General features: G+C 33.7%; 40 protein-coding genes, 3 tRNA genes and 4 pseudogenes (1 of these 47 cut by a window edge). 30 read left to right on the forward strand and 17 right to left on the reverse strand.

What is annotated here, in order from left to right; genetic code table 11:
• The 3 genes and pseudogenes from lpdA to GMC_RS0110985 form a co-directional block, all read left to right on the forward strand.
• Positions 1-608, forward strand: a pseudogene (gene lpdA / locus GMC_RS19775) (dihydrolipoyl dehydrogenase); it begins 800 nt to the left of the window's first position.
• 535 nt (positions 609-1,143) lie between these two features.
• Positions 1,144-2,275: pseudogene (locus GMC_RS19780) on the forward strand (vWA domain-containing protein).
• Positions 2,276-2,299: 24 nt separating this feature from the next.
• Entirely contained in the window at positions 2,300-3,763 is a 1,464-nt protein-coding gene (locus tag GMC_RS0110985) for a magnesium chelatase (RefSeq protein ID WP_010522178.1), read from the forward strand.
• A 227-nt stretch (positions 3,764-3,990) separates the two neighbouring features.
• On the opposite strand, the gene GMC_RS20765 is transcribed toward GMC_RS0110985, so the two are convergent.
• Positions 3,991-4,368 carry a hypothetical protein gene (locus GMC_RS20765; protein WP_010522179.1) on the reverse strand — a complete coding sequence of 126 codons (378 nt, stop codon included), beginning with the start codon at positions 4,366-4,368 and terminating at the stop codon, positions 3,991-3,993.
• Positions 4,352-4,585, reverse strand: coding sequence for a hypothetical protein (locus GMC_RS0110995; protein ID WP_029489730.1), 234 nt, complete (start codon positions 4,583-4,585; stop codon positions 4,352-4,354). Before GMC_RS0110995 ends, GMC_RS20765 begins: the two co-directional genes overlap by 17 nt.
• A gap of 261 nt (positions 4,586-4,846) precedes the next feature.
• On the opposite strand from GMC_RS0110995, the gene GMC_RS22290 reads away from it, so the two are divergent.
• Genes GMC_RS22290 through GMC_RS0111010 form a run of 4 tightly spaced genes read left to right on the forward strand, consistent with a single transcriptional unit; the run spans position 4,847 to position 7,130 of the window.
• Positions 4,847-5,122, forward strand: coding sequence for a pyridoxamine 5'-phosphate oxidase family protein (locus GMC_RS22290; RefSeq protein WP_238527976.1), 276 nt, complete (start codon positions 4,847-4,849; stop codon positions 5,120-5,122).
• Between the two features lie 10 nt (positions 5,123-5,132).
• Complete coding sequence (locus GMC_RS22295; RefSeq protein WP_238527977.1) at positions 5,133-5,303, forward strand: hypothetical protein; 171 nt, start codon at positions 5,133-5,135, stop codon at positions 5,301-5,303.
• 48 nt (positions 5,304-5,351) lie between these two features.
• On the forward strand, positions 5,352-6,047 hold the full coding sequence (gene lipB, locus GMC_RS0111005) for a lipoyl(octanoyl) transferase LipB (protein ID WP_010522182.1): 696 nt from the start codon (positions 5,352-5,354) through the stop codon (positions 6,045-6,047).
• Between the two features lie 45 nt (positions 6,048-6,092).
• Positions 6,093-7,130 (forward strand): phosphotriesterase family protein, encoded by a 1,038-nt coding sequence (locus GMC_RS0111010; RefSeq protein ID WP_010522183.1) that lies wholly within the window; start codon positions 6,093-6,095, stop codon positions 7,128-7,130.
• Between the two features lie 118 nt (positions 7,131-7,248).
• Here GMC_RS0111010 and GMC_RS0111015 read toward each other — a convergent pair.
• Positions 7,249-7,322: transfer RNA gene (locus GMC_RS0111015), tRNA-Asn, on the reverse strand.
• Between the two features lie 196 nt (positions 7,323-7,518).
• A complete protein-coding gene (gene rseP / locus GMC_RS0111020; RefSeq protein ID WP_029489731.1) occupies positions 7,519-8,829 on the reverse strand; it encodes an RIP metalloprotease RseP in 1,311 nt (436 codons plus the stop codon).
• Positions 8,830-8,980: 151 nt separating this feature from the next.
• Here rseP and GMC_RS0111025 point away from each other — a divergent pair, with 151 nt between their 5' ends.
• The 9 genes from GMC_RS0111025 (at position 8,981) to GMC_RS0111065 (ending at position 16,335) form a co-directional block, all read left to right on the forward strand.
• The gene (locus tag GMC_RS0111025) at positions 8,981-9,646 is read left to right on the forward strand and encodes an SCO family protein (RefSeq protein WP_029489732.1); all 666 of its coding nucleotides are present in this window, start codon (positions 8,981-8,983) and stop codon (positions 9,644-9,646) included.
• 112 nt (positions 9,647-9,758) lie between these two features.
• Positions 9,759-9,986 (forward strand): FeoA family protein, encoded by a 228-nt coding sequence (locus GMC_RS0111030; RefSeq protein ID WP_010522186.1) that lies wholly within the window; start codon positions 9,759-9,761, stop codon positions 9,984-9,986.
• A 22-nt stretch (positions 9,987-10,008) separates the two neighbouring features.
• Entirely contained in the window at positions 10,009-12,105 is a 2,097-nt protein-coding gene (feoB, locus tag GMC_RS0111035; RefSeq protein WP_010522187.1) for a ferrous iron transport protein B, read from the forward strand.
• A gap of 39 nt (positions 12,106-12,144) precedes the next feature.
• Positions 12,145-12,288 carry a FeoB-associated Cys-rich membrane protein gene (locus GMC_RS23455; protein WP_498365820.1) on the forward strand — a complete coding sequence of 48 codons (144 nt, stop codon included), beginning with the start codon at positions 12,145-12,147 and terminating at the stop codon, positions 12,286-12,288.
• Positions 12,289-12,471: 183 nt separating this feature from the next.
• Positions 12,472-13,011 carry a 30S ribosomal protein S16 gene (locus GMC_RS0111045; protein ID WP_010522188.1) on the forward strand — a complete coding sequence of 180 codons (540 nt, stop codon included), beginning with the start codon at positions 12,472-12,474 and terminating at the stop codon, positions 13,009-13,011.
• A gap of 18 nt (positions 13,012-13,029) precedes the next feature.
• Entirely contained in the window at positions 13,030-13,554 is a 525-nt protein-coding gene (gene rimM / locus GMC_RS0111050) for a ribosome maturation factor RimM (protein ID WP_010522189.1), read from the forward strand.
• A gap of 139 nt (positions 13,555-13,693) precedes the next feature.
• Positions 13,694-14,413, forward strand: coding sequence for a tRNA1(Val) (adenine(37)-N6)-methyltransferase (locus GMC_RS0111055; protein ID WP_010522190.1), 720 nt, complete (start codon positions 13,694-13,696; stop codon positions 14,411-14,413).
• 9 nt (positions 14,414-14,422) lie between these two features.
• A complete protein-coding gene (locus GMC_RS0111060) occupies positions 14,423-15,100 on the forward strand; it encodes a glycerophosphodiester phosphodiesterase (protein WP_010522191.1) in 678 nt (225 codons plus the stop codon).
• A 14-nt stretch (positions 15,101-15,114) separates the two neighbouring features.
• Positions 15,115-16,335, forward strand: a complete 1,221-nt coding sequence (locus GMC_RS0111065; protein ID WP_010522192.1) for a BaiN/RdsA family NAD(P)/FAD-dependent oxidoreductase — start codon at positions 15,115-15,117, stop codon at positions 16,333-16,335.
• Between the two features lie 24 nt (positions 16,336-16,359).
• Here GMC_RS0111065 and GMC_RS0111070 read toward each other — a convergent pair whose 3' ends face one another.
• Both GMC_RS0111070 and GMC_RS0111075 read right to left on the reverse strand, forming a co-directional pair.
• A complete protein-coding gene (locus GMC_RS0111070; protein ID WP_010522193.1) occupies positions 16,360-16,920 on the reverse strand; it encodes a TetR/AcrR family transcriptional regulator in 561 nt (186 codons plus the stop codon).
• Positions 16,921-16,927: 7 nt separating this feature from the next.
• Positions 16,928-17,401: a TspO/MBR family protein gene (locus GMC_RS0111075; RefSeq protein ID WP_010522194.1), complete on the reverse strand. Its 474-nt coding sequence runs from the start codon at positions 17,399-17,401 to the stop codon at positions 16,928-16,930.
• Between the two features lie 92 nt (positions 17,402-17,493).
• Here GMC_RS0111075 and GMC_RS0111080 point away from each other — a divergent pair, with 92 nt between their 5' ends.
• The 4 genes from GMC_RS0111080 (at position 17,494) to GMC_RS0111100 (ending at position 21,646) form a co-directional block, all read left to right on the forward strand.
• Positions 17,494-18,573: a diphosphomevalonate decarboxylase gene (locus GMC_RS0111080; protein ID WP_010522195.1), complete on the forward strand. Its 1,080-nt coding sequence runs from the start codon at positions 17,494-17,496 to the stop codon at positions 18,571-18,573.
• A gap of 27 nt (positions 18,574-18,600) precedes the next feature.
• A complete protein-coding gene (locus GMC_RS0111085; protein ID WP_010522196.1) occupies positions 18,601-19,536 on the forward strand; it encodes a mevalonate kinase family protein in 936 nt (311 codons plus the stop codon).
• Between the two features lie 48 nt (positions 19,537-19,584).
• Entirely contained in the window at positions 19,585-20,493 is a 909-nt protein-coding gene (locus GMC_RS0111090) for a geranylgeranylglycerol-phosphate geranylgeranyltransferase (RefSeq protein WP_010522197.1), read from the forward strand.
• Between the two features lie 310 nt (positions 20,494-20,803).
• Entirely contained in the window at positions 20,804-21,646 is an 843-nt protein-coding gene (locus GMC_RS0111100) for a pseudouridine synthase (RefSeq protein WP_010522198.1), read from the forward strand.
• 48 nt (positions 21,647-21,694) lie between these two features.
• On the opposite strand, the pseudogene GMC_RS0111110 reads toward GMC_RS0111100, so the two are convergent.
• The 8 genes and pseudogenes from GMC_RS0111110 to GMC_RS0111140 form a co-directional block, all read right to left on the reverse strand.
• A pseudogene (locus tag GMC_RS0111110) lies at positions 21,695-22,141 on the reverse strand (DUF4174 domain-containing protein).
• Positions 22,142-22,398: 257 nt separating this feature from the next.
• Positions 22,399-22,956 (reverse strand): hypothetical protein, encoded by a 558-nt coding sequence (locus GMC_RS22300; protein ID WP_238527978.1) that lies wholly within the window; start codon positions 22,954-22,956, stop codon positions 22,399-22,401.
• A 5-nt stretch (positions 22,957-22,961) separates the two neighbouring features.
• A complete protein-coding gene (locus tag GMC_RS23460; protein ID WP_498365821.1) occupies positions 22,962-23,792 on the reverse strand; it encodes an MptA/MptB family glycosyltransferase in 831 nt (276 codons plus the stop codon).
• Complete coding sequence (locus GMC_RS0111120) at positions 23,792-25,270, reverse strand: cellulose synthase family protein (protein WP_010522200.1); 1,479 nt, start codon at positions 25,268-25,270, stop codon at positions 23,792-23,794. Before GMC_RS0111120 ends, GMC_RS23460 begins: the two co-directional genes overlap by 1 nt.
• Positions 25,271-25,273: 3 nt before the next feature.
• A complete protein-coding gene (locus GMC_RS0111125; protein ID WP_010522201.1) occupies positions 25,274-25,966 on the reverse strand; it encodes a glycosyltransferase family 2 protein in 693 nt (230 codons plus the stop codon).
• On the reverse strand, positions 25,963-26,439 hold the full coding sequence (locus GMC_RS0111130; protein ID WP_010522202.1) for a toxin-antitoxin system YwqK family antitoxin: 477 nt from the start codon (positions 26,437-26,439) through the stop codon (positions 25,963-25,965). Before GMC_RS0111130 ends, GMC_RS0111125 begins: the two co-directional genes overlap by 4 nt.
• 169 nt (positions 26,440-26,608) lie before the next feature.
• Complete coding sequence (locus GMC_RS0111135) at positions 26,609-28,393, reverse strand: GNAT family N-acyltransferase (protein ID WP_010522203.1); 1,785 nt, start codon at positions 28,391-28,393, stop codon at positions 26,609-26,611.
• Positions 28,394-28,462: 69 nt separating this feature from the next.
• Positions 28,463-29,716, reverse strand: a complete 1,254-nt coding sequence (locus tag GMC_RS0111140; RefSeq protein ID WP_010522204.1) for an aspartate kinase — start codon at positions 29,714-29,716, stop codon at positions 28,463-28,465.
• A gap of 173 nt (positions 29,717-29,889) precedes the next feature.
• On the opposite strand from GMC_RS0111140, the gene GMC_RS0111145 reads away from it, so the two are divergent.
• The 4 genes from GMC_RS0111145 to GMC_RS0111160 are packed head-to-tail and all read left to right on the forward strand — an operon-like array spanning position 29,890 to position 33,111.
• Positions 29,890-30,246, forward strand: coding sequence for a hypothetical protein (locus GMC_RS0111145; RefSeq protein WP_010522205.1), 357 nt, complete (start codon positions 29,890-29,892; stop codon positions 30,244-30,246).
• Between the two features lie 16 nt (positions 30,247-30,262).
• The gene (locus GMC_RS0111150; RefSeq protein WP_010522206.1) at positions 30,263-31,078 is read left to right on the forward strand and encodes a hypothetical protein; all 816 of its coding nucleotides are present in this window, start codon (positions 30,263-30,265) and stop codon (positions 31,076-31,078) included.
• Entirely contained in the window at positions 31,062-31,556 is a 495-nt protein-coding gene (locus GMC_RS0111155; protein ID WP_010522207.1) for a Rab family GTPase, read from the forward strand. The genes GMC_RS0111150 and GMC_RS0111155 overlap by 17 nt, the downstream gene beginning before the upstream one ends.
• A 10-nt stretch (positions 31,557-31,566) precedes the next feature.
• On the forward strand, positions 31,567-33,111 hold the full coding sequence (locus GMC_RS0111160; protein WP_010522208.1) for an ATP-binding response regulator: 1,545 nt from the start codon (positions 31,567-31,569) through the stop codon (positions 33,109-33,111).
• A gap of 62 nt (positions 33,112-33,173) precedes the next feature.
• On the opposite strand, the gene GMC_RS0111165 is transcribed toward GMC_RS0111160, so the two are convergent.
• Complete coding sequence (locus GMC_RS0111165) at positions 33,174-35,612, reverse strand: cellulase family glycosylhydrolase (protein ID WP_010522209.1); 2,439 nt, start codon at positions 35,610-35,612, stop codon at positions 33,174-33,176.
• A 499-nt stretch (positions 35,613-36,111) separates the two neighbouring features.
• On the opposite strand from GMC_RS0111165, the gene GMC_RS0111170 reads away from it, so the two are divergent.
• The gene (locus GMC_RS0111170) at positions 36,112-36,918 is read left to right on the forward strand and encodes a M57 family metalloprotease (RefSeq protein WP_010522210.1); all 807 of its coding nucleotides are present in this window, start codon (positions 36,112-36,114) and stop codon (positions 36,916-36,918) included.
• A 260-nt stretch (positions 36,919-37,178) separates the two neighbouring features.
• On the opposite strand, the gene lgt is transcribed toward GMC_RS0111170, so the two are convergent.
• Positions 37,179-38,099 carry a prolipoprotein diacylglyceryl transferase gene (gene lgt, locus GMC_RS0111175; RefSeq protein WP_010522211.1) on the reverse strand — a complete coding sequence of 307 codons (921 nt, stop codon included), beginning with the start codon at positions 38,097-38,099 and terminating at the stop codon, positions 37,179-37,181.
• Positions 38,100-38,497: 398 nt separating this feature from the next.
• Here lgt and mutS point away from each other — a divergent pair.
• The 3 genes and pseudogenes from mutS to GMC_RS0111190 all read left to right on the forward strand — a co-directional run bounded on the left by mutS (position 38,498) and on the right by GMC_RS0111190 (position 41,440).
• A pseudogene (mutS, locus tag GMC_RS19800) lies at positions 38,498-41,159 on the forward strand (DNA mismatch repair protein MutS).
• A gap of 97 nt (positions 41,160-41,256) precedes the next feature.
• A tRNA-Gly gene (locus tag GMC_RS0111185) sits at positions 41,257-41,328 on the forward strand.
• 28 nt (positions 41,329-41,356) lie between these two features.
• Positions 41,357-41,440: transfer RNA gene (locus tag GMC_RS0111190), tRNA-Leu, on the forward strand.
• 172 nt (positions 41,441-41,612) lie between these two features.
• Here the strand turns inward: GMC_RS0111190 and GMC_RS21285 are convergent.
• On the reverse strand, positions 41,613-41,921 hold the full coding sequence (locus tag GMC_RS21285) for a transposase (RefSeq protein ID WP_316928974.1): 309 nt from the start codon (positions 41,919-41,921) through the stop codon (positions 41,613-41,615).
• A 35-nt stretch (positions 41,922-41,956) separates the two neighbouring features.
• Between GMC_RS21285 and GMC_RS0111195 the strand changes: the two genes are divergently transcribed.
• Entirely contained in the window at positions 41,957-42,286 is a 330-nt protein-coding gene (locus GMC_RS0111195; protein ID WP_010522212.1) for an MBL fold metallo-hydrolase RNA specificity domain-containing protein, read from the forward strand.
• 67 nt (positions 42,287-42,353) lie between these two features.
• Positions 42,354-42,714 (forward strand): hypothetical protein (locus tag GMC_RS0111200; RefSeq protein WP_010522213.1); only part of this gene is annotated, 361 nt, incomplete at its 3' end.

Here is a 42,714-nt window from a genome sequence, read left to right on the forward strand (position 1 = left end):
ATTGTTTAGTTTCAGTTGGAAGAAGCCCGTATACTAAAGGATTAAATTTAGATGCAGTTGGTATTAAAACTACCGAAAAAGGCCAAATAGAAACGAATGGGCATTTACAAACAAATGTTTCCAACATATATGCTATTGGCGATGTGGTTAAAGGAGCTATGTTAGCGCACAAAGCTGAAGAAGAGGGTGTTTTAGTGGCAGAAGTTTTAGCAGGACAAAAACCACATATTGATTACAATTTAATACCAGGTGTGGTATATACATGGCCTGAAGTTGCTGCTGTTGGAAAAACAGAAGAACAATTAAAAGAAGCGGGTGTAGCCTACAAATCAGGGCAATTTCCATTTAGAGCTTTGGGTAGAGCAAGAGCTAGTAGTGATTTAGGTGGTTTTGTAAAGATTTTAGCGGATAAAACAACCGACGAAATTTTAGGAGTACATATGGTAGGTGCACGTTGTGCAGATTTAATTGCCGAAGCCGTTACAGCTATGGAATTTAGAGCAAGTGCCGAAGATGTAGCGCGTATGAGTCATGCACACCCAACATTTACTGAAGCTATCAAAGAAGCAGCTTTAGCAGCAACTGAGGATAGGGCCCTGCATGTGTAAGTAATTCTTTTTTGTTTTTAAAAATTTAAAAAAAACTTGATAAATTAATTTTATCAAGTTTTTTTTAGATTAATAACATTCTAAAAAGATTTCAATATTGAATTAGCGATTTAACTGTTTTTATTCATTCACAAATCAAATTAAATATGCGAAATAAAAGCTACGCTGATGTTTCTTTTTTAATCTTAATCAAAGTTTCATATCTTTTAAGGTGATTTATAATAAGAATCAGTTAAAATCAACTAAAAAGACCATTTTAGTTCAAATTTGTTGTTTGGCAATGCAACAGACGTTACTAGTGGTTGTCTTTAATTTTATACTCTTAATGAGGAATAGGCATGCTCAAACACAGTCCATTTTAAAGAAATATTAAATTTTAAAATAGTCGCTACAAAGTAATAATACGTTATGGTGTTGGTTTGTTTTATAACTAGTCCTTATAGTGCGTAAAATGTTTAAGTGTTTAACAAAACTTTTCATCAACTTATAAGTTGAAATTAACGTTTGTTGATGTAATATTAATTATATTGATATTATGAATAAACGTTCACAAACATACACAGGCTTTGTGTTCAAAAAATACGAAGCTCCTGAGCAAAGTATTTTTGATACACTTTTGGATATTTTTAAAGAACTTATAACGCATACTTCGGGCGATGTTGATGAGGCGTTGGATTGGTTAGCTGAACTGGATTCGGAATACGGAATAGCGACTCCTGAATACACTTTAAAGGATTTTGAAGAAGACTTAAAAAAGAAAGGGTATATTAGAGAGGAAATAAAACCAGACGGTCAGGGAGGTAAAGCTATTACTGCAAAAACAGAACGAGCGATCAGGCAGCGTGCACTCAACCAAATTTTCGGAAAGCTACGAAAGTCTGGTGTAGGAAATCACAAAACCCAATAAAATTGGAGTGGGTGATGAAACTACGGGTGAATTTAGGAATTATGTTTTTGGGGATACTATAGAGCGAGTTTCCATTACTGAAAGTCTGCGCAACGCTCAAATAAATCATGGTATTGAAAATGGTTTTAAGCTTACCGAAGATGATTTGGTGGTGCATGAAACTAATCATAAAGCGCAAATGAGTACTATACTAATGATTGATATTAGTCATAGTATGATTTTATATGGCGAAGATCGCATTACACCAGCTAAAAAAGTGGCTATGGCTTTGGCTGAACTAATTACCACCAGGTATCCTAAAGATACCTTGGAAATTATTGTGTTTGGGAATGATTCATGGCGAATTTCGATACAAGATTTGCCTTATTTACAAGTAGGACCTTACCATACAAATACAGTTGCAGGTTTGGAATTGGCACTTGATTTACTTCGGCGAAAGCGAAATACCAACAAACAAATTTTTATGATCACCGATGGTAAACCGAGTTGTTTACGTTTGCCTGATGGTCGTTATTACAAGAATAGTAATGGGTTGGATGATTATATTGTGAATAAATGCTACGGAATGGCACAACAAGCACGTAAGCTCCATATTCCTATTACCACATTTATGATTGCTCAGGATCCTTATCTTATGAAATTTGTTGAAGCTTTTACCAAAGCAAATCAAGGGAAAGCTTTTTATACAGGTTTAAAAGGGTTAGGTGAAATGATTTTTGAAGATTACGAACAAAACAGAAAAAAAAGAATTAAAGGATAGTATTAATTCTTACAAATAGCACTTATGGAATATACTCAATTAAAAACATTAGGAGATTTAAAGTCCGCAGGATATACTTACAAGACGATTAAAGATGAATTAAGGGATAATTTGTCTCATAAAATAAAGAATAATGAGACTGTTTTTGAAGGAGTTTATGGGTACGAGCATACTGTAATTCCTGAATTGCAACGGGCTATTTTGTCCAAGCATAACATCAATTTATTAGGACTTCGAGGGCAGGCTAAAACCAGATTGGCGCGTCAAATGACTAATTTACTGGATGAATATGTGCCTGTTGTGGCTGGTTCGGAAATTAACGATGATCCTTTGCAACCAATTTCACGATTTGCTAAGGAATTAATAGCGGATAAAGGTGATGATACACCAATTACATGGATGCATAGGGAGGAGCGTTTTTCGGAAAAATTGGCTACACCTGATGTTACAGTGGCGGACATCATTGGTGATGTAGATCCAATAAAAGCGGCAAACTTAAAACTTTCTTATGCTGATGATCGTGTAATTCATTATGGAATGATACCAAGAGCCAATCGATGTATTTTTGTTATTAACGAATTACCAGATTTGCAAGCTCGAATTCAGGTAGCTTTATTTAATATCCTTCAGGAAGGTGATGTGCAAATCCGAGGATTTAAACTGCGTTTCAATTTGGATATGCAATTTGTATTTACCGCTAATCCTGAAGATTACACTAATAGAGGGAGTATTATTACTCCGTTGAAAGATAGGATAGGATCACAAATTTTAACACATTATCCTGATACTATTGAAATAGCAAAAAAAATAACTAAGCAGGAAGTGCAGTCAGACGCACGTCAAAAGGAAACGATATACGTACCCGAACTTGCATTTGAACTTTTAGAACAAATTGGTTTTGAAGCCAGAGAAAGTGAGTACGTGGATGCAAAAAGTGGCGTAAGTGCGCGTATGAGTATTACAGCATATGAAAATTTACTGAGCGCGGCGGAATTAAGAATGCTTACTTCTGGCGAAAGCCAAACTAGTGTACGTTTAAGTGATTTTATGGGAATTATACCTGCTATCAATGGAAAAATAGAGTTAGTTTACGAAGGGGAGCAGGAAGGATCGGCATCAGTAGCGCAATTGTTAATTCACCGAGCGGTACAAACCTTATTTTCAAATTATTTCCCTAAAATAGAAAAATTAGAGCATAAAGATAAAGCAAGTCCGTACGACAAACTAGTGGACTGGTTTTATGATGGAACAGGTTTTGAATTACCAAGTGATTTATTAACTCCGGAATATGAGCAACTATTGGATATGGTTCCGCCGTTACAACAATTAATTTCTGAATTTCAGCCGGAGATTTCTAAAAAAGACAGTTATTTTTTGAAAGAATTTTTACTTTGGGGGTTGGTTGAGTTTAAAAAATTAAGTAAGCTCCAAATGGAAAAAGGATTTGAGTTTAAGGATACTTTTGGAAGTTATATTCGAGGTATTTAATTTGTAAATCATTAAACGCTAAAAAAGTCAGTCCAATTCATTGTACTGACTTTTTTAGTTTTAGAAAATGCAATACAGGTTCTGATTTTAAATGAGTAATTTAATATCGGAAACGGTATTAAAGTTGCTACTGCACCTTAAATGTGATGGGTAGGGTGTAGGCCATTTTAACCTTAGTATTTCCGTGTCGAGCAGGTTTCATTTTAGGTAATAATCGCGCTACTCTTTTAGCGCGCTTTTATATTACTGACTAAACCATTTTCGTTGATTTCAAAATATAAAAAAATCGTTTGTTTTCCGCTCAACCCCAGTTCGTCACCCAATCCGTTGTTAAACCTACGCAATACCATACGCTGTACTTTTTCCTGAAAACAAATAGCACGTTCATTATTGGTGCTATACTTATCGCAACCAGGAAAAATAGGTAAAAATTCAACCGTGTTTGGTTTGTAAATAGTTGTTGCTACTGATTTGGCTTTCCCTTTAGTGGTTTTTACAGTTGCGGCTTTAGTTGCACCATCATTAGCCTTTGCAGTGGCTTTTGTATTTGGCTCAATTTTAGGCACCTTTTTTTTGGTGGGGACTTCTTCAGGTTTTTTTTTCAACTACTTCTGGTATTTTAGTCGAAATCGTTTTCGTTTCTACAACCGTTTTAGGTATTTTTACTTGTGTTTCGGCAATAGGATTATCAGGAATAGGGGTTACGGGACCCATAGTATGCAATAAATCGTTAGTATCCATAGCTGGGGCAGTTAGGCTAATGGCTTTTTGTGGAACTTGCTTGTAATTAAAAATGGCATACATAATATAGCTAAAGCTCAATAATGCAATTAGTCAAATTTGAAAATCAATTGTTTTGTCTTTTTTTACGTTTGCGTCGTGTTTTTTAGTCATTATTAACATAATTTATGGTTAACTGTTATCAAGGAGCGTACCAAAAGTATTTGTGAATTTGGTAAAAATATGAAGTGTTAGTTGTTTTTTTGATTAATGGATTGCAGTTGTTAATGGTGGTATTTTAATTTTTAAGCTTAATTTTTGTTTATTTATGAATTTAATAATAATGTTATCGAATAGTGTATCATGGTTGTAATTGAAACGGTAAAAAAAGCGTTAGAAAAAAGCGTATTATGTTGGTTAGCTACAGCTTCAAAGGAAAGGCTACCTAATGTGTCTCCAAAAGAAGTGTTTAAGTACTATGATAAAGATTGTATTCTAATTGCTAATATTGCTTCAGCTAAAAGCAGAATTAATATAGAGGAAAACCCTAATGTATGTTTTAAGCTTTATCGATATTTTTATTCAAAAAAGCTATCAATTAAAGGGAGTTTCACGTGTAATTACCAAAAAGGATATTAAATTTGAAGCTATGGAAAAAGAGTTGTTGAAAATAACCTTAGGGAAGCTTCCTTTTTCTAGCATTTTTAGGGTTACTGTTACATCTGTTAAACCTGTCATAGCACCTAGTTACTTATTGTTTCCTAATACCACAGAACAAGATCAAATAGCTAATGCTAAAAAGGCTTACGGAATTAAATAATTTGGCTGATTTTTAGTAAATCCTTATTAATACCTACCTTTGTAAATGATGAATAAAAAGGTCAATTTTATAAATTTAGGGGTTAAAGATTACAAAGCGTCTTGGGATCAGCAGGAAGCTATTTTTAAGGATGTTGTTGCTATCAAACTTAAAAAATCAAGAGAAAATTTATCGATAGATACGCCCAATTATTTATTGTTTGTTGAGCATCCGCATGTGTTTACTTTAGGTAAAAGTGGGGAAATATCAAATTTACTGACTCCTAAAGCAACCTTGGAAAAGCAAGGTGTTTCATTTTATAAAATTAATAGAGGGGGCGATATAACCTATCATGGACCTGGTCAAGTTGTAGGATATCCTATATTAGATTTGGATAATTTTTTTACTGATATTCATAAATACCTGCGTTTTTTAGAGGAAACAGTGATACTAACGCTGACCGAATATGGCATTACTGCTACACGAAGCGATGGAGAAACCGGCGTATGGTTGGATGTTGGAACACCCTTTGCGCGTAAAATTTGTGCCATGGGCGTACGCGCCAGTCGTTGGGTTACTATGCATGGGTTTGCATTCAATGTTAATACCGATTTGGGCTATTTTGATCACATTATTCCTTGTGGTATTAAAGGAAAAGGGGTAACCTCATTACAAGCTGAATTAGGAAGAGAAGTTCCTATTGTAGAAGTTCAGAGAAAATTACTTACTCATTTTAAGAATTTGTTTGAGGTGGAGTTTATTTAATGGTTTATTGTTGTTTTTTATACTAAGATTGAAGATTACAATGTTATGCAGAATTTATTTTTTTATTTGATTCTATGGTTTTTGGTAGTTGGATGTAAATCAACTTTAGGGTCTAAAAAATTAATTACAGTAAATGGTGCAATACCAATAAAAAAAATTGGGGTTACTTTGGTGCATGAACATATAATGGTTGATTGGATTGGCGCCGATAGTACTGGTCAACACCGTTGGAATAAAGCAGCGGTAATAAAACGCGCTATGCCTTTTTTAATTGATGCCCAAAAGAAAGGCGTAAATACCTTTTTTGATTGCACACCTGCTTATATTGGCCGTGATCCTATTCTATTAAAAAAAATATCTGAAAGCACAGGAATGCATATTGTTACTAATACGGGCTACTATGGAGCAGTTAATAACAAATTTATGCCAAAGCACGCTTTTAAGGATAGCGCTAAAGGTATTGCACAAATTTGGATTGACGAATTTGAGCATGGAATTGATGGGACAAAAATAATTCCTGGGTTTATAAAAATTTCAGTAGGTGTTGAAGATACTTTGTCGCAATTGCATGCAAAAATTGTTAAGGCTGCTGCAATAGCACATAAAAAAACGGGTATGACAATTGTATCGCATACTGGTCCAGATGGTCCTGCATTTGCCCAAATGGAAATTTTAAATGAGCAAGGCGTTTCTTCTGAAGCCTTTGTTTGGACACATGCTCAAAATGGTACATTAAATGGTCAAATAAAAGCGGCAAAACAAGGTGCCTGGATTTCGCTTGATCATGTGCAGTCTGGCCCATCCGATCCGCTATCGCAAAATAAAAACACTATTAATTGGTATGTAAATCGTTTAACAGCATTAAAAAAGGAAAAACTCTTACACAAAATACTACTGTCTCACGATTCGGGTTGGTATAATGTGGGTCAGGAAAATGGAGGAAATTATCGCGGATATACCGCTATTTTTGATCATTTAATTCCTGTGCTTAAGGAAAATGGTTTCACTCGAAAAGATATAGATGTGTTGTTAATTAAAAATCCTCAGAATGCTTATGCATTAAACAAAAGGACAATTAAATAATTATAAAAGCTTTGTATAAAATGTTAAGCAGACGGGGGTAAACAAAATGTTTGACTATATTTGACCTGCATAAAAAAAGAAAGCCACTCAATTTCTTGAATGGCTTGTCTTTATTAAGCTCCCCCTCTTGGGCTCGAACCAAGGACCCTCTGATTAACAGTCAGATGCTCTAACCAACTGAGCTAAGGAGGAATGTTCAAATAGAACTATTTCAAAGTGCGAAAATTATCAGCTTTCGCGTTGCATTTCATTATTTTGATAACTCAGTAAAAAATGTTTTACCTCGTTGCGGGTGCAAATATATAACGGATTAAGGTTTCTGCAAAATATTTTTTTACTTTTTTCAATTTATTTTTAGTGAATTTACAACTTGTTATTTTACAGAAAATTACCCTTTCAGTAAATTCCAAATGTCGTTACCAAAAATAAAAACCATTAATGTTAAAATGATAAAAAAGCCAATCATTTGCCCCATTTCTAAAACGCGTTGGCTTGGTTTTCTGCCCGATATAATTTCATAAAGTAAAAACATAATATGACCACCATCCAGCGCGGGTATAGGCAAAAGATTCACAAAAGCCAACCAAACGGAAAGCGTGGCTAAAATTGTCCAAAAATAAGTGTTATTCCATGTATTAGGCATTTGTTCTACTAGACCTATAGGGCCTTTTACCTGCTTGTATGCACCTGTTTTTTTATTTAGGATTACTTTAAACTGCCTAACTTGATCGGTTAATGATTGTATGGTTTTGTTGAATCCGGCAGGGATAGCGCTAGCAATAGAATGTTTGTCCGTAATAATCAGATCCATTCTTTCAGGACTTACTCCCAAAATACTATCTTTAGGGATAAATACTTTTGTGGTCAGCGCTTGATTGTTTCTGGTGTAATTAATTTTCAAAGTATCGCCACTACTCGCTTTTATTTGATTAGCAAATTCTGACCAATAAACAGCAGGTTTGTCATTAGCCTTTGTAATGATATCTCCAACTTGCAATCCAATAGCTTCAGCAATGGTATTTTTTCCAATAAAACCCAATATTGTTTTATATCTGGCAGTTATAAAAGGAGACTGCAAATTTGAAAAAAGCAATTCTTTATTTTCATCACTTATTGATATTTGTTCCTTTTTTCCATCTCGCAATACAGTTACCTGTTCTCCAAGAATAATTTCAAGCACTGCGGCGTTCATCTTTTTTACTGATTTTCCGTCAACACTTAAAATTTTATCGCCGTTTTTAAAGCCTAAAGCAGCTCCAATTTCGTTTACTTCAATACCGTACTTTAGTTTTTCGGTAGGGACATAGCTATCGCCATTGGAGACCAAAAGACAAGTAAAAACTAGCCATGCGAGTAAAAAATTAACAATCACGCCACCAGCCATTACAATTAGTCGTTGCCATGCGGGTTTTGAACGAAACTCCCACGGTTTAGGCGGAAGAGCCATTTGTTCACGATCCATACTTTCGTCAATCATCCCAGCAATTTTTACGTAACCTCCTAAAGGCAGCCAGCCGATTCCCCAAACAGTTTCGCCTATTTTCTTTTGAAAAAGTGCAAATTTAGCGTCAAAGAATAAAAAGAATTTTTCAACTTTAATTTTAAATAATTTGGCAGGAGTGTAGTGTCCAAACTCATGTAATATAACTAAAATGGAAAGCATTAAAATTACTTGTCCAATTCTGAAAAGAAGTTCCATTAAAAAATAAATTTGAACAAAAATAAGCAAACTTACATTTTTAAGAGGGGCAAATACAAACTAATAGTAGTACAAAGTATTTATAAGATGATAAAGCAAAATTATAGTGAATAGGTAGTATTTTTGCAACCTAAACTATTTACAAATGAATATGCTTCGTTTTTTTGCGCCCTATAAAAAGTTTGGGATTTTTTTTCTGTTACTTTCAGCCGTAATTGTAGCGCTTATTTATCAGGCGCTCAAACCAAAACGCAGGCTTCGCATTTACGAACCTGATCAGGTAAATGCCATTCTGGTGGATTCGACTGTACAGGAAATACGTAAATACCATAAAATTGCCGATTTTAGATTAATTAATCAATTAGGGGATACCATAACTCAGGAGGATTACAAGGGGAAAATTTATGTAGCGGATTTCTTTTTTACTACCTGTCAGACTATCTGTCCTAAAATGACTCAAAATATGGGAAAACTTCAGCAAAAGCTTAAAAATTATCCCAATGTAAAATTGTTATCGCATACGGTCATGCCAGAAGTGGATTCGGTAGCTCAATTAAAAAAGTATGCCTTAAAAAAAGGGGTCGATCACAACAAATGGAATTTAGTCACGGGGAATAAAAAGGAATTGTATGATTTGGCACGTAAATCTTATTTGGTAGCAAAAGAGGGGGGCTTTTCTAAATACGATTTGATTCACACTGAAAATTTCGTGCTAGTTGATCAAAAAAAACGCATTCGAGGGTATTATGATGGTACGGATACAGAGGCAATGGAGCAACTTTTGGCGGATATTGAACTTTTGCTTGAAAAAGAATGAGTGAGCGTCATAGTTTTTTGCTATGATACTATTATGTATTCCCTATAGTTTCTAATTTTGTACGTCGTAATTATATTGTATTTTTGTTGTTTCAATTCAATCTAAATAAACTTTGAAGACAACTTTGGCAGAATTAAAAAGGGGGCAGTCAGCTATTATTACTATGGTTGAAACAGATGCCATCCCTTTAAAGTTGCTTGAAATGGGGTGTTTACCAGGCAACGAAGTTACCTTGCTGCAAGTAGCACCATTTTCATGCCCCATGTACCTTAATATTAATGGTTCGCATTTAGCCATTCGGAAAGAAGTAGCAAGACAAATTGAAATTGAATTAATTTAAGCACTCCACTACAGGCAATACTATGGCAAAACATATTAATGTTTCATTAATTGGTAATCCAAATACGGGAAAAACATCAGTATTTAATTTACTTACCGGATTAAATCAGCAAGTTGGTAATTATCCAGGAATTACTGTGGAGCGCAAGGCAGGGGTGTGTAAACTTCCAAGAGGGGTAAAAGCTCATATTTTAGATTTACCAGGTACCTATAGTTTAAATGCTTCATCACTAGATGAAAACGTAGTTATTGAAGTACTGTTAAATAAAAAGGACAAAGATTATCCTGACGTTGCCGTGGTAGTCAGTGATGTGGAAAATTTAAAAAGAAACCTGTTGCTGTTTACACAAATCAAAGATTTGGATATTCCCACGATATTAGTTATTAATATGGCCGATCGTATGAAGCGAAAGGGGATCAGTTTAAATATTCCTGAATTGGAAAAAACGTTAAAAACCAATGTGGTTTTAATGAGTGCTCGAAAAAAACAAGGACTTGAAGAATTAAAACAATTAATAGCTTCGTATAAAAAATTATCAATCGAGCCATGTTTAAATGCTTCAAGTATTGATAAACCGTATTTTGAAGGTTTGCAAAAAGCATTTCCTAATCAATCCTTATATAAATTGTGGTTGGTCATTACGCAAGATGTAAACTTTGCAAATATTAATAGGAATACGATTGCTGATGCTTCGGAATTTCATACAAAAAAGAAAAGCGATTTAAAGCGATTGCAGCAAAAAGAAACCATTAAAAGGTATCAGTTCATTAACGAAACTTTAAAGCAAACACAAACGATTGATGTGGGTTCTGCAACGGGTGTTCGTGCAAAATTGGATCAGTTATTAGTGCATAAAGTTTGGGGGTATCTGATCTTTTTTATTATACTCTTGTTTATATTTCAGGCTATATATGACTGGTCTGCTTATCCGCAAGATTTAATTGATAATGGTTTTGCTTGGTTAAGTGAAGCTGTAAAAGGGCAGCTACCGGCTGGGGCATTAACTAATTTAATTACCGAAGGTATTATTCCTGGATTAGGCGGCATCGTTATATTTATTCCGCAAATTGCATTTTTATTCCTGTTTATTTCCATTTTGGAAGAATCCGGATATATGAGTAGGGTGGTCTTTTTAATGGATCGCTTAATGCGGAAGTTTGGCTTAAGTGGAAAAAGTATTGTGCCGTTAATTTCAGGAACCGCTTGTGCCATACCAGCGGTAATGGCTACCCGAAATATAGAAAACTGGAAGGAACGATTAATTACAATTTTAGTAGTGCCATTTACCACTTGTTCTGCCAGGTTGCCCGTTTATTTAATTATCATTTCTTTAGTAATTCCTAAGGAGCGTGTTGCCTGGATATTTGGGTATCAAAGTTTAAGTTTGATGCTGCTGTATTTGTTGGGTTTTGTGACCGCTTTAGGGTCATCGTGGTTGTTGAGCAAATTTTTGAAAATGCCAAATAAAAGCTTTTTTGTGGTAGAAATGCCTAATTACAAATTGCCGATGTTTAAAAATGTGGCAATTAATGTGGTGGAAAAAACGAAAGCCTTCATTACGGGTGCAGGAAAGATTATTTTGGCAATATCCATTGTGCTTTGGGTGTTAGCTAGTTATGGTCCAAATGAAAAATTTTCAAATGCCAAGGAAATTATAAGTCAAAACCAACCTCAAAAATCTACAATTGAATTAGAACGCGCTATTGCTAGTCAAAAATTGGAGCATTCTTACATAGGTTATATGGGTAAAGCTATTGAACCTTTAGTGGCGCCTTTGGGTTATGATTGGAAAATTGGTATTGCATTAATAAGCTCTTTTGCTGCGCGCGAGGTTTTTGTGGGAACCCTAGCTACCATTTATAGTGTGGGGAGTGACGAGGATGAAACAATAAAAAATAGAATGGCAGCTGAAATTAATCCAGATACTGGAGTGCCATTATTTAATTTAGCAACTGGAGTTTCATTATTGTTATTTTATGCATTTGCCATGCAGTGTATGAGTACTATTGCTATTGTAAAAAAGGAAACTAACGGTTGGCGCTGGCCCATAATACAACTGTTTTTTATGAGTGGTTTGGCGTATATTTCAGCTTTTGTGGCGTATCAATTTTTAAAGTAGCGTAAGTTTTTTTGTTGACTATAGACTTATTAATGAGTTATGAATCAAATTATACAAAATATTGGAGTTTTAATGCTTTTTATAGGAGCCTTGTGTTTTTTGGTGACTAAATTTTTTTGGAAACCAGCCTTAAAAAAGAGTAAAAACAAATCCTGCGGTTCAGGAGGTTGCGGTTGTTCTTAAAATTTGAAAACTTTTTCAATGTTTTTATTGTTGGAATATTTTTTTTAAAAAAGTCAGAAGTCAGAAGTCAGAAGCCAGAAGTCAAAAAAATAATTTCAGGCTCAATACCTTATAGTTCTGTAAAAAGCCTTACATTTGCGCCCTAATTATAACTGAGGTCGCGAACCTCCAAAATTAATTTTTATGCCTGTTAAATTAAGATTACAGAGACACGGTAAAAAAGGGAAACCTTTTTACTGGATCGTTGCAGCTGATGCACGTTCAAAAAGAGATGGTAAATACCTTGAAAAATTAGGTACTTACAATCCAAATACAAATCCTGCAACTATTGATGTTGATGTTGATGGAGCTGTAAAATGGTTACAGAATGGTGCACAACCAACTGATACTGCAAAAAACATTCTTTCATATAAAGGTGTGCTTTTGAAAAATCACCTTGCTGGTGGAATTAAAAAAGGTGCTTTGACGCAAGAGCAAGCGGATGCAAAATTTGAAGCTTGGATTGCTGAAAAAGAAGGATCAATAACTGCTAAAAAAGACGGTTTAGCTAAAGATGCAGCAGATGCAAAAGCAAAAGCTTTAGAAGCAGAAAAAGAAGTTAACGCTAAGCGTGAAGCTGAGGCAACGGCAGCAGTTGCTGAAGCAGAAGCAGCGGAGGCAGCAGCAAAAGCTGAGGCGGAAGCAGCAGAAGCTACCGAAGAAACAGCTAACGAAGAAGAGTAATTCTTTTAATTTACAAGGATGCAAAAAGAAGCATGTTTCTATTTAGGCAAAATTGTAAGTAAGTTTAGCTTCAAGGGAGAAGTACTAGTTAAATTAGATACGGACACTCCTGAGATTTATCAAGAAATGGAATCAGTTTTTGTTGAATACAACAAAAATTTGGTTCCATTTTTTATTGAAAAGGCTCGGTTGCATAAATCAGATTTACTACGTGTCAAATTTGAAGATGTAGATACGGAAGAGGATGCTGATGACTTAATGAAAGCAGCCTTATACTTGCCTTTGGATTTATTGCCTGAGTTAGCTGATGATCAGTTTTACTTTCATGAAATCATTGGCTACCAGGTGGAAGATCTTGCCAAAGGAAAAATAGGCAAAATTACTGCCATAAATGATACAACTGCACAAGCGTTATTTGAAATTGATTACAATGGGAAACAAATTCTCATTCCCATGAATGATAGTTTTATCCATAAATTAGATAAGGACAGTCAATTACTCATTGTAGACACTCCCGAAGGTCTGATAGACTTATATTTATAATTTTTGTGTATAAGCCGCAAAAGGTATATTTATATTAGTTATTGCTCTACCTTTTAATTTTTTGTTTTTGTAAGTAAATAATGGACAAAAAATTTTGTTTGTACATTATTTAGTAAAACCCAATGATTTAAAATAACTTATGTCTGCACCTTTTAAATTTAAAGAGTTTACCGTAGCACAGGATAAATGTGCTATGAAAATTGGTACGGACGGGGTGCTTTTGGGAGCATGGGCAATGCCTAAGGCTTCTCCATTTAATGTGTTGGACGTTGGTGCAGGCACAGGAGTTATTGCTTTAATGATGGCACAACGGTTTACTGATGCAGATGTTGATGCTGTGGAAATTGACGCAGATGCCTACGAACAGGCAATGACAAATTTTGAAAATTCTCCTTGGGGTGATCGTATGTTTTGTTACCATGCTTCGTTTCAGGAGTTTTTCCAGGAAATGGAGGAACCTTATGACTTCATTATAAGCAATCCGCCTTATTTTGAAGCCTCGCAAAAGTCGCCTGATGATAAACGAAATACAGCTCGTTTTGAAGATGCTTTGCCATTTGAGCATTTGCTCTACGGAGCGTCCAAACTACTTGCTGACACTGGAGTTTTTGCCTTAATTATTCCATATAATCAAGAAGCGTTAGTAATTGAAATCGCAAAAAAAATGCGTTTAGTGCCCGTTAAAATTACTCATGTCAAAGGGAATGCAGCAGCGCCAATTAAACGCAGTTTAATTGTTTTTTCTTTTAAAATGGAGGAGGAAAAAGCGGAAAGAAATGAGTTAATAATTGAAAAGGAAAGACACGTTTATACCGATGATTATGTTAAATTAGTACAGGATTTTTATTTAAAGATGTAAACGAGTGCTATGCAAAAAATCGGTCATAGGGGAGCTAAAGCTTTAGTGGATGAAAACACCATAGCTTCCATTGAAAAAGCTATTGAATTAGGTGTTGATGCCGTTGAAATTGATATACACAAATGCGCCACAGGGGAGTTAGTAGTAATGCACGATGAAACGGTAAAACGAACCACTAACGGAAAAGGCAAGATTGTTAATTTAAGCTTTAGTGAGTTATCTATGTTGCGTACGGAGCACATGCACAAAATACCTACGTTAGCGGAAGTGTTAATGGTTTGTCAGGGCAAGTGTAAATTACATATTGAATTAAAGGGAAAGGGTACGGCCAAGGCTGCCTGTTTTTTAATTGAAGCTACAGTAGCTCAAAATAAATGGACTTATGATCAGTTATGCGTATCAAGTTTTGATGCGAAACGTTTAAATAAAATAAAAGCCCGTAATGGTAACATTAAAGTGGGTTTAATTACGGAATCTAAAACAAGCAAAGCTTTGGCTGTTGCAGTAAACAACAACTACGATAATATTTACATTTTTCACGAAAAGTTAAGAAGCCGATTCGTGCGTATGGCGAAGCAAAAAAACTTAAACGTATACGCTTGGACGGTAAATAAGCCTGCCGACATAAAAAAAATGCAAGCTTTGGAAATAAGTGGTATTATTTCGGATAATCCTGATTTATTATAAAAATTTCTAGAGTAATGAAAAGCTACGATGTTGTTGTTATAGGTGGTGGTGCTGCAGGTTTTTTTACAGCAATTAACGTGGCATTTTTAAATCCTAATCTTTCAGTAGTAATCCTGGAGCGTGCTAAAAATGTGCTTCAAAAAGTACGTATTTCAGGCGGAGGACGTTGTAATGTAACCCATGCCGAATTTATTCCCAATGAGTTGGCTAAAAATTACCCTCGGGGGGAGAAGGAATTACGCGGACCGTTTCATAGCTTTATGACAGGCGATACCATGGAATGGTTTGAACAGCGAGGTGTGCCGTTAAAAATTGAAGATGACGGGCGTATTTTTCCAGCATCCAACTCCTCAGCATCTATTATTGACTGTTTTCTAGCGGAAGCTCATAAATTAGGCATCGAAATTCAAAAACAGCAGCTAGTGACTAATTTTAAGCCGATAACTGCGGGTTGGGAAATTGCCACTAAAACAGTAAAAATTTATGCGAAAAAATTAGTTGTAGCTACAGGCAGTCAAACTAAAATATGGAAACATTTGAGTGGTTTGGGTGTTAAAACTATACCTCCTGTACCTTCCTTGTTTACCTTTAATTCAAATGATCATCGAATTGCCTCCATACCCGGGGTGGCTGTTCAGGTATCAGCTTCGGTAAATACTACTAAATTAAAAACAGAAGGTCCTTTACTAATCACCCATTGGGGATTCAGTGGCCCCGCCATTTTAAAACTTTCTGCATGGGGAGCGCGAACTTTGCATGAGTTGGATTATCAATTCGATTTGCTAGTCAATTGGACCAAATTTGAAAGTTTTGAGTCCTGTCATCCTTTTTTAAAAGAGGTGAAAGAAGATAATCCTAAGCAACTAGTGGTAAAAAAACCATTGTATGAATTACCAAAGCGATTGTGGGTGCAATTAGTATTAGCAAGCGGAATTTTTGAAAATCAGCGATGGGCTGATGTAAACAAAAAGCAACTGACAGCGTTAACAAATCAATTGGTGCGTGCTACTTTTCTTATTAATGGGAAAAGTGCTTTTAAAGATGAATTTGTTACTGCTGGTGGTGTGGATTTAAAGGAAATAAACTTTAAAAATTACCAATGTAACAAATTACAAAATTGTTATTTGGTAGGTGAGGTGCTTAATGTTGACGCCATTACAGGTGGCTTTAATTTTCAAAATGCATGGACAGGGGGATATATTGCAGCCCATTCCATAGTTAAGGAATTGTCTTAGTTAGTGCTTGTTTAGGTGTTTAAATTAATGCCTGCAAAAACCTTTCCATGAAATTTCAATGGCTTGTTTTATATGGCGTTCCTCAAGGTCAACTAGGTCGTTTTCATGAATTTTAACAATACTGACAACGCTACCAAAAAACAGTTCTTGCATTACAAGGGTGTTAAATTGCCGGAAAGTTTTCTCTTGAATTCTCTTTCTAAAAAACTGTTCAATATCGGCATAATATACCCTTGTTTTCTCCTTTAATCTTAAAGGAATTTCAGGTGAACGCCCAATTTGTTCCGAAAAAATAAAAGCCAACGGATTGTCAATAAAATAGTGGTACAAATTTAACCACATTATTTGGTACTTTTTTCTGCCATCTTCTGTGTTTTCGGTATTACGCATAATTACGGTACCAAAATCTTCAGTAAGAATGGTGTATAACTCTTCAATTATTTCTTCCTTTTTCTTAAAATGATGATAAAGGGTGCCTTTAGCAACATCGGCAGCTTTAATAATATCAGTTAAGGAAGTATTTTCAATTCCTTTTGTTGTAATTAATTCTAAAGTAACTTGGAGGATAAGTGATTTTTTGTTCAAATCTAAATTAATTTAATTGCCATATACTAAAATTCAACACTGAGGCGAAAGCTACCCATATTATATATGGAATAAGCAAGTAGGCGGCATTCGTATTTACTATTTTAAACCATTTGTAGGTAAAAAGTAGTAAAACCAATAATCCTATAATTACTAAAAGCGCCCCGAAAATTTCGTTGAGTCCAAAAAACACTAAAGACCATGAAATATTTAGTATTAATTGAAATCCAAAATGATATAACGCAGTTTTAACCCATTTATGATAAAACCCGTGATTCCAAATTTTACCAGCAGCTATTCCCATAAGAATATACAGTACTGTCCATACCGGACCGAATACATAATTTGGGGGGTTAAATGATGGTTTGATTAGTGTTGGATACCACGTGTTTACTGATGTTTGAGTGGCTGCGGCTCCAATAGCTCCCGCTACGAGACAAACGACAACCGAGATGATAATTTTTATTGTTTTTTTATTCATTTTTTTAACACTGCTTGTCTAAAATACTATTTTTTTTGAAAAGCATTTTAAATATCGGTTAATCAAAAGCTATATTTGTTCAAAATTTTATTTTGAGTACAACATACAAGTCCATCGGTTCTTCATACAACAAAAAACAAGGTAAAGTAGCTTTTGCTGCACCAAGTAATATTGCTTTGGTTAAATACTGGGGGAAACGTCCTGTGCAACTTCCCGAAAATGCCTCGTTGAGTTTTACATTGAATGTATGCAGAACGGAAACAGCCATTGCTTATAAAAAAAGAGCGGTCTCAGGAAATGACTTTTCAATTACATTCTTATTCGAAGGTGCTCCAAAACCTAGTTTTGTACCTAAAATTCATACGTTTTTTGAGCGCATAGCACCTTATTGTTTGTTTTTAAAAGATTTTGAATTTATTATCGATAGTAAAAATACCTTTCCGCATAGTAGCGGTATAGCTTCGTCAGCTAGTGGAATGAGTGCTTTAGCTATGTGTTTGGTTGAAATAGAGTGTGAACTGGGTGGTTTGCTTAGCGCAGTAGAAAGAAAAGAAAAAGCTTCATTTTTAGCACGTTTGGGGTCGGGAAGCGCATGCCGAAGTATTGAAGGACCTGTAACTATTTGGGGGAAACATCAAATAATAAACAAGTCCAGCAATGAGTTTGCTGTACCATTTGAAGGAGAATTACATCCAATTTTTAGAAATTACCAAGATACAGTTTTGCTGATTGATAAAGGTGAAAAGCAAGTAAGCAGTACAGTTGGGCATAATTTGATGTACGGTCATCCATTTGCAAAAGCAAGGTTTGAACAGGCTAATGCTAATTTAGAAAAACTGAACGCGGTATTGCAAAACGGTGATATGGATCAGTTTATTGAAATAGTAGAAAGCGAAGCGCTTACTTTGCATGCTATGATGATGACTTCATTACCTTATTTTATTTTAATGAAGTCGAATACCTTAGAAGTTATAAATGCGATTTGGAATTACCGTAAAGCTTCCGAAATACCCGTATGTTTTACTTTGGATGCAGGAGCAAATGTACACGTGCTGTATCCTGAAAGACATAAAAAGGAGGTGATGGAATTCATAAACGAGGAATTGGCAGAAAAATGTCAGAATAAACAGTATATATGTGATAATCTAGGATTTGGAGCTAAAAAATTGTAATTTTGTAATTAACAAAAATTTTAAAGTTTGAAAGGGCCTTTATTTTATTCTAAAATTCTTCTTTTTGGGGAGTATGGGATTATTAAAAATTCCAAAGGGCTCTCTATTCCTTATAATTTTTATAATGGCGCTTTAAAATCAGCTACTGATTTAACGGAAAAGGCGGCAGCATCCAATAAAAGCTTATTGAAATTAGCTACTTATTTGGATGAAAATGCAAAACCTGATTTGGTGGTTTTTAATACTCCTAGGCTTTTTAAAGATATTGCTAACGGAATGTATTTTGATAGCAGTATTCCACAAGGGTATGGCGTAGGGAGTAGCGGAGCACTGGTAGCGGCTATTTATGACAAGTACGCTGAAGATAAAATTACTGTTCTTGAAAATTTAACTAGAGATAAGCTATTAAAACTTAAGCAAATTTTTTCATACATGGAATCGTTTTTCCATGGGAATAGTTCTGGTTTAGATCCTTTAAATAGCTATTTAAGTCTGCCTATATTAATCCACTCTAAGGATAATGTGGAAACGGCAGGTATTCCATCGCAAAAACAACATGAAAATAAAGGTGCTGTTTTTTTACTCGATAGTGGTGTAGTTGGAGAAACTGCCCCAATGGTCAACATTTTTATGGAAAAAATGAAGCAAGATGGTTTTCGAACTATGCTAAAAAATAAATTTGTAAAACACACGGATGCTTGTGTTGAGGATTTTTTAAGTGGCAATGTGACTTCATTATTTTCAAACATAAAGCAACTGTCTCGTACAGTTTTAGATCACTTTAAACCCATGATACCATCGCAATTCCATGCATTATGGAAACAAGGTATCGAAACCAATGATTATTACCTAAAATTATGCGGCTCAGGTGGCGGAGGTTATATTTTAGGGTTTGCTATGGATTATGAAAAAGCACAAAAAGCATTGAAAGATTATCAGTTGGAAGTGGTGTATCATTTCTAAATTATGATTATTTTTATTTTATGCAACCCCGCATAAATACATTTTAACATGCCCAACTTTTCCAGAAAAATCAAATGGTTTTTTTATAAGTCATTTAGTTTGCTTTCAGTAATACGGGGTTATAATGTGCTGGTAGTACTTTTAGCCCAGTATGTAACAAGCATTTTTATTTTATCGGGTAAAAATTCATTTAGGGCTGTGTTGTTGGACGAAAGCCTTTTTTGTATTGTTTTTGCCTCTGCTATTACTATTGCATCGGGCTACATTATCAATAATTTTTACGATAGTGAAAAGGATTTGATAAACAGGCCCCAAAAATATCAGTTAGATCGTTTAGTCAGCCAACAAACCAAATTAACCATCTATTTTATAGCCAACTTTATTGCCGTAATTATTGCTAGTTACGTTTCATTTAGAGCAGTATTGTTTTTTTCAGGCTACATTTTTGCAATTTGGTTGTACTCGCACAAGCTTAAACGATTGTTGTTTATTAAAAATATTGTAGCCACGTTTTTGGCAATTTTGCCATTTTTTGCCATTTTTTTATACTATAAAAATTACGATTCCGTAATCTTTGTACATGCTACCTTTTTAGGTTTGATTATACTTATGCGTGAATTGGTCAAAGATTTAGAAAATTTGAGGGGAGATGCTGCCGTAGGGAATAGAACAATACCAATTGTTTTTGGTGAGTCGGCATCAAAAAAAATATTAGTAGGGTTAGCTATAGCTTCAATTGGTACTGCAATGTCATTGGTATATATTTTTCCATTAGGAAAGATGTATTATTTTTTTTGGATGACAGCTGTAATGCTGTTGTTGTTTGGAGTTCTTTTAAAAAAAGCCAGTACCAAAAAGCAATACGTAGTGTTGCATAATTTGCTCAAGTTTGTTATTGTTACTGGGGTATTTTGTATTACGCTTATTGAATTGTCTTGGTTAAAAAGACTGCTTTAAATGAAAGTCAAACAATTTTGGTTTTATTTGATTGTTTTTCTTTTGTGACTCAACATTTTCAAATTGGTTTAAATTAGCCATTGATACTGTTTTCAATAGTGAATTTCTCTTTTTAAGTGTTTTTTTACATGATACTTCGTACTGTAGGTAAAATTATGGTCATACATACTTCCTTGTAAAACAAAAAATTCCTAATTTATAGTTGAGTTATTTAAAATGAGATCTAGCATAACTATTAAGTCATGCAGATCTTTGTAAAAAATAAAGTAAGCGCGGGTATAATAGTCTATCTTTGCGCAAATTTTAAGTTATGAGTCAGGCTCAGAATAATCGAAACAAAAAGTCTACAGGTTTACGCAAAGGGAAAAGTGTTCAAAAAAAGAACATGGAAAAGCCGCAACAAGCCCGGCCTATAAAATCCAAAAAGCAGGCAGCACAAAGTCCGGACACCATGCGTTTGAATAAATATATTGGTAATTCGGGGATATGTACGCGTAAAGATGCGGATTTATACATTTCAACTGGGAGTGTAAAAGTAAATGGAGTAGTAGTAACTGAAATGGGTTATAAAGTAAAACTTACTGATGAAGTTCGATTTGATGGGCAGCTGATCCGACCTGTAAAAAACGCATACATATTAATCAATAAACCAAAAGGGTATACGATTGCGGCAAATACAAGCAACGAAAAAAAATCGGTATACGCATTATTACAAGCGGCTTCAAAATCGTTTTTAAAGCCGGTAGGCAAAATGGAGCGTAATAGTTCGGGGTTATTGTTGCTTTCTAATGATGATTCATTTTTAGGTAATATGAATGGCTCAGGAAGAATTCGCCAGATTTATCATGTGGAACTGGATAAAAATTTAGTACAACAAGATTTTGAAAAAATATTAGAAGGTGTACGTATCGATGATCATATTGTAAAAGTACAAGAGCTTTCGTTTGTTAGTGATGCTTCTAAACGCGAAATTGGCATACAGCTAAATTCTCAAAAAAACAGAATTGTTACCCGAATATTTGAGGCGCTAGGTTATAAAGTTAACCATTTGGATCGTGTTGTTTTTGGCGGATTGACTAAAAAAGACCTTCCTAGAGGACGTTGGAGAGAGTTGTCCAAACAAGAAGTGATTAATATGAGGATGTTGGCTTAGTTATAGCTGGAAATTTGGAACAGGATGTTGTTTCAAAGTTGTACCACTTTACTTATTGTTTAATTCAGCTTCCCGCATGGGCATGGCATCTATTTTTGTAAATAATTTTTTGGCGCTTATTACTTTGGTCTGGTTCATTTTTACACCACCATCTTAACCAATTAGTATTACGCGGAAAGGGGCTTTATTATCAATATACTTTTTATGTATTTGGTTGGCGATTACCCAGTCTGTTTTTTTGTCATCGGAATAATCTGTTATGCGATATTTGTTTTTTTGAATTTCAATTAACACTAATTTTCGTTCTATAAAATTATCCTTTAGGTTGCTAATTTCCTTTAATTGCGTCTGCGTTTGTTGGTTAATTGAGTCATTTGTAACGACTAAAAACAGTCTGTTTTTCCATTTGTAGTTATCTAAATTCAACTTTTGACTGTAAGTTTGATTGATCGTAAACAGGATAATACTATATAAAAGTACTTTTGGATTTTTCATATTAATTGTTTTAGTAATACTACCGTTTTAATCTTTAAATTGACCATTTTTTTTGAAATGAGACACTAGAGTATAGTTACGGTTGTGCTTTTAATTTTGTTTAATCATAAAACTCTTAATTTTTATTTGAGTAATTTAGAATTAGAACCAAAATAATTGATAGCAGCGTTATCTCTCAGATTTTAAAAAATGTAATCTCAAATGTACAATTCCCTTATTTTGATCTTAAAAAACTGATTGCTATTAAAGATAAGACTCTAATTTTTCTTTGTTTGTTGTAATCCATTTTTAAAAGCGCTGAAAAAAAATTCGTAAACAAAAAAGACAATCACAATAAGATATTCTAGAGCAACCAAGCTTAAATTTTCTTTAAATTCAGGATTGGAATACGCAAAATAGCTAAAAATTACGGTTAAGCTCCAAACCCAAAGGTATTTAAAATGGGTAAAGCAAGACAAAGCTAAGGGAATAGTCAAATACCAAGGGTGTACTGTGGTTGATAAAAACAGGTATGATGTAATAGCAAAAAGCATACTTTCGATTAGTACTTTGGGGTAATAATTTCTTCGCGCCAAGCTAAATATTGCAATAAATGAAATGGCTACTAAGGGTAAAATTTTTCCTGCTTTAGCAATAATATTCCAACCAACAATTTTGTAACCTATCCAACGTACAATATAATAGATACTGGCATTAAATTCAAAATTCTGAAACCATAAACTGATAGTTTTACTAAAATTAGCTACAAATTGACTGGACAAAAAGGGAGCAAATAATACTAAATTGGTGCCAATCACCAATAAACAAAATAACAAGTAATTTAAAATATCTTTTTTTTAGTTTGTACCCATTTTTTTGAGCTAAATAGGTGAGGAATAAAAAATAGAGCAAACACAGGTAAAAATAATAACGTAATTAATTTTACACTTATAGAAAGCCCTAATGCCACAGCGGCAATTATCCATTTTTTTTTGAATAAAAAATATAAGCTAAGAACTAAAAAGAAGGTCATAACGGCTTCAAAATGCAGGTTGCCTGTCAGTTCAATAATAACAAAGGGATTTAAGATATACAGGAAAATGTTTTTAACAGGGAGTTGTAGTTGTTTAATTATTTTTTTTCCAAAATAAAGAATCCCAATATCAGCTAAAATTATTTGAATACGCATACTAATTACACTGATGAGTATGGATTTACTTCCAAAAATGGCAGCTATAACGTAACAAAGTTGACTAAAAGGAGGGTAGTTAGTATAGTGGCTGGCATTAAGTTCTCCCATGCCTGTTACTAGTTTTTGAGCTTGATTTACAATAGGGTTACTTTGCGCTATTAAATTTTTTGGGGTATATAAATACGGATTGAATCCCTTTAATAGCATGCGTCCGTCCCAAATAAAACGGTAGAAATCCTGTGAAAGTTCTGGGATTTCAAATAGCATCAGCATTCTAAATAAAATGGCTATTGTGGTTAATTGCTTTACCGAAAATACAGCATGTTGGATTAAATAATAGCTACAAGCAAATAGGCTGATCCAACAAGTTGCCAGTGTAATAAAATTTGTTCTTGGTAAAAAGTAGCTTACGTAAATATAAAGTAGGCAACTACATAATAGTACAAAAAGGGAAATGCTCCATTTTGCAGTCCATTTCATTATACTTTTGATAAAATGGATTTAAAGAAAACAAAAGCAAAACCAAAAAATAGCATGGTATGAAAAATAACCAAACCAAAATCCTGAAGCTGATATCCGCTGTACAATGCAAAAGCAAAATAACACATTAAAAAAGCTTCAATTATGGTGTTTGTTGATAAATTTTTGTTGATGTATTTATTGTCCTTCCAGGAATCGCTTAAATTTTTCATATTGAATTTAGGAGTACGCACAAATTCACTTCGTTTTCCCAAATGCCCTTCTAGTACGGCAACACTATTATGTACTGAAAAACCCATGGCTACTGAAAAGAAAGTAAAAAACATTTTGATATACGATAAAAAGTTTTTAGCTCCAGATCCATGAATTTCTTTGTAAGTAACCCAATAACACGTAAAAAATATAACCGTACTTAAAGCAAAAAATCCAATAAGGTTAAAATACCAGCTAAACATGGGATTACTGTTTTTAATATAAAGTATAGGCACGCTCATAACGGCAACAAAAAGTACCAACAAAAACATGGAGCTATTCAATAAGTGGAAAAAACTGTGCACTTTAGTGCTAAACGAAAGTTCTTTATTGGCCAATACAGATTTAAAGGTTTTTTTAAAGTTTTCAGCAGCACCCTTATTCCAACGGAATTGTTGCGATCGTGCTGCACTTATTACTACAGGGAGTTCGGCAGGAGTTTCTACTTGTTCTAAATACTTAAATTCCCATTTTTTCAGTTGTGCACGGTAGCTTAAATCTAAATCTTCGGTAAGGGTATCGCCTTGCCAGTTGCCTGCATCAAGTATGCATGATTTACGCCAAATACCTGCGGTACCATTAAAATTAATAAAGTGTTTTTTTATGTTTCTACCTACTTGTTCCATGGTAAAATGGAAATCCAGAGCAAAGGCTTGTATTTTAGTAAGTACTGAATAATCTCGATTAATATGTCCCCAACGTGTCTGAACCACGCCAATTTTAGGATTTTTAAAATGCGGAACAGTTTGTTTTAACCAGTCAGGTTTAGGTAAAAAGTCGGCGTCAAAAATGGCAATAAACTCACCCTTGGCTTCACAAAGTCCTTCTTTTAGTGCGCCTGCTTTAAAACCAGTACGATTGGTACGGTGTATGTGTACAATATCAAGTCCTTTTTCCTTTAAGGCTTTTATTTTAGAAAGTGTAGTGTTGACAGATTCATCGGTAGAGTCATCTAAAACTTGTATTTCTAATTTGTTGTTTGGATAATCCAACAGCGCAATATTATCCAACAAACGTTCCATCACGTAAAGTTCATTGTAAACAGGAAGCTGAACGGTTACGTGCGGGACTTCGTTAGGATTGGATAAGTCAAAGGTGGGGCCATCTTCTTCTTGTGCTTTTTTCTTCGCTTTCAAATATGCAAAAAGTAAGTTTAGTTGTGCCAAACTGTACAAAAAGATAAATATTAAGGCGATAGTGTATGTAATTACAATTGCCAAGTCCATATGTTAAAAACTGTATTTAAAAATCCAACTTAGTATTTTAATGCCTGCAAATATAGCACCTTTAATTGTGCCACTCACTTTTGAAACGCCAATTCGTTTTTTATAGTGCACAGGTATTTCGGTATAGGTTAGTTTATGTTTCAATGCTTTTAGTTGCATTTCAACAGTCCAACCATAAGTTTTGTCTTCCATTTCAAGTAAAACTAACTTATCATATTTAATTGCTCTAAACGGTCCAAGGTCAGTAAAAGTTGATTTGAAAAGTAAGCGCATTAAAAAAGTAGCTAACCAATTACCAAACCGTTGCGGAAAGGTCATTGATCCTTTTTCGCGATACTCAGCAACTCTGGCACCAATAACAAAATCAATATCTTTGGTTAATATAGGATCTAAAATATTGATCATTTCTTGCGGGTAGTCACTGTAGTCACCATCTAAAAAAACAATGATGTCTGGAGTTGTTTTGCTTGCAGCTATACATTTAAGACCGCGTAAACAAGCGTTTCCGTAACCTTTATTAGGTTCATCTAAAACTGTTGCGCCAGCAAGTTTAGCTACTTTGGCAGTATTATCCGTAGAGCCATTATTGACAACAATTATTTCGGAAACAATATTGGGAATTTCAGCAATTACTTTAGGAAGTGAATCTTCCTCGTTAATTGCAGGAATAATAACTTTTATTTGGGAGTACTTCAAAATGAAAAATGAGGGTTATCGCGCTTAAAACTACTTATACTGGTCCATTGTTTTGAAAAAACATCATTTTTATATTTACAAGCTTTAACCAATTTTCCATTTTTATATACCAAACAAAAACGTGTTATACCATCTTTTTGGTATAAACACTTTTCTTTATCATAATCGTTTACATTATAAAAAATCCACCATTTTGTTGTTTTTCCGTTATTAAAATGCCCTTCTTTTGCTGTTTTTCCATTTGAATTGTAATAAAACCAGTAACCATCCTTGCTATTATTAGTGTAATTACCTTTTGATTTTATATTGCCATTTTCATGAAAATAATGCCAATAATCCATTTTTTTAGAATTCATCATCCATCCTTCAGCTTTTTTACTGCCAGAAGGAAAACTTTCAGAAACAAATATTTTTCCATCACTAAAACTAGCGAAAGAAATTGTAGCTAAGAGTAGTATAATTATTAAGCGCATTTTGAATAATGATTTGTAGGAGTGTTGTCGGTACCATAAGATAAACTTAACAAGAAAATTTATATTTTTCTGAAAATTACCATAAAAATATAAGTTGCCTTTGTTTATCGATAAATCATCATTACTAACGAGCTTTTTATCGGTTTTGTGTAAAAATAAAAATAGTAAATTAATTAGTTTCTATTTGATTTTCAATTTCTTGGAGTAGTGGTTTAACGGTGTTATCAGGTAAGTCGCTGATTTTAATGTACATTAATCCATCAACAGCATTGTTAAACAAAGGATCTACATTAAAAGCAATTACTTTTGCGTTTTGTTTAACATACTTTTTTAATAATACAGGAATCCGAAGTCCGTCAGGTTCTATATCAGCAATAATTTCCTCGAGTTGTTTGAGGTTCTTTTTTGATTCATCAAAAACGAATCCTTTGTCAGGATCAGTTAGCGTTACTTTGTATTCTTTTTTGGGTTTTACAAACTGTGCAATTATTGGGTCGTAGTAATTGGATTTCATAAACTCAACCATTAATGACATGGAAAATGAACTAAATTTATCACTAATAGTAACGCCTCCAATTAAAAAATTGTGATTGGGAAATTTTAGGGTGCAATGCATAATACCTTTCCATAAAAGAAATAAAGGCAGCGGTTGTTTTTGATATTCATTTCTTATAAAAGACCTTCCCATTTCAATGGAATTTTCCAGCATAGGGTATAACTCAGGTTCAAACCGAAATAGACTATGTAAATAAAACCCTTTAATGCCATAGTTGGTCATAATCTCGTTACCAAATCCCATGCGGTAAGCTCCAATAATATCTTGATTTTTTGTATCCCAAAGAAAAAGGTGTCTGTAGTAATTGTCGTATTTGTCTAAATCAACTGACTGGTTTGTGCCTTCGCCGATAGTTCGGTAAGTAATTTCACGCAATCGGCCAATTTCAGTGAGTATGTTGGGAATGTCTTTTTTTTGAGCCAAAAATAACTCAAATGATTGGGTTTTAAATAGGCTTAGCTTTTTAGCGATACAGTTATCAATTTCTTCAACGAGAATTTTTTTGCTGATAGGATCAATAATATTCTTAATTTTTTTTAAAGATGCTTTTTTTGGAAGTTTATCGGCAAGCCGAGTTTTGTCAAAGGATTTGGCTAGCAGGTATGTTTTTTTTCGTAGAAAGGCTTTGTATTCAAAAATGTCCGTGTATTGTTGCTGTTTTTTTACGCTGATTGGTTTTCCTATACGTATTTGGATGATTTTATTTTTTTGACTAAATAATTCGCTAGGTAATTTTGCACTTTGTAATAATGGATGTATTGCCGCCAAACGATAAAAAAGTTTGCTGTTTTTTCCGTGAAAATAAAAGGGTACTACAGGTACTTTAGCTCTTCGGATTAGCCGCATTACACCATCATTCCAGGGCTTATCAATGTAATAATCTCCTTTTTTAATGTTGCTTACTTCTCCAGCAGGGAAAACACCAAAAGGTTTGCCTTCTTTTAAATGAAAAATAGCTTCTTTGAGTCCGCCAATACTCGATTTTTTATTTTGATGGTTTTCAAAAGGGTTTACAGCTATAATGGCTTCAGATAAAGGGTCAAAGCGTTGTAATAAAAAATTGGCAATGGCTTTGTAGTCGGGTCTTTTTTTGTGCAGTGTTTTTAAAATGATTAAACCTTCGATACCGCCAAAAGGATGATTTGAAATAGTAACAAAAGGGCCATAATCAGGAATATTTTTTAAATCTTTTTTTGGGATTCGGTAGGTTATTTTATATTCTTTAAGCGTAACATCAATAAAATCCTGACAAGATAAATGCTTGTTTTTTTGGTACCTTTTATTGATTTTACTTATGCGAGTTATTTTAAGAATAGTCCAACTAATAAGGGAACCAATTGGACCAAGTTTTGTTATACGTAATAATTTTGATAGATCGTTTACAGCGACTAAACTCATTTTGGGTATTTAAATATGTAAATACTACCAAAAGTAAGTTGAGTACTTTATGATTATGTTAATTGAAACTTATTGTTTGGTTACAATTTGATAAGTTTCTGTTCCTAACTGCTTCAATAGTATAGTTTTATCTTTTTCTAAGCCTTCAGCAGCGGCTTGGTCAAAATGTCTGATAGTGTATAGGGATACATTTTCTTCAAAGCTTACATCAAATTTTGCTCTTAGTTCGGCAATTAAGTCTTGTAAATGTCCAAACTTATTGTTTACACATACAGAAAAGCTAATGGCTGTATTTTGGATTAAATCAACTTTAACTTGATACTTGTGGAAGAGGCTAAAAATTTCACTAATATTTTCTTCAACAATAAATGAAAAATCTAAAGAGGAAAGCGAAATTAATACTTGGTTCTTTTTTACTATAAAACATGGAATGAAAGGCTCTAGCGTTTGACCTTTACTTACCGATGTGCCCACATTTTCAGGATTGATAAAGGATTTTACATACAAAGGAATTTCTTTTTGTTGTAATGGTTGTAATGTTTTTGGATGTATTACCGAAGCACCATAAAAAGCTAATTCAATAGCCTCTTCGTATGAAATTTGATTCAATAATTTTGTATTTTTAAACACGCGTGGATCACCGTTTAGTACACCGTCTACATCTTTCCAAATGCTGACGCTTTCTGCGTTTAAGCAATAGGCAAAAATAGCGGCAGAGTAGTCACTTCCTTCGCGCCCCAGCGTTGTAGTAAAATTATTAGTGTCTGCGCCAATAAATCCTTGCGTTATGCTCAGGTTTTGTTTGTTAACAGTGCTTGAGATTGCTTGTTGCGTGGCTTCCCAATCCACTTTTGCATCTCGGTAGGTGCTATTTGTTTTTACCAGTGTGCGCGCATCAAGCCAATCATTATCAAACCCTTTTAGAGTAAGAAATTCACTTAAAATTGTTGTTGAAATAATTTCGCCGTAACTTACCACTTGGTCATAAATGTAATCGTATTTAGGAGACTTATTGCGTTCTAAAAAGGTTTTAAGATCATCAAAAATGGCACTAATTTTAGCAAAAATTGGGTGCTGTTCACTTTTAAATAGGTCGGTTAAAATACCAGTGTGTGCATCCTTTAAAGTTTTAATGCTATTGGAAAGTTCTGGATTTTTATCGCGATATTGCTCAATAACAACTTCCAAAGCATTGGTTGTTTTTCCCATTGCTGAAACTACAACAAGGGTATTTTTATGCCCCACTTTTTGTAGTACACTAACTACATTTTCAACACCTGCAGCATCTTTTACGGATGCTCCTCCAAATTTAAATACTCTCATTTTAACGATTACCTATTTTTTGGCTCAATAGTTGCCTTAAAAAAATTAATTGCAAATTTAAGCAACTTCAATTAATTGGTGAAACTTTACATAAGGATTTAAAGTTACTGATCTATATGTAAGAAAATGCTATCTTTACGTAGTAGTAGCCAACAACGAATCCAATATATATCATGTCTAAAAATACTATTGAAACTGATACTCCCCCAAATGGAAAACTCGATGCGGGATCAAAAATTGAAGCTATTAAAAATTTAATTTTTGGAGAAAATATTCAAGCTTACGATTCTGAATTTGATGCTCTTAAAAAAGAAATTCTTTTAAAAAGAAATGAGCTTAAAGATTTTATAGATGAAACACGCCAAGAGTTAAATGGCTTGATTGATAATTTAAGTACGGATTTAAATATCCGAATTACTGAATTAGAAACAACAATAGCTGATAAAGCGGAAGACTTAGAAGCAAAAAAAGTCGATAAAAAGACTCTTGGCGCACTTTTGGTAAAGTTGGGAAATCAAATTAGTGAGTAATCAATAATTGATTGCAATGGAGCAAAATGAGCGACTCGAACTTTTAAAGAAAATTTTACTTACGGAGGAAAAAGAGGTTACTAACTCTCTTATAGCTCAGGTGGAGCAACTTTCCAATACACTAAATCAATCATCGGAATTGGCAGCAAAAGTAGATCCGCTGATTGATAAAAAAATTAATCAATTGATTGCGGAAATGCCTAAGCAACTATCGCCAGTAATAACGAGTGCGCTTAAAACAGAAATTAAAAATTCGCAAGATGCTGTAGTTGAAGCTTTATTTCCCATCATTGGAAAAATGATAAAAAAGTATATTGCTAATGAAATGAGATTGCTAAATGATCGAATAAATACTCAGTTGAAAAAAGCATTTTCATTCAAAAACTTTTTTAGGAGCAAGCTAGGAAAAAAGAATATGGCCAATGAAATTATTGTAAACTCAAATCAGGCCAGTGTTTTACAAATTTTTATTGTTGAAAAAGAATCGGGGATATTAGTAGCAAAATATGCAAAAGAAGAGTTTGATACAATGGATGACGAATTAATTGCAGGGATGCTAACAGCAATTAAAAGTTTTGTAGAAGACGCCTTTAAGCTTGGAGGTCAAAGTTTGGAAACGATTGTTTATGAGTTATATACATTACATATTCAAAATTTTTACAATTATTATGTTGCTGCAGTAGTGAGTGGTACTTATACTAACGAATTTAAGGATGCTTTAGAAGACAAGATCCTTGATTTTGCGGAAAAGGGAATTTCAAAAGAAGATATAAATAACAGTAGTGTATTTTCAACACGTTTAAAAACATATTTTAGTGAACAAATTATCTAAAAAAATAGCCTTAGTAGGCGCCTTTGGAGTGGGTAAAACTTCATTATTTCGCCGATTTATTGATGATGCCTTTTCGGAAGATTATAAATCCACTTTAGGAGTTCAAATTCAAAAAAAAGTAATTGCTATGGATAATGGAACCACATTATCTATGATTTTATGGGACACAGAAGGTCATGAAGAAATTTCCGAAAGCAGAAGCGCTTATTTGTTGGGCTCTCACGCTTTTGTGTATGTTTTTGATTTGACTAGAATTGATACTTATAAAAATATCAATAAACAAATTGATTTTTTGAAAAAAAGCTACCCTAATGTTTTAATTAAAATTGTTGGAAATAAAATAGATACGGTTGCTTTAAAAAAAGTACAAGAAAGTTTGGAAGAACATCAAGTAAATTATGATTGTTTAACAAGTGCTAAAACAGGTGAAAATGTTCCAGAATTATTTGTGGATATCGCCGTTGATTTAACAAATTAGGATCAAAAAAATGGGCGATTCAAACAAAAGAAAATTCAACGATAAGGTTCAGTTAATTACCTGTAATCATACTGGGGTAGTGTCGTTTAGTGATGCTAATTTATTTACAAGTGTAAGTGAAGGAGATAGTATTTATGATTTACATCCTTTTTTTGAAATAGTCAAAGGATTACAGCAAACGTACTCGCCAAATGATAACGAATTTAGTTTTCCATGCGTGCATTTAGCTATAGGTAGTGTTACAGAGGAACGAATTTGTGATATCAATGTCACTATTGAATTATCTGAAATACATGTGGTTATATTTGATTATTCGGCAGCTTACAAGAAATTAAATAAAATTTCGCAAGAACGAAATGAATCCATAATCCGAAATCAGGAGTTGGAATTTTCGAATAAATTATTACTTGAAAAAGAGTCTTTCAAAAATGATTTTATAGCAAATATTAACCATGAGGTAAGTACGCCCATTACATCAATTAAAGGTTTTTTGGATTTACTTAAAAAAACGGATTTAAGTTATGAGCAAGAAGAGTTAATTCAAATTATCATTCGCGAAAGTGAATATTTGGAACGTATTTTTGGGGATATGCTTGATCTTTCTAAAATTGAGACAGGAAGTTTTCAATTATTAGAAGAACCATTCGATCTTATAGAATTGATTGACTCTATTGTGGATTCCTATAAACATATTGCTGAAGAAAATGCGCTTGAATTTGAAGTGAATATCGATAGTAAGCTTAATGCTCAGATGGTGGGTGATAAAACCCGGATTTATCAAATAGTAAACAATTTACTGAATAACTCCTTTAAATATACAGAAGAAGGCTTTGTAAAGTTCAAGGTTTCTAAAATAGGAGGTAAATACAAAAAGCAAATTGTTCAATTTGAGGTAGAAGATTCAGGTATTGGAGTGGATAAAGAACATCAGGCATCCATGTTCGAGGCCTTTGTACAGCACAACGATAAAGGCGAGGGTTCTGGTTTAGGATTACATGTGGTTAAAAACCTTGTGCACCTTATGAAAGGAAAAATAGCTGTTGAAAGTGAGTTAGGTAAAGGAACCAAATTTGTATTAGATATCAGGCTGCGTCATAATTTAGGAACTAATGAAAAAGAAAGTACACCGATACCTAAATTAGAAATCCCTAAGTCAGGTAGATATAGAGTGTTGGTAGTAGAAAATAAAAGAAGCACACAATACTTAATTACACGTTTACTGCTTAATCAAGGTTGCTTTTTTGTTGATGTAGTTTCTACCGCCGAAGAAGCCATAAAAGCAATAGAGCACCGTACGTATGATTTACTTATTTTGGATATTAAATTAGGAGCTATGTCAGGCTTTGATTTAGCAGTAAAAATTAGAAAAGAGTATTCTGACGAATTTATTAAGGATGTTCCAATATTAGGAATATCAGCAATTAAAACATTAAACATTGAAAATTTATGCGCTATCAATGGTATTGATTCTTTTTTGGCTAAACCATTTTCAGAGGAATTGTTGATGGGGAAAATAACTAAGCTTTTCAAACGAAAAGGGAAAGTAATGGGGTAATAACCAAAAAAGAGAGGCTGTAAAGCCTCTCAAAGTTGAAATATGATATGTTAGTCGAAGGGTTATTTTATGTGAATAATTTTAGATTTTTTGCTACTGGGGGTAACTATTTCAATGACATACAACCCAGGATTAATATCAGAAACATTTATGGCAGAATTTTGTATGACACTATAGTGCTTTGTTTTAATTTGTTTTCCGTAAAGATCATAAATTTTTAATAGTGTATTGCTCAATTCATAGGTGCTTTTAAAAATTATTTGATTACTGTTAAATGCTGAATATATAGAAAAAGAATTTTCATCAAGAAGTTTAGCAGCTGTACCAGTAGGTATTGTACCCCAAACTAAATTACCATTTTGGTACAAGGTTGTTTTGTCATGTGGCGTATAATTTATTTTATTACTATCGTAAGAATAGTCATCAACTTCATTAAAATTACTCCAATTTGTTTTTGAAAAGCGTGTTTGTATATTGCCAGAACTTGAGTTAGGAGCAAGTAATCCAGCATTGGAATTAAAGGTAACTTCCAAATAATCCATTCCATTGGCTGTGCCAAAAGTTCCTTGGACATTTCCAGTACCCAATTGTGCCCAATCGCACCAAAAATTAAGATCGTTATTGTCTTCGGAGGTGAACCAGTACCGAATGGCTAGGTCGTCGTAAGCGATTGCGGTGGATCCATTGTTTACAATTTGAAAATGTGGATTTATGGCATTGTCAGTAGCATTAGCCACACCGTTTCGGTAATTTATTGAAAGGTTATTTTCAACTGGAATAGGAGCAGTAATAGTAATTTGTATTGATTCCGTTAAAGAATTTGTGGGGCCTGTGGCTGTAACAGTTACATTATAAGTGTTTACTTCTGTAAAGGTAGCTTGTGTAGAAGCTTCGGAAGCAGTAGTTCCATTATCAAAATCCCAAGAGTAACTCACATCAAAATTTCTTGTAGTTGTTATGATAGCATCAAAATTAATTGTGGATGTAGTAGTTCCTTCAATTGCACTGGGTACTATAATTAATGATAGTATTTCAGGAGCCGCACAAGGTGTAGCCAGTGCTTCAAATTGTTGAGTTGTAGAATTAGTTAATTCGCCATCTGAAACGGTAAGTGTTACAGTTGCAGAATCAAGGTTAGCATAATTATGAGAAACATTTAAGCCAGTGGCAGTAGTGCCATCACCTAAATCCCATGAATAAGTAAGAGTGTCTCCATCTGGGTCAGAGGAGCTACTAGCACTAAATGATCCTATATTTCCTCCAGTTTCGCAAGGAATCGTAATACCACCAAAAAAACTAGCTATTGGCGCTCGATTAGGCGAAGGTGTTCTGTTGATTACGTTAGGAATTAAAGGAGCAAAATGAGGTGAAAGTACATCCATTTTCCATTGATTAACACTTAGCCAATCATCTTGTAAAATACCTCCAGTATCCCCCGAATTAGGATTCATGGTCCAAAATGTCCAAGAATAGATATCCCCCATAAAATCCATGAATTCTGTAAACCAAGTAAAAGCAATACCGTTAAATGCATCTTGGTTTTTTATACCAAACTCGCCAATAAAAATAGGGGATGCGTTATTTTTATATAAGTAATGAAAATGTTCTTCCCAAAGACCAGGCATATTATTAGGAAAGTTGTTTGCATTAAACCAGTCTTGTTCCGAAACTTCAGGGCCGTATTCGTGTGCTGAATATACTAGCTTTTGCTGATTGGATAATTGAATTGGATATTTTTCAGCACCCTTGAGCTGTCCTCCCCACCAGTAGGAATCTCCTTCAAACTCACCCACACCTTCTATAATGATTAACACGTCAGGATTTACTGCTAAAACTGCATTTCCGCAACGCTCCGCTGCCTTGTTCCAGTCAGTTGCAGGGTTGCTGTTTCCCCAAGTAGATCCGTGGGGTTCGTTATTTAAATCCATAGCTACTACTGCGGATTTTCCTTTGTAACGTTCTGCTAAAAAAATCCAATCGTTAATCCATCGTTCTTCGGAATATTCAGGAGTATACCAAAAAGCTTCGTTTAAAAATCCGTCGGCAGCCCGAGAGTGATTGTCCAAAACAATTTTTATATCGTTAGCTTGGCACCAATTAACAAAAATGTCAAGTAATTCTATTGGTTTAGTTACTGTGGCTTCCTCTTCATTCATAGGAGAAATTCCAGTGTAAGGATCAGTACCATAAGAATTAATATTAATTGAAGCACCAGGATTTAACATTTCATTACACCAAGGTACCCTAATAGTATTAAATCCTAAATCTTTTATTTGTTGTAACACGCTTTTCATATCCCTGGACCAAACACCGTGCGGTCTATACAAAGCAGTTTCAAAGCCAAACCAATTTACACCAGTCAGTCTGACTTCTTTGCCAGAGATATCAAAAAGCTGATTACCTGCGGAGGTGAGGTAGTTTTGAGTTTGTGCATTAAGTTGAATAAAGGCCGTAAGAATGAGCAATAAGGTTACGAGCAAACCTTTGATTATAGCTTTCATAATAGGAGAATTTTAATTATTGTTGTTATAACATAAAGGTAATAAATGTTAATAAGTAAAACTGATATTTAGGATATAATTAACTGATTTAAAGTTATTTATGTTTAAAATTTAGTTTTAATGTGTTAATTTTTATAGTTAAAGCTTATTGAATTTTGTGTACTACTATCCTTAAACTTTTTTAAGATTTTAAAGGAGTTTTAGGATATATAAGGATTTGCAAATCAGTGCTATTTTGATTTTGTATGTTTTAAATTGTTAATTCTGCATCTGGTATTTATTTAATAAATATTTAGATTTTAAGAATTTTATCCGCCTTTTCTTTGATTTTATCTTCATTTATTTGAATGTTAGTTACCTAACTTTTAAGTAGATACAGGTTAAGCTAATTTTATTTTGAATTTAGTGACAAATAGGAAATGTGCTATCTATACTATTGGGCTCAAATAGATAAGTGTATTGGTCGCTAAATTTTCAAACTAATTTTAAAATTTAAATAATGAAAAGATTAAAAGTTATAGCAGCTAGCTTAATAGCAATTTTGGCAGTACAGTGCCAAAAAGAGGATATTAGTGAAATAAATATACCAAAAGAATCGGTAAATGATCAAATTTCATCTGAAATACTTTTTGAACTGGATAGTATGGGCTTTGATATAAGTCAAGAGGTTAAAAAAATAGATGGAGGTTATATTATAGAGAAAGATATCATTATTACTGATGAGCATATTGCGGAATCTAAAAATGAAACTACAGATGGAATAGCAAAGCAAAGGAGGTTACAAAACATTGTAAGTTGTGATAGGGCTAGGCGTATTACTGTGAGAAATAGAGTAGATGGAATCAATAGCCGCGTACGTGAGGCAATTAATAACTGGAATGCCGTAAATGGGACTTTTTTGACTTTTGCGTTAGTCAATGGTAATGCTGATGTAAATATTGTATTTACCTCCAGAAGCCCCGGAGCGGCCATTCTTCCAAGAAATGGAAGAGCAGGAAGGGAAATACAAATTGATCCAGGTGTGTATACTGGAAGTGGAGAAAGTAATGCTGTAATTCAAAGAACTATTAGACATGCTATTAGGCATGAATTAGGGCATGTTGCGGGACTTGGTCACACCAATAGAAACGACTTAAATTCCTTGCCTATAGACGGTACTCCTAATAGTGATGAAAATTCGACTATGAATTCGCCAAGTTCTATTACGAATGCTTTTCGTATATCCAGAAATAACTTAAGTGCACAAGATGGAAATGCAATGAGAAAATTGTACGGAACATTTAACAGGAATAATATTTGTCGCTAATCAAGTTTTAGTATTTCATTCTTGTAATATTATCTTTAAGTTATAACCTTATATTGAATTATGATTGTTTGTAGCTGTTATTGAGCTGTAACTTTCAAAAGTAACGATACATCATCTATTCATCACATTTAATATAAAGAGTTTACTTGAAATATAAATTTCATAGGCATCAGGAGTTTTTCTTCTGATGCTTTTTAATTTTACGTTTTCTTAAATTAAAACCATGATTGTCAAATGCCATTAGGCTAGCTTACTTTATTTTAAGCTTTCTTTTTGCTGGCATTCCACAAAAAGAAAATTCCAACAGCCATAAAAGGTATACTGAGCCATTGTCCTGTAGATAGCAATCCTAAAACACTTTCAAATCCACCTTGACTTTTCTTTACAAATTCAACTAAAAACCGTACAAAGAAAATAAGTAGCATGTAGGTACCAAACATAAAGCCAGCTTGCTCTTTTTTATCGGTTTTCCAATATAAAAACAATAATATAAAAGACACAAAAATATAACCAAATGCTTCGTATAGTTGTGCTGGATGCCTATAATCTACTTGGTCCAAAATAGTTTGGAATTTAGGATTACTAGCAATAGCGTCATAAGCTTTACTTACTTTTTTTATTCCTGTGAGGCGGATTGCTTGTGATTCAGGAATAGCTTCTTTAATAAATTTTACCCCTGTTACAAAATCAGTTTTTTCACCAATAATTTCCGAATTGATAAAATTGCCAATGCGTACAAAAATACCTCCAAAAGCAGCAGGGATAGTCACCCGATCTAAAGTCCAAAGGGTAGGTTTTTTAATAACCTTTTTGGAATACAAGTACATGGCAATTATGAATGCAATGGCAGCACCATGGCTAGCTAAGCCCTGAAAGCCAGTAAATTTAAATTCAGGTCTGAACTGTGCAGGTAAGAACACACTAAAAAAATCTTCTTTAAACAATTCAGGTTGGTAAAAAATAACGTGTCCCATCCGAGCGCCAAGTAGTGTAGCCAAAACGGCATACATAAAAACGGATTCCAAATGCTCCATAGTTTGACCTTCGTTGACGTATATTTTTTTCATTAAGTAATACCCTAATGAAAAGGCAATAACAAACATTAAGCTGTAAAAATGGATAGTAAAAAATCCAAGATCAATTCCTATAGACGGGTTCCAAACTATTTTTGTAAAAATCATTAGTTAATCTTTTATGTAAATATATATCGGAATTGCCAATTACGAATTAAGAATTGATAATTATTAAATTGAAAAACTAAAAAAGGGAGTATTGTCAAGTAAAATAGCCTTTAAAATTAAGTAATAATTATTTGTTTTTTTTAGGAGTTGCAAGTTTTGTTCTCTAGTTTATGTTAAGTTTAATTTATAATGATTTAGCTGTCAATTAGTAAGAATAAAAATTATACAGGATCGGTCCTTATAATATCAAGCGAAAAAACTATTTCAATCGAAAAATGTAGCGTATTACTCAATTTTCGTTCACCGATTTATGCTTTGTATGTGAATAAAAGCTAATAAGTCATTTGAGTACAATGGAAGTCTACAAAACAGAATCCGTATTTTAGCATATCAATTAAATGACTCCGTTTCCTGTGTGCGCAAAAAAAGCAACTTCTAAAGAAAAAAAAGTAACGCCTTTAATGAAGCAGTATAATGCCATTAAGGTAAAATACCCTAATGCATTGTTGTTATTTAGGGTTGGAGATTTTTACGAAACTTTTGGAGAAGATGCTGTAATTACCGCTAATATTTTAAATATTATTTTAACCAAACGAGGAGCAGGTTCTGAATCCGAAACCGCATTGGCGGGATTTCCGCACCATTCGTTAAACACGTATTTGCCAAAATTGGTAAAAGCAGGGCAACGGGTGGCAATTTGTGATCAATTGGAGGATCCCAAACAAACAAAAACCATTGTTAAGCGAGGAGTTACTGAGTTAATAACACCTGGGGTTTCGTTAAATGATGAGGTGTTGCAAAGTAAAAACAACAACTTTTTGGCTGCCGTGCATTATGGGAGTAAACACTTAGGAATTGCTTTTTTTGGATATTTCTACTGGTGAATATTTAGCTGCTCAAGGAGATCAAGCTACAATAGACAAACTACTACAAAACTTCACGCCAAGTGAAATATTAGTTTCAAAACAGAAAAAAAATATATTTACTGAAAATTTTGGAGCAGATTACCTGACTTATTATTTAGAAGATTGGGTGTGGCAGACGGATTATGCTGAAGAAACATTGTTTACCCATTTTAATACGAAATCTTTGAAAGGTTTTGGTATTGACCATTTAAATTTCGGAATTATAGCAGCGGGGGCTATTTTACATTATGTAAAGGAAACACAGCATCATAAATTACAGCATATAAACAAAATACAACGTATTTCCGAAGACGATTTTATTTGGATGGATCGTTTTACTATTCGAAACTTAGAGCTTTACAATTCCAACAATATTGGAGCAGTTACCCTATTGGATGTAATAGACAGCACCAGTTCAGCAATGGGAGGACGTATGTTAAAGCGTTGGTTATCGTTACCGCTTAAAAACAAAGAGCGTATTGAAACTCGACATGACGTTGTTGATTTTTTTATAGCACATGCTGAGGTGCATCAAAAAATTGGAGATCAAATTTCTCGTATAGGCGATTTAGAACGCTTAGTATCCAAGATAGCAACAGGTAAAATTTGCCCTAGGGAAGTTAATCAACTAATGCATTCTTTAGATGCTATTGTTCCTATAAAAAAAATAGCAGAGGCTAGTACGCAAGATGCAGTTAAAAAAATCGGAGATGCTTTGCATGATTGCCAATTATTGCGACAAAAAATTAAAGCAACGCTTTGCGAAGAAGCTCCCGTGAATATTTTAAAAGGAAAAACTATTGCAGATGGAGTGCATACTGAACTTGATGAATTACGTGGTTTGGCCTTTTCAGGGAAGGACTACCTGAATAATATGTTGGATAGAGAATCTGAGGCTACAGGGATTCCATCTTTAAAAATTGCATCTAATAATGTATTTGGTTATTATATTGAAGTAAGAAATACTCATAAAGATAAAGTTCCCGAACATTGGATTCGAAAACAAACCTTAGTAAGTGCGGAGCGCTATATTACCGAAGAACTAAAAGAGTATGAAACTAAAATTTTAGGAGCCGAAGAGAAAATTTTGGTTTTGGAGCAACAGCTTTTTTCGGACTTAGTTATTTGGATGCATGAGTATATACAAATCATTCAAAATAACGCCGTTTTAATTGGCCAGTTGGATTGTTTGAGTGGTTTTGCTACATTGGCACATCAGCAAAATTACACTAGGCCAGTGTTTAAAGATGGCAATGTGTTAAAAATAACAAATGGTCGTCATCCAGTAATAGAAAAGCAACTACCTCCTGGCGAAGCATATATTGCGAATGATGTTTATTTGGACAATCAGGAGCAACAAATTATTATGATTACTGGACCCAACATGAGTGGTAAATCTGCAATTTTACGTCAGACCGCATTAATCGTTTTGTTGGCACAAATTGGCTGTTTTGTCCCTGCGAAAGCTGTAGAAATGGATGTGGTGGATAAAATTTTTACCCGTGTAGGGGCTAGCGACAATATTTCTATGGGAGAATCTACCTTTATGGTTGAAATGAATGAAACCGCTAGTATATTAAATAACCTTTCCGATCGAAGTTTAATTCTACTAGATGAGATCGGTAGAGGAACCAGTACGTATGACGGCATATCAATAGCCTGGGCAATTAGTGAATATTTACATGAACACCCTTGTAAGCCAAAAACATTGTTTGCTACACATTACCATGAATTAAATGATATGTGCGAAACCTTTGAGCGTATCAAAAATTTTAACGTAGCGGTAAAAGAGACAAAAGATAATGTGTTATTTTTAAGAAAGCTCATCCCAGGTGGGAGTCAACATAGTTTTGGAATCCATGTGGCTAAAATGGCAGGAATGCCGCAACATGTGGTCAGGAAGGCTCAAAAAATGCTTAAACAGCTGGAGAAATCGCATAAAAGCGAAGATATTTCGGAAACCTTAAAGCAATCTCAGGAAGAAGAAATGCAATTGAGTTTTTTCAATTTAGATGATCCTTTACTTGAAGAAATTAAAAATGAAATTATTGATTTGGATATTAATACACTTACCCCAGTGGAAGCTTTAATGAAATTGAATGAAATAAAAAGAATGCTAAGCCGCTCAAAACAAACCGTTTCAGTAAATGGCTAATTTTATTTATTTTTTATTTAAAAAAAAGCTTTGAAAACCAAATAAAGGTTGTAAATTTGCACCCGCAAGTATTACACTTGTATAGTTCATTCAAAACGCGAAAGTAGCTCAGGGGTAGAGCATCACCTTGCCAAGGTGGGGGTCGCGGGTTCAAATCCCGTCTTTCGCTCTGAGACTTTTTTAAAAAATACAACCACGCTCGGGTGGTGGAATTGGTAGACACGTTGGACTTAAAATCCAATGAACATTAGTTCGTACGGGTTCAAGTCCCGTCCCGAGTACTTAAAGCCTTCTTAATATTTTGATTTTGAAGGCTTTTTTGGTTTTTGCTATTTTAATTGTACGCTAGTTTGTACACAGTAAAAGATTTAAAAAACCTTAAAAACTAACTTTTAAAAAATGAGAACTATTATAATGTACGGATCAAGTAATATTATTGGGGAGTAGCCAAAATTAAGCATATAATTTAGTTAACCTGTAGAGGAAGAATTTTACATCTCTTACGCCTCTAAATTGATTTCTAAATTCCTTTATTTTGGCATTGAAAGATTCAGCAGAAGCATTTGTACTTCTGTTATTAAAATAGTTCAATATATTTTCATAATGGTTTTGTATAGTTCTAGCTATAGTGTTAAATGATTTAAAACCTTCTTTTTCAACTTGGTTGTACCATTTGGCTAACTTAAGTCTAGCTACATTTTTATCATTATTATTTTCATATATGTATTTTAGTTTTTGAGCTAAATTGTATGCCTTTTCTATTTTAGGATGGACGAGTACTCACTTACTTAAAACAATTGATTGACGAGCCTAATACAACCATTTTGTTAATTGGCTATCAAGCTGAAGGAACTCGAGGTAGAAAGTTATTAGAAGGTGTAACTGAGTTTAAAATTTATGGCAAATATTATTCGGTAAAAGCAACTATTGAGCATATTGAAAGCCTTTCTGTGCATGCCGATAGACAAGAACTCATAGGTTGGATGAGTGAATTAACCGTCCCTCCTGAAAAAGTATTTTTAATACACGGTGAACAAGAAGCACAAGTAACACTAAAAAATACGATTGAAACTGTTTATAAATGCAATGTTTCTATTCCAAAGCTTTATGATGTAGAAGTGCTTTAACTGATAAAAATCATTTTATGAATGCTTATTGAATCTTAATTTTAGATGAATATAAAAATATTGAGTAATGGAAAATATATGTATAAAGCCTACAACTTGTTTAGAGCAAGTTCAAAAGGACATAAAAGATTGGACTTCAAATTTAAATTTTATTATTTATGAAATTGATTTTTTATCAAAAGATTTATTAAACTCTTATTTATTTGAGCCATATACTAAAGCACTTTTTGACGAAAAAGAAAACCTTAATCATAAATTAAAAGGCTTAATTTTTAAATGCAATGAATTGATTCATCAGATACATACTCATCACAATAAAATTGGCGGTATTATGGAATGTAAGGGAGCTAAATGTGATACGCTATACAGTAAAAACCATCTAGAATTAAAAGATCAATATGAGATTTTTGAAACTTACTATAAAAAAA

The organism is Aquimarina agarivorans, from assembly GCF_000218485.1.
GTDB classification, from domain to species: domain Bacteria; phylum Bacteroidota; class Bacteroidia; order Flavobacteriales; family Flavobacteriaceae; genus Aquimarina; species Aquimarina agarivorans.

What these genes read in the sequence shown, in the direction of transcription:
- GMC_RS0110985 (WP_010522178.1), top strand. Translation starts at nt 2,300, where the DNA reads ATGGAATATACTCAATTAAAAACATTAGGAGATTTAAAGTCCGCAGGA.
- GMC_RS22290 (WP_238527976.1), top strand. Translation starts at nt 4,847, where the DNA reads ATGGTTGTAATTGAAACGGTAAAAAAAGCGTTAGAAAAAAGCGTATTA.
- GMC_RS22295 (WP_238527977.1), top strand. Translation starts at nt 5,133, where the DNA reads ATGGAAAAAGAGTTGTTGAAAATAACCTTAGGGAAGCTTCCTTTTTCT.
- lipB (WP_010522182.1), top strand. Translation starts at nt 5,352, where the DNA reads ATGAATAAAAAGGTCAATTTTATAAATTTAGGGGTTAAAGATTACAAA.
- GMC_RS0111010 (WP_010522183.1), top strand. Translation starts at nt 6,093, where the DNA reads ATGCAGAATTTATTTTTTTATTTGATTCTATGGTTTTTGGTAGTTGGA.
- rseP (WP_029489731.1), bottom strand. Translation starts at nt 8,829, where the DNA reads ATGGAACTTCTTTTCAGAATTGGACAAGTAATTTTAATGCTTTCCATT.
- GMC_RS0111025 (WP_029489732.1), top strand. Translation starts at nt 8,981, where the DNA reads ATGCTTCGTTTTTTTGCGCCCTATAAAAAGTTTGGGATTTTTTTTCTG.
- feoB (WP_010522187.1), top strand. Translation starts at nt 10,009, where the DNA reads ATGGCAAAACATATTAATGTTTCATTAATTGGTAATCCAAATACGGGA.
- GMC_RS23455 (WP_498365820.1), top strand. Translation starts at nt 12,145, where the DNA reads ATGAATCAAATTATACAAAATATTGGAGTTTTAATGCTTTTTATAGGA.
- GMC_RS0111045 (WP_010522188.1), top strand. Translation starts at nt 12,472, where the DNA reads ATGCCTGTTAAATTAAGATTACAGAGACACGGTAAAAAAGGGAAACCT.
- rimM (WP_010522189.1), top strand. Translation starts at nt 13,030, where the DNA reads ATGCAAAAAGAAGCATGTTTCTATTTAGGCAAAATTGTAAGTAAGTTT.
- GMC_RS0111055 (WP_010522190.1), top strand. Translation starts at nt 13,694, where the DNA reads ATGTCTGCACCTTTTAAATTTAAAGAGTTTACCGTAGCACAGGATAAA.
- GMC_RS0111060 (WP_010522191.1), top strand. Translation starts at nt 14,423, where the DNA reads ATGCAAAAAATCGGTCATAGGGGAGCTAAAGCTTTAGTGGATGAAAAC.
- GMC_RS0111065 (WP_010522192.1), top strand. Translation starts at nt 15,115, where the DNA reads ATGAAAAGCTACGATGTTGTTGTTATAGGTGGTGGTGCTGCAGGTTTT.
- GMC_RS0111075 (WP_010522194.1), bottom strand. Translation starts at nt 17,401, where the DNA reads ATGAATAAAAAAACAATAAAAATTATCATCTCGGTTGTCGTTTGTCTC.
- GMC_RS0111090 (WP_010522197.1), top strand. Translation starts at nt 19,585, where the DNA reads ATGCCCAACTTTTCCAGAAAAATCAAATGGTTTTTTTATAAGTCATTT.
- GMC_RS0111100 (WP_010522198.1), top strand. Translation starts at nt 20,804, where the DNA reads ATGAGTCAGGCTCAGAATAATCGAAACAAAAAGTCTACAGGTTTACGC.
- GMC_RS23460 (WP_498365821.1), bottom strand. Translation starts at nt 23,792, where the DNA reads ATGAAATGGACTGCAAAATGGAGCATTTCCCTTTTTGTACTATTATGT.
- GMC_RS0111120 (WP_010522200.1), bottom strand. Translation starts at nt 25,270, where the DNA reads ATGGACTTGGCAATTGTAATTACATACACTATCGCCTTAATATTTATC.
- GMC_RS0111130 (WP_010522202.1), bottom strand. Translation starts at nt 26,439, where the DNA reads ATGCGCTTAATAATTATACTACTCTTAGCTACAATTTCTTTCGCTAGT.
- GMC_RS0111135 (WP_010522203.1), bottom strand. Translation starts at nt 28,393, where the DNA reads ATGAGTTTAGTCGCTGTAAACGATCTATCAAAATTATTACGTATAACA.
- GMC_RS0111140 (WP_010522204.1), bottom strand. Translation starts at nt 29,716, where the DNA reads ATGAGAGTATTTAAATTTGGAGGAGCATCCGTAAAAGATGCTGCAGGT.
- GMC_RS0111145 (WP_010522205.1), top strand. Translation starts at nt 29,890, where the DNA reads ATGTCTAAAAATACTATTGAAACTGATACTCCCCCAAATGGAAAACTC.
- GMC_RS0111150 (WP_010522206.1), top strand. Translation starts at nt 30,263, where the DNA reads ATGGAGCAAAATGAGCGACTCGAACTTTTAAAGAAAATTTTACTTACG.
- GMC_RS0111160 (WP_010522208.1), top strand. Translation starts at nt 31,567, where the DNA reads ATGGGCGATTCAAACAAAAGAAAATTCAACGATAAGGTTCAGTTAATT.
- GMC_RS0111165 (WP_010522209.1), bottom strand. Translation starts at nt 35,612, where the DNA reads ATGAAAGCTATAATCAAAGGTTTGCTCGTAACCTTATTGCTCATTCTT.
- GMC_RS0111170 (WP_010522210.1), top strand. Translation starts at nt 36,112, where the DNA reads ATGAAAAGATTAAAAGTTATAGCAGCTAGCTTAATAGCAATTTTGGCA.
- lgt (WP_010522211.1), bottom strand. Translation starts at nt 38,099, where the DNA reads ATGATTTTTACAAAAATAGTTTGGAACCCGTCTATAGGAATTGATCTT.